This is a genomic window from Xanthomonas fragariae, assembly GCF_900183975.1.
Lineage (GTDB): Bacteria > Pseudomonadota > Gammaproteobacteria > Xanthomonadales > Xanthomonadaceae > Xanthomonas > Xanthomonas fragariae.
Window position 1 is genome coordinate 3,098,338 of the sequence record NZ_LT853882.1, and the last position, 56,251, is coordinate 3,154,588.

Sequence of the window (56,251 nt, forward strand, 5' to 3'; positions counted from 1 at the left end):
GGTCCCCAGAGTGCAGAGCGCGCCCCAGACTGCCGTGACCAGAAGCATCGGGATCAGTGACGCTCCTGCGCGATGTATTGCCCCATACCTTGCCCGAATAGCGATAGGGACCAGAGCAATGGCCGGGACCAGGATCCAGGGGCTTGCGTAGGCCCAGGTAGGATTGACACCGACACTGCTGATCGCGGGAACCCTAATCATGAGCAACGCCGCGACATCGCCCATCAGTATCCAAGGTAGCAAGCGAGAAGGGGCGAGCAGCAACGCTGCGATCCGAAGGCCAGCTGGCAGGTACCACTGATCCAGTGAGCAGTGCCAAGACAGTTGAAACGCCAGACAGTAGGCCGTAGCGGTTAACAAGCCCTGCGTCACACTTTTCAGCCCTTCCATGGGAATACCTTGAGTTTTGACGACGCCAGAGCATACCTGAGCGGGAGCCGTAACGGTGTCGGTGACCAGACTACAGCCCAGTGAAACGGGTACGCCACAGATGCGCGTCAGGTATGTGGGGAGCCTGCTGCAAAAACATGGACGTCCTTGCCCCCCCTCAGCTTGATCAGATGGACAGAGGCCGTGGCGGGGAGCGGGGAGTTGGCGGGAGCCTTGGAACGCAATTCGGCTTAGTCACGCGACGAGCAGTGTTCATCGGTGACGAGGACGGCACCCTGTCAAGTTGGGAGAGCGCTCTGCCGCCAGGCACGGAGTCCCGGCCAAAGTCAAAGCGTGCCATCATTCACCACATCTGAGCGAGCACGTCATTTCAACCACTACCAGGGAGGTATTTATCATGAAGCCACGCACGACTGCCGCCACTTTCGCACTGGCTGCGACTTTAGGCCTTGGCCTGAGCGCCCCAGCTCGCGCCCAGGCGCCTGATCCTTGCTCGGTCTTTCTTTGCATGTCCAGCATGTCCGGCTTCGGCACTCCGTCTCCTGAATGTGCAGCGCCGATCGCAACCTTCCACGCCATCCAGGTATGGAGCCCTGCCTTCAACCCGCCGGCCACGGCGGCGGCACGCCGGGTGTATCTGACGACATGTCCAGGCGCGACTGCACCGAATCAAGCCATCTTGGAAGCCATCATCGCGAAGTGGGGCTATAGGCCTTGACGGGCGCATCGCCCGCTGACTCAGAAACATGCTTCTGAGACTTTCCAGGAATACCACCACGCCCCTGTTCGCCAGGTGGATCGCGCATTGCCCTTCTATGCGATTGGGTTCCTACGCATCGGCCAGTGGGAAGTGAACCCGCAACCTTTGTGTGTTCGCCCGCAGGAAAGCGCACTCTGCAGCCAACCTTGGGTTTGCTGAAACACCGCATCCCAAGGCGGAAATCGTTGGGAAGCAATCACGACGGTGCGCCGGCCCGTGCGATCCAGCGCAGTGCGATGAACATCGCGCGTAGCGCGTACTGACGCTGTGTCGCCTGCGCATCCATCAGTGTCAAATACGGCGCAGCAAAGGTCTAATATTCTTCGGAAATGTCGGTCGGATAAGCATTACGAGGCTTCATCCGTATACGTTAGAGTGGCAAGGGCAAAGTTCATAACACGCTCTAGGGGAAGTCAGTTTGATGGATCAAGAAAGCATCGTCCGGTACTGGCATGCGGTCGAGTTGTTGCAACCGCAATCAGCACCCAAGCTGGAAAAACGCAGCAATCGATACCAACCTTTTATCCATGACACTCTAATTCAGCGCCCGCTACTTCCGTGGACCCCGGAAAGTGTTGTCAGTAAACAGGACCTGCCCAAGAAGCGCATATGGAGCCACACGCTCTATGCTCATCTTTATGACAGTCGTCTCGTTGCCGAGAAGCTGGATGCGATGTTCGGCGCCGATCAGGGTTACCAAGAGCCCAAGTTTCGCGAGTCAGCCATGTTTGCGGCAAAATTTACAATGGGAGGCCGACTGGTCGATGACAGTTATGTGCTTTCAAGCGAAGCGTGGTTTCTTGGGCGGGTGTTGACTGGCAAAGATTGGACCAGAGGGTTCGAGACCGACCAAAAGACCCTCAGAGAGCGCGCTAACACTCTGTTCGAGGGGGAAGTATCAAGCGAAGGCTTGCGCGAACTGACTCACTGGACCCTCCAGTTCCTGGGGTTGGGAGACTTTTTTGGTGAGATGGACCACCATCGTTTTCGCTTTCGCTCACAACCAATCAATCCCGACAAGCACGAGTCGGAAGACGATCCGCTGAACAGCTTTTTGCTGGACGATCTTGCAGATGTCGCCGATGCGATCTCCAGAGGGGTGAAAAGCGAACCACTGGATCAGTACCTGCGTCATCACGATCCAAAGCCTCGCCTGCATATGGACGATCAGCGTGCGTCGCTGCCATTGATGGGACGACCGATGCCGGATGCATATGCCAGTAGCTGTTGGCCTACAGAACACCATTTGGGCCTGGTACATTCCCAACAGCTCGCCGTCAATACAATCCAGTCTACCCTCGCCGATGGTCAAGGGTTGCTTGGCGTCAACGGCCCACCTGGTACGGGCAAGACAACGCTGTTGCGCGACCTGATCGCAGCGATTATTACCAGCCGCGCCGATACGCTTGCCAAGCTACGTCGCGCATCAGATGCATTCGCAAGCGACGGACGCGAAGCTGCCAACGATGGTGGTAAGCAGCAATACAGTTACAAGCTCAACCCTGCACTGTACGGCTTCGAAATCGTGGTCGCTTCATCCAACAACGGTGCTGTAGAAAATGTGACGTTGGAACTGCCTCAGCGAGACAAGATTGATGAAAGCTGGTTGCCAGAAGCAGAGTTCTTCGCCGAGCTGGGGGAGTTAGTCTCGGGCAAACCTGCGTGGGGATTGATTTCTGGTGCATTGGGGAGCAAGGAACGACGCAACAAATTCGTAGATCGTTACTTCGATGGTCAGCTCCCGTTTGGCAGCAAAGACAAGGCTGCTGCGGAGGTAGAAGAGGAGACTGAGGTCGAGCCTGATGAGGAAGTCGACAACATTGTGGAAGCACTCTTTACGGCTCACTCTGCCGAGAAGGAAAACGCTGACGACAGCGAGAACCAGAGCGAAGATGCTCCACCCGAGAAAGAGAAGGGCCCGAAGGGGTTTCGGGGCTGGCTCAAAGTGAGTGCTGAGGCGAATGCAGTCCGCTCCTCGGAGCAACGTCAAGCGTTGTGGCAACAAGCTGTGTCTGACTACGAGGCGGTCAAGGCGGAAGAACGCAAAGCATGCAATGACGCCAGTCGAATTCGTGAGCTGATTCTGGCCATCCTCAAAATCAGGAAGACGATTGCCGAGGAATCCGAAAAACTCCGGGTATTAGAACAGTCACTGATTGAGGTAGCAAATAAACTCTCGCGCTTGGATAACGAGGAAGGTGGCCCCGCCAATATGGCGCTCAAGAAGTGTATTGACGCGCTTGAGAAGCTGCCAAAAAAGCCCGGTTTCTGGTCAAATTTATTCAGTCTCGGAAATGCTCGACGCGAATGGAGCACCGCTCGGGAACTGCTAGAAAGCCAGCATGACATCGCTAAGGCTGAGTTCGCGAGGATCACGCGTCTCACTAGAGCGTGTTATGAACTTTGCCCTTGTCACGCTAACGTATACGGATGAAGCCTCGTAAGCCTTATTCCACCGATATTTCCGACGAAGAATGGGCCTTTGCGGCTCCCTATTTGACGCTGATGGACGTGCAGGCACCGCAGCGCAAGTATGAGCTACGCGCGATGTTCAACGCACTGCGGTGGATCGCGCGCGCCGGCGCACCATGGCGATTGCTTCCCAACGATTTTCCGCCCTGGGAAGCGGTGTATCAGCAAACACAGCGCTGGCTGCAAGCGGGCTGCTTTGAGGCCATGGTCAGTGATCTGCGCTCACTCTTGCGTGTGGCGCAAGGGAAAAAAGGCCAGCCGAGCGCGGTCATTTTCGATGCTCGCACGCTGCAGTCCACCTGCGAAAGCGGGCCGCGTGCTGGATACGATGGCTATAAACGCAAGAAAGGCAGCAAGGTACACATGGCCGTCGATACGCTTGGACATCTGCTCGCTGTCCAGGTGACGCCGGCTAATGAGCAGGAGCGCGCGCAAGTCCGATCGTTGGCACAAGAGGTACAACACGTGACCGGTGAAACGGTCAAGATCGCCTTTGTTGATCAGGGCTACACCGGTCAAGAACCGGCGCAGGCGGCCACGGAAGAAGGCATTGAGTTGCACGTGATCAAGCTGCAAGAAGCGAAAAAAGGCTTTGTCTTGCTGCCGCGCCGTTGGGTTGTCGAGCGCAGCTTCGGATGGGCCAATCGTTTCAGACGGCTGGCACGCGACTACGAGCGATTGCCGGAAACCTTGGCCGGTTTGCACTTCGTCGTCTTCACGATCCTGATGCTTGGAAATGCAGCCACCCTCTTTCAAAGTTCATAACACGCTCTAAGGTCGGGAGACTTCACCATTGGGTTCACACACACAGAAGAGGTTGGCGATGGCATTGTTGCTGAACCCATTTGGCATGCACGAATGGTTGCAGTGATACCAGCCCGTCATCCGCTACTCGCTTTCAAAGAAGTGCCTATCGAAGAACTTCTCCGCACCCCATTGATCATGTGGAACCACCAAGCCTATGAGGGCTACGATAAGGCCTTTACAAAGCTGTTGCGAGGCTTGGATGAGAAGCCGAACGTCATCGAGCGCGCAGCTTCGCTCGACGTTATGCTAGCTCTCGTTGCGGCTGGTTACGGGATTGGCCTCGCATCTGGCGCGAAGCTGGAACCGTGCAAGCATTCAGATATCGTCATCCGCCCATTGGCAAATCAATCAGCGGTGATTACGACGTACATGCTGAAAGCTGCCAGTGCTGCGCCTTCAATCTCTGTGGATCGCTTCACAACACGTTTGAAAGATAGAAATTAGATAATCGCTGCAATCAAATCGAACACTTCACCCTTCTGAGTCAGCGTACAGAATGCTTTCAGTAGCAGTCATCAGGTTGGCTGCACTGTCGTTCAATGCGATGGATACCCGCAAAATCAACGCCAATGTAGGCATGTGTTGCCCCCGCTCGATCTTTCCCATGTGAGAGCGCTCAATGCCGGCGAGGGTCGCCAGCTCTTCTTGAGATATGTCGCGCGCAATCCGTGCGGCACGTACAGCCTTCCCGAACGCAATCGCCGGCTCAGCTTCATAGGTGGTGGCGCCCACTGGGCGTCCTGGTTTCATTGTGCGCTTCTGCATTGGCAAAAGCGTTACGCATTAAGCTTAACTAAACCACGTTAAACTTAACTCTTTGTATGATGTTTGGTGACTTTTCCCTTACATAGTCCGGAGGGGCAGACCATGAACCAGAATTGTTGCTCGCGAATGATCAGAGTTGCCGCCGCTCCAGCAGTGCTGTCCCCAGAGTTGGCTGATCTCCTTGCGCTTCAGCGAACAGAAGAGCCTGAAACATCTGTGCTGTTGCAAGAGGTCACCCAGGACGTACTCACGACTAGCATTCTTGGAGGAGCCTTCGATCTAGGCATCGGTTGGCCCGTAGACACCGATGCCCTAGCCGTCCTGCCACTGTGGCGCGACCAATTAGCCATCGCTTTGCCCGCTCGTTCCCCACTGCTCGCAAAGCGTGCTATTTCATTACAGGTAACACTCAGTTACCCATTGATTTGTTGGCATCCGGATCCTTGTGTTGAAGGGCTTGATACGGAGGCAGAAACGGATGATCGAAGCGCCCATCTATGCCGTATTGCAGTCACATCCTTCGATCTGCTAACGGTACTCGTTGCGGCTGGCTATGGCATCGGTATTGCGCCGCAGAGCTACATAGTCAGTGCCCGTAATCGAGGTATCGTCATGCGCCAGATCCTCGGCACTCCTCGTTGGGTTACACCTGTCTTTTTCGATCTGCTAATGCTCTCTCACCTGCAGTTGATAGGTTTGTCGAGCGAGCTTCACGGGTAGCGATATCCACGGAAAACAAGCATTTCAGGTGAAAACTGGAGTGGGATTTTGATAGACCTTTTATGGCGTTGTCGTGCATCGCTGCTATCGGCAAAAAAGAGGCTACAGAGAGGGCACAGTCGGCCGCTGCCGAGCTTCTTGCTCCGGAATCTGGTGCGGAGACTGCTGCTGCGCCCGCTCCGTTACCGACTCACTGCTTTGCAGTTTTCGCACCTTATCGAAAGATTGCTCAACTGGCGTCTGTATCGCCTCCTGAGTCAGCATGTATGCGCGCAGGGTTGCAGGGTTGTCTGAAGCGCCCTGCAGAATGAAGATTTTTTCGCCGGGCGCTGCGGCATTGGTCTGCTTGCTCAATGCGATTTCGTCAACGCTACTGAAGTTGTTTTGCTTGGCGAGCGCATACACGCTGGCGCTAATGCGGTCATTGTCTGCAGCATGCAAGTGGCCGGAACTGTTTAGTCCTTCGACCTTCTCGCGTATCTGCTGCATCAAAGCGTGATCCGAATGACCCTGGCGTGTTGGATAGTTGCCCGGGGTGCGCTCTAGCTCCCGGTTCTGGGCTGGTTGCTCGCGGTAGCGCAGTTCCTCTATACGTTCCTCTGACAGCATACGGTTGCCAAGGCCCGGCTCGACCCTGCCAGGGAAACCCTCTACCGGTAAACTCATCAATTCGCCAAAGGTTCGGAAAGCGGAATTGCTATTAACGGTGTCACCAAAGACCTTGAAGCCATACTTGGGATAGTTCAGATTCAGTGCATTGAGTTCTGGCATCGCTTTAATTGCAGTGTTCCAACGCGCCAGGATCTCATCCTTATCGCCGATGGCGACTGTGCGTGATTGCTGGTTATCCTCAATGAAGGTGCTTCGACTCACGTCGGTGCCAACTGAGGCTGCATAGCCACCATCGAGCGCAAGGTTCCAAGCACGAAGGGAATGCCTAGCCTCGTCAGTACCTATTGTAAGTGCTTCGCCGGTTTGTCGATCAGTGGCCAAGCCGTGTAACTCAGATAGAGCTTTGCCCTTCTCATCGCGCAAAACCCAGAAATCGTGTCCAGCTACACCAAGAACATTGAGTGATCTTGCTTCAATCGTATATTTCGGCATGCTCTGTTCAATCCATGAATGCTTTGCTATTGCTACCTGCTAGAGACGCACGAGTCTAGAGCGTGTTATGAACTTTGAAAGAGGGTGGCTGCATTTCCAAGCATCAGGATCGTGAAGACGACGAAGTGCAAACCGGCCAAGGTTTCCGGCAATCGCTCGTAGTCGCGTGCCAGCCGTCTGAAACGATTGGCCCATCCGAAGCTGCGCTCGACAACCCAACGGCGCGGCAGCAACACAAAGCCTTTTTTCGCTTCTTGCAGCTTGATCACGTGCAACTCAATGCCTTCTTCCGTGGCCGCCTGCGCCGGTTCTTGACCGGTGTAGCCCTGATCAACAAAGGCGATCTTGACCGTTTCACCGGTCACGTGTTGTACCTCTTGTGCCAACGATCGGACTTGCGCGCGCTCCTGCTCATTAGCCGGCGTCACCTGGACAGCGAGCAGATGTCCAAGCGTATCGACGGCCATGTGTACCTTGCTGCCTTTCTTGCGTTTATAGCCATCGTATCCAGCACGCGGCCCGCTTTCGCAGGTGGACTGCAGCGTGCGAGCATCGAAAATGACCGCGCTCGGCTGGCCTTTTTTCCCTTGCGCCACACGCAAGAGTGAGCGCAGATCACTGACCATGGCCTCAAAGCAGCCCGCTTGCAGCCAGCGCTGTGTTTGCTGATACACCGCTTCCCAGGGCGGAAAATCGTTGGGAAGCAATCGCCATGGTGCGCCGGCGCGCGCGATCCACCGCAGTGCGTTGAACATCGCGCGTAGCTCATACTTGCGCTGCGGTGCCTGCACGTCCATCAGCGTCAAATAGGGAGCCGCAAAGGCCCATTCTTCGTCGGAAATATCGGTGGAATAAGGCTTACGAGGCTTCATCCGTATATGTTAGCGTGACAAGGGCAAAGTTCATAACACGCTCTAGCAAGCTCTTGAGGTTGTTCATCGCCTGTGCCACCCCTAGGTCAATAAAGTAGGGACCGCCACCTCTCAGCGTTATATCCGCCTGGTTCGCTCCTTGCGCACGTTCGATGCGCATGCGGAATCCAGTGCGGTTCTTATCGTCAAAGGTTCCGGATTCAAGTACTCCATTAGTGCTGTCCCTATGCGTGACCTCTCTCCAAGAACTATCGGTTGCAGAGAGTTGGCTGATGCTGAGTTCGGCGCAGTCAAACAGACGTTGGTTTGTCATGTCGTGAGGAATCATCAAGTGATCGGAAGCTGTTGGGATCTTCCCGGTGACTAGGAACGCGTTGCATCCTCCCAGCGAGGAGATCGCCAAGCTCATGATAGTGAAAACTTTCAGCCGAGGTTTCATGTGGCTCTCCTGATAAGCGCTTAACGCGTCACACTTAGACGATGCTGCGAGAGTGACGGAACACCAGTGTAAGTGGAACAGTAAGGCTTGTCGGTTTGACTACCCATTAGAGGAGCACTTGGGGCCTCGCACTTAGACATGACTTTTGAAGCTCCATTCGCCTTGCTCGGCGTTCATCCCCGCCTCAAAATTCAGACATGCATTCGGCAATCCTATTTATGGGGACTCGCTTCTCAACGACTGGCGTCGTTGCTTCAGATACGGCCTGGCAAACTGCCTCAACCATCGCTTGCTGATTGTCCGATGTGAGCGCCTCAATAGGCGACATGCCATCAAGTTCCTCGCGAGGTCGCGTCAAGGCGTAGTAGATATCCCATGTATCAACGCCACGGTGCAGACGCTTGAGTACCGCCTGCACCAAGCGGCGCTTGAACATGTTGAGTTGCCACACCGGGACCCGCTGCCCCTTGTTGCCTAACTGAATTGAAAGCAGGTTGCGAGCCTGGATCTCGTAAGTAATCCACCGCCGTGATTTGCCCGCAAGCTTGGCATAGTCCGCGACGACCAGGTTGTCGGGCCCTTCAAAAATGTCCAATACCTCCAATCGCTCTCGCTGGACCTCAGAGATCTTCGGTAGAGCGTATTCCGGCATTTGTATTGCAGAGAGCCTCTGAGTCCCGGCGCCGACTGCTGGCATCGTTTGCTCATTGGGTGCTACCAGCATGATGGGAGCGTGTTGGCCCAACGCCGGCAGCGGCGTGACCTTCTGGCCGGCAATCGTGGGAACGCCCTGAAGGTGGATGGTGAGGTGCGTGCTGGCAATCTGCACCTGATTTTGCTCGAACAGATCTAGCCGATCAGCCCAGTCCTGCATCATTAGCCGACGCTGTTCAACGTACTCGGCATGGTTGTAGGTGGCGCTGATGCGATTGGGGTCAGCATGTGAGAGTTGCGCGTCGACCCATACCTTTGGATAGCCCAATTCATTGAGTGCTGTTGAAATCGTCGCCCTGATGCCGTGACCGGTGAGACGACCGTCATAGCCCAGCCGCTTGATCGCACGGTTGACCGTGTTTTCGCTCATGCGGGCAGTGATTCGCTTCACGCCCGGGAAAAGGTAGGTCTGCGCTGGTTTGAACAGGTCGAGCATGTGCCGCACGATCTCGATGGCTTGCACAGGCAGCGGCACGATGTAGGGCGGGATGTCAGTTACGCGCTTGCGCTTCTTTTTGGTCAGCATCTTGCGCTGCTTGAGCGACATCACCGGGATGATCCACAAACCCTGTTCCAGATCGAATTGGTCCGGCGTGGCCAAACGTAGTTCGCCTGTGCGTACACCCGTCAGCAGCAACAGGCGAATGGCCAATTGGGTCATCTGCATGCCGCGGTACTTGCGAAGTGTCTGCAGAAACAGGGGTAGCTCGGGCATACGCAGGAGTGGGTTGTGCTCAACGGGCGGCAACGGCACAGCGACCACGTGTAGATCGATGGCGGGGTGCTCGACCATGCCCGGAATGACCACCATGGCGTAGTCGGCGAGTTGCTTGAGCCAGGTGCGCACCTTTTCGGCGACGGACAGTGACTCGCGTTTCTCGATCCGGCCGATCACCTCCAGTAGCACTGGACGGGTGATCTCGTAGATGGTGTAGCGTTTGAGGTAGGGGAATACATCTTTTTTGAACACGCGGCGGATCTGTTCCAGCGAACTCTGACGACCTTCTTCGAGGGTCAGTTGCCGGTGTTCCATCCACTTTTCGTAGACCGCCATGAAGGTGTTTTCGCCAGCCAACCGGATGGCCTGGCGTTTTTGCTTTCGGTCGATGCGCGGGTTGATGCCCTTGGCGACGAGGGCACGCGCCTGGTCACGAAATTCGCGCGCCTCGCGCAGAGAGAGTTCGGGATAGCTGCCAAGCGAAATCCGGGCACGTTGTCCAACCCAGGTATAGCGGAAGTGCCAGGCTTTGCCGCCAACAGGGGAAACGTAGAGGAACAAACCATCGAAGTCTGCGAGGGTGTAGGGCTTGTCGGAAGCCTTGGCTTGCCGGACGACCATATCTGTGAGCATGCGTACCAACTCCTGATGTTGCGAGTTGGATGCGATGTTTGTTCTCAGGTGGCCTGCTCTTCCAGCAACAATGCGGAACGGGTGTTCACCGCATTTTGTACCGCAAAACGTACCGATTTGTACCGGTAGTCAGTAGATTTCGCTGGACGTCACTGGACTGAAGAAGAGGGGTAATTCAGAACCAGATCAGTCACTTACAACGTTCCTTGGCGCTGGGTGGACGTCAGTGGAAAGTTGAAGTGGAGCGGGCGAAGGGAATCGAACCCTCGTCAGTAGCTTGGGAAGCTACAGCTCTACCATTGAGCTACGCCCGCGCGGCGTTGGCGGAGTTTATTCGGGTGCAGGTGTCGGACGCAATGCGCAGACGTGACCAGGGCCGGTTGCCCGGCCCTGGTGTCTTGCGTAAGTGCCATGTGCCTGTGCGTCGCGTGCTTCAGAAGTTGCCGCTGAAGTTCACGAACAAGGTGGCGTCGCGGGCGCTGCGCTGGGCGGTGGTAGTGCTCAGGCCGACGTTGCTCTGCAGGCCCCACAGGCCGGTGCGAGCACCAAGCACGACGGTCGCGTAGTTGCGATCAAAGTTCTGGCCCGGAACGGTGTACATGCCGACCTCCGGAATCGACTGCAGCCGGGCGCCGGCCTCCACGCCATCCTTGAACTCATGGTCGTAGGTGGCCTGCAGATACGGCTTGACCGGCGCACCGTCCAGACGCACCTGGAACCCGATACGGCCGACCAACGAGTCGATGTCTTGATCTGCGTAACCCAGTGCGGTGGAGCTTTGGTTGCTCTCGGTGTAGCCATCGAGCTTGAGCTTCTGCCAGGTCAAGCCGACCATCGGGCCGTACTTGACGTTGCCTTCGCCCAGCGAATAACCGGCGTTGACCGCAGCGGTGAGGTTGCTGCCGTCCGGTGAGCCGCTGTGCACGCGCGTTGCCTGCCCGAGCTGCACTTCGCGGTCGACGTCGTAGCTCAGCCAGCTGTAGCTGACCTGTGCGTTGACCCAGACCGGGCCGGTATACCAGCCGAAAAAGCCACCCAGGGTGGTGTCGTCCTGCTTGAAGCTGCCGTTGCGGTTGCCGAAGTCGGCGTCCATGCGACCGAAGCCGGTAAAGCCGCCGAACACTAGGTTACCGGCGCTCCAATCCACACCGAACAGACCGGCCGGCGCCATGCCGTCGTACAGATCGGCGTGGGCGTAGCGCTGCATGTCGCCACGCACGCTGCCCCACCAACGCAGGCCATCGGCGCCCGGCTTGCCGTCGAGATGCCACGCCACCTGGTCGGCGCGCGCACGACCGCCGGCTTGTGCGGAATGCGTTAGCAGCTGCTGCAAACGCGGCGCTTCCAGCAGCGAGATGGCGTACTGGCCCAGGATCTGGTGGGCGGCGGTGGTCGGGTGGACACCGTCGGAAAACACATACGTGGTCGCTGCATCGGCAGCGACCAGGCTAGTCGGGTTACATGCCGGTAGTGCCACGGCCGGATTGCACGCGGTGCTGGTGACGTTGCTGAAGCCGTAGGTGCCCGGGCTGGCCGCCACTTCCTGCAGGATGTGGAAGGTGTCGACCGGAATCACCCGCAGGCCGGCCGAACGCAGGCCGTTGAACAGTGCGGTGTTGTAGGCGGTCGCGGCGGAAGTGCCCTGTGCCATGGCGGCGGCACCGCCGGCACGGAAGCGCGGGGCGATGCCCACGTCCGGAATGGTCGGCACCATGACGTAACGCGCGCCGGCAGCCTGCAAGGCACCGACCGCACCGACCTGTGCGGCGACCGCGTTGCCGATGATGGTCTGTGCCTGCGCCGGTGCTGCAGCGGCAGCCAGCAGGTCGTTGGCGCCGCCCCACACGGTATAGAGCGCGTTCGGGTTGGCCTGGCCACCGTTGGCGGTCAAATAGGTGTTGATCTGGCTGGTCACCGAGGGCGCAGCGCCGAGTTGGCTGGTCGAACCGGCCTGGATGCGGGCACCGCCGGCAGCGTAGTTGTCGCCGGTCTGGCCATTGCCGTTGGGCGCGGCATTGGTGCCGAAGTGGTCGGCCACATACTCGGCCCAGACCCAGCCTGGGTTAGTCGTGAACTTGCCAGTGACCGCGCGCGAGGCGGCCGGCAGTAGCGGGCTGTAATAACCGCTGTCGGTGAGGCTGTCACCGAAGAACACGGTCTGGTCGAATGCAGACGCGGCCATGGCCGGGCTGGCCGCCAGGGCAATGGTCACCGCCATCAGGGAACGAATCGGACGAAGGGTTGAAGCCATGGAAATGCCTACTCAAGATGGAGTGGAACTGACCCGGACCCGCACACGTACGCCAACAAATGGCACGTGGTTTCACCGGCGCCGCCCGCGCTTACGCTGCATTGCCGCGTAACGCAAAAACGCGCTCCGTAGCGGCACGCGATGCAACAATGATGGCATGAACATCAAACTCAACGGTAGCCCGCGCGACATTCCTGAAAACTTGCTACTGGCCAGCTTGCTGGAGCAGGAAGGCTTGGCACAACGACGCGTCGCGGTCGAAGTTAATGGCGAAATCGTGTCGCGTGGACGGCATGCCACCCACCATCTACGCGAGGGCGATGTAGTGGAGATCGTGCACGCGCTGGGCGGCGGTTGATGCCGCGCGCAGATCGGCGCATTTGCGCCCGATCGGTGATAATTGCCCGATGACGAATCCCGCCCCCTCAGATGCGCTGGTCATCGCCGGCAAACCGTATCGCTCGCGCCTGCTGACCGGCACCGGCAAGTTCAAGGATCTGGACGAAACCCGCCTGGCCACAGAAGCGGCTGCTGCGCAGATCATCACCGTGGCGATCCGCCGGGTGAACATCGGCCAGGACCCGAACGCACCCAGCCTGCTCGACGTGCTGCCGCCGAATCGCTATACGCTGCTGCCCAACACCGCCGGCTGTTACACCGCCGACGATGCAGTGCGCACCTGCCGGCTGGCGCGCGAGCTGCTGGACGGCCACAACCTCACCAAGCTGGAAGTGCTCGGCGACGAGCGCACGCTGTACCCGGACGTGGTGCAGACCCTCAAGGCCGCCGAGCAACTGGTCGCCGATGGCTTCGAAGTGATGGTTTATACCTCAGACGATCCGATCCTGGCCAAGCGGCTGGAAGAGATCGGCTGCGTGGCGGTGATGCCGCTGGCCGCGCCGATCGGCTCGGGCCTGGGCATCCAGAATAAGTACAACCTGCTGGAAATCATCGAAAATGCCAAGGTGCCGATCATTGTTGACGCCGGCGTTGGCACGGCCTCCGATGCGGCGATCGCGATGGAGCTGGGCTGCGACGGCGTACTGATGAATACCGCCATTGCCGGAGCGCGCAATCCGATTCTGATGGCGAGTGCGATGCGCAAGGCGATCGAGGCGGGGCGCGAGGCGTTTCTGGCCGGGCGGATTCCACGCAAGCGGTATGCGTCGGCATCCAGTCCGATCGATGGTGTGATTGGATGAGTGGGTGTTTTGAATTGGCGTTGTATTCGATGAGGTGTGATTGGCATTGCCTCGTGTCGGATGCTGCCGTTGCTCGACTGCGCGCGTCTGCGGGCGCACCCTCACGCCAACCCATCTCTCGTTGGAGAGGGGCTTTTATCGTCTGACATGACCGACTTTCATGACTGATCCTTTCACCAGCGCCGGCGCCAAGATGCCGCCCAAGCCCTTCACCATCGAAGAGGGGCGCCGGCAGGTGCGTAGCTTCGTGTTGCGCCAGGGCCGCTTCACATCGGCGCAGCAGCGTGCGTTCGATGCGTTGTGGCCGCGCTTCGGCCTGGACTACACCGGCACGCCGCGCGATCTGGATGCGGCCTTCGGCCGTGCGGCGCCCAGGGTACTGGAGATTGGTTTTGGCAATGGTGCAGCGTTGCGCTTTGCCGCGCAGCAAGATCCCAGCCGCGATTACATCGGCATCGAGGTGCATGCACCAGGGGTCGGCCGGCTGCTCAATGCCTTGGACGACGATGGCAGCACGCATGTACGCCTGTATCACCACGATGCGGTAGAAGTGCTCGCGCATGAGATAGCCGATGGCGCCCTGGACGAAGTGCGCATCTATTTCCCGGATCCATGGCATAAAAAGCGCCACAACAAGCGCCGTCTGATCCAGCCTGCGTTTGCGCAACTGCTGGTGCGCAAGCTGCGCGATGGCGGCCGCTTGCACACGGCCACCGACTGGGCCGACTACGCCGAGCAAATGTGGGACGTGCTCGACGCCACCGCCGGCCTGGTCAATCGCGCCGGCCCACGCGGCCACGTCGAACGCCCCGCCTGGCGCCCGCAGACCCACTTCGAAAGCCGCGGCCAGAAACTCGGCCATGGCGTGTGGGATCTGCTGCACGACCGCGATTCGGGAGGGGGGATTCGGGATTTGTAAAAGCGCTTCCCCGCATACTGAACGCCGTCGTCGCCTTACGCATCCCCACTTCCGAATCCCTGCCCCCAATGGACACCGCGCTGACGCTGACCACTGATATGAAGCTCGTCCTCGGGCTGGTAGGTTTCACGATGGCGATGTTTTTGTTCGAGCGTATCCGCGCCGACGTGGTGGCGTTGATCGTGTTGGTGGTGTTGGGTGTCACCGGGCTGGTTGCGCCGGAAGAACTGTTCGGTGGTTTTTCTGGTAATGCGGTAATGAGCATCATCGCTACCACCATTCTGGGCGCGGGGCTGGAGCGCACCGGTGCGTTGAATCGGTTGGCGACCTGGTTGCTGCGGCGTTCGCATGGCAGCGAACAACGCTTGATGATGATGACATTGGCCATCTCCGGCTTGAACTCGTCGTTCATGCAGAACCCGTCGGTGATGGCCTTGTATCTGCCAGTCGCCTCACGGCTGGCCACACGCACCGGCCTCACCTTGCAGCGCATGTTGCTGCCGATCGCCGCAGCCATTGTGATGGGCGGTGCGCTCACCATGGTGGGTAATTCGCCGCTGATCCTGCTCAACGATCTGCTGGTCTCGGCCAACAACAACCTGCCCTCGGGCATGGCCAGCATCGAGCCGTTAACGATGTTCGCGCCGCTGCCCATCGGTGTGGCGTTGCTGATCGCGGCACTGCTGTACTTCCGTTTTTACGGCGACCGCAAGCTGATGGAAGAAGAGCGATTGATCAACGAAGGCGTCACGCCATCGCGCACCGAAAGCTATTTCGCCAAGACCTACGGCATCGAGGGCGACGTGTTCGAACTCATCGTCACCGCCGAAAGCCCGTTGGTCGGCATGACTCTGGGCGAAGCCGAAGCGCTGCACGATGCGCCTCTGCTACTTGCGCTCAAGACCGGGAACGACACCCGCCTGGCGCCGCCGGCCGACATGCGCATCTGGGTCGGCAGCGTGCTCGGTGCGATGGGGCCGCGCCAGGAAGTGGCCGATTTTGCGCAAAACCAATTTCTGCGCATGTCCTCGCGCCTGCGCAACCTGGGCGATTTGTTCAACCCCAGCCTGGCCGGTATTTCCGAGGCGCTGATCCCGCCCAACTCGCGGCTGATCGGCAAGAGCGCCGGCGAATTGCGCCTGCGCAAGCAAAGCGGCATCAGCCTGCTGGCGATCAACCGCGACAAACAGGTGATACGCGAGGACGTACGTAACGTGCCGCTGCGTGCCGGCGACATGCTGGTCTTCCACAGTATCTGGCAGGATCTGGCGCAGGCGGCGGAAAGCCACGACTTCGTGCCGGTCACCGACTTTCCCAAAGGCGAGCAGCGCCCGCACAAATTCAAGATCGCGATGGCGATCTTCGCCTTCACCATCCTAGTCGCGCTCACCTCGCACTTGCCGGTGGCGTTGACGCTGATGACCGGCGTGGCCTGCATGCTGGTCAGCGGCGTGTTGCACATGGATGAGGCCTATGCGTCGATCAACTGGAAGACCATCTTCATGATGGCCGGGCTGATTCCGCTCGGCTGGGCGATGGACAGCAGCGGCACTGCAGCCTGGGTGGCCGGCCACACCATCGACCGCCTGCCCGAAGGCATCCCGGTGTGGGTGCTGGAAATCAGCCTGGCGTTGCTGACTACCGCGTTCTCGCTGGTGATCAGCCATGTCGGCGCGACCATCGTGATGGTGCCGATCGCGGTCAATCTGGCGCTGGCGGCCAATGGCAATCCGACTGCGTTCGGACTGATCGTGGCGTTGTCGGCATCCAACAATCTGATGACCGCGTCCAACCCAGTGATCTCGATGGTGGCTGGCCCGGCCAACTATCAACCGCGCGCGTTGTGGCGCGTGGGCGCGCCGCTGTCGCTGATCTACATCGTGGTGATGGTGTCGATGATCAACCTGATGTTCTGGTGGGCGGCACGCTGAGTCGGCGTCTTGATCGGCAGTAGCGGCAGGCGCGAATGTGTGCGCAGATGGATGATCGACATCCATTCATATCGGCAACCTATCCAAGCAATACGTGCTCTCCCTCAATGCGCACCGGCACCGTCAGCAGCGATTGACCGCGGCACGGGCCGCTGATGCATTCACCACTGCTAAGCTCGAATGCAGCGCCGTGCGCGGCGCAGACCAAGTGGCCCCCCTTGGTCTTGAGGAACTGTCCCGGCGCCCAATCCAGGCGGCGGCCAGCATGCGGGCAGATTTCAACCAGGCACGCACCTGCGCGCCTTCGCGATACAGCAACAGCGACTCGACGCAGCCATTCCACACTGCGTCGACTTCCGGAATCCGGCGTCGGGAATCTGCGCCAACTCGGCGAGCGTGGTGGGCGATGACGAGGACATGGAGGCTGCTGATCAGCGATGGATCTCGATTGTGGCATGCGTCTTTCGCGCTCAATGCGAAGCGGCTGCGGCACGGCAAGCGCGCGTGCCGGAGAAAATACGCCCTGCCTGCAACCGGCCACAACAAAAAATGGCCTGTCTGATCTGCGCAGGATACGTAATCCCTCTAGCAGAGTGAAGATTAACTTAACGAACTTTTCACTCAAAGACATGAAACCGCAACGATACTGCGAGATTGTTTCCTGCCCGGCAGCCCACCGCCATGCCTGCACGCATCTCCCATTTCGGCAACCTCCACCATCTGTTTGCGCCGCGCAAGCCACGTCACCCGTTGGTGCGCGTCGCCGCCGGCTTGGCTGGTCTGGCCATCCTTGCGGTATTGATTTTCTTCAGCGTGTTCGTTGGCGCGGCGATGATCCTAGGCGGCATCGCCTGGAAGGTGTTGAGCAAGTCTAACCGCCGCACGCCACAACAGACGCGCGTGGTCGAGGCCGACTACCACGTGGTGCGCAAGTCCGCGTTGCCGTTGTCGAACTGAGCGACGCTGCGCGCATGGCGGTTCCGTCATAGACAACCAAATGCATATCCAGCCAAACGGCTAGACTAACGCGTCCGGTTTCTTGAGGATGCACGCATGACCCACGATGTGTTTCCCGCCGCCGATGTTCCGCGTATTCCGATGGTTGGTGGCGGCAGCTTTCCGGTGCATCGCATCTACTGTGTTGGCCGCAACTTTGCCGACCACGCGCGCGAGATGGGCGCCACTGCGCCGGTATCGAAAGCCGAGCGCGGCCAGCCGACCTTTTTCATGAAGCCTGCCGATGCGATCGTGGTTGGTCACGGCGACCACATCCCCTACCCGCCCGGCACCAAGGAACTGCACCACGAAGTGGAGCTGGTGGTGGCATTGGGCTGCGATGCGCCCGCAGGCGAGTTGCCGGTGGACCAGGCCGAGCGCTTGATCTACGGCTACGGTGTGGGCCTGGACCTGACTCGCCGCGATTTGCAGGCGGCTGCCAAGGCCAAAGGCCTGCCATGGGATATCGCCAAGGGCTTCGATCGTTCCGCGCCGATCAGCGAGTTGGTACATGCCGGCGAAGTCGGTGCACTGGAGGCGTTGAACCTGTCGCTGGAGGTCAATGGCCAGGTGCGTCAGCAGTCGTTGCTGGATCAGATGATCTGGAACGTGCCGGAGATCCTGCATGAGCTCTCCAAACTCTATGCGTTACGCGCAGGCGATCTGATTTTCATGGGCACACCGGCCGGTGTCGGTCCGTTGCTGCCTGGCGATCAATTCAGTGCCCGCCTGGAAAACGTCGCCGAGCGCCACGGCATCATCGCGGGCTGACATCGGACCCGCTACGATCTTGCCGCGGCAGTCGGTCCGCGACCGCATCTGGAGTGCGATATGGGAATGGTCAGCGAATTCAAGCAATTCGCGATGCGCGGCAACGTCATCGACCTGGCGGTCGGTGTGGTCATCGGTGCGGCGTTCGGCAAGATCATCACCGCGCTGGTGGAGAAGATCATCATGCCGCCGATCGGTTGGGCCATCGGCAATGTGGATTTCTCGCGCTTGGCGTGGGTGCTCAAGCCAGCCGGCGTGGATGCCACCGGCAAGGAAATCCCGGCGGTCGCCATCGGCTATGGCGATTTCATCAACACCGTTGTGCAGTTCCTGATCATTGCCTTTGCGATCTTCCTGGTCGTCAAGTTGGTTAACCGCATCACCCAGCGCAAGCCGGATGCACCGAAAGGCCCAAGCGAAGAAGTGCTGTTGCTGCGTGAGATTCGCGACTCGCTCAAGAACGACACGCTCAAGCCGCCGGGCGCGCTGTAAACAGATATAGCAAGCGAACATATCCAAAGTCGTCACGACGTCGCGCAGAAGGGTGACGTTTCGCACGCGGACGGCGGACCTCGCGCCGATAAGTTCTTGGTAGTGCGGTGCCCAAGCGCGCCATCCGCTTGGTGGCCTTCGCCAACGAAGAGCAAGGCGAGTACGGCGGTAAGGCGCATGCCGCTTACGTACGGCAAGGATGCCAAGGATCTGGCGCTGCACCAGATCGGCGCAGAGAACAACTTCGGTGTCGGGCGCATTCATGCGTTCAACACCGGCTCTGCGGCGGCGGAAGCCTCGCGCGCGGCGACGCAGAAGATTGCCGAGGTGCTCGCACCGCCAAGCATCGCGTATGCCTCAATGGCAGCCAAGTGCTGGTAAAAAAATGCGGCGCCATCCGCAGCCAACGTGCTGCCGCCGAAGGTCTACTCGCTGCCGGCGTGGACAGCGTGATCCTGCCGCCGCCGTTGGTTCCAGTCCATTGGGAATGGCGACCTGATCAAGGAGATGTTCAATCGTTCCTGCCCTGGCACATTGGTGGAGCGCAACACGCGTTTTGTCGTGCTGTGCCGGATGGATGGCTGCACGGCCGCAGATGCACTGGAAGGATTTACCCGCTAGATGAAGACGCTTCCCGCATCGATGCGAATGCGCCTGCCTTACGATCGCAAGAGTGTGCATGACCGGCAACACGGCCTCCGCTTGCCGCATTGCGCTTGGCGTGTGCCTGATGTCACGCCATGGAGGTTTGCCTCTGGCTGCGCGTTGGCAACCGCGAGCATCACCCACACCTGCATACTGACGGTATTGCCCTGCATTGTGCGCCACGTGCAGGCAGTCTCGTTCCGGCGCCAGGAAAAAACACGCATGACCTTCCGTTTCAACCGAGCGATGTCGATCGCCCGCCCTATTGCTGCGCTCTTCGTTTGCGCAATCGCTCCCGCCAGCGTTGCAGCCACGCTGCTGCCGCCCTCGATTTCGGCAATCCGCGATCGCAACATCGATACGCTGATGCCGCCGTTGCTGCGGACGCCGGCAACTGCGCGCGTGGCGGCCGGCCAAGCCGACACCGTACAACGCAGCACCACCTCGGCGTCGCGCGCATTCCCGCAGGTTACGCGCGATTTCAAGCAGTTTCTGGATGCGCAGGCGCAAGTCAGTTACGCCACGCGTGACGCAACGTCCAAGGTCGCCGATCAGACCGCGTTCGCCGAAATGCAACGCTATCTGTTCAATCGCTACAACGGGCTGACCGTGGTCAGCAGCTTGCACCAGGGCACGCAGGTGTTCGACTGCATTCCTCAGGCACAGCAACCGGGTCTACGCAACGACAGCCATATCGCGCAGCCGCCAAACATCGCGTCATTCAAGACACCAAGCGGATCGGGCTCAGTTCCACAGCGCTGCGCTGCAGGAACGATCCCGTTGCAGCGTATTGGAATTACTGATCTCACCCGCCATGCGGACTTGAACGCCTTTCTGCATGCAAACGCACGGCCTGTCTCTGCTGCGCCAGCGGCAGTTGCCCCTGCCGCAGCGTCCGACACGCATTTCTATTCCTCCGTCTTCCTGGATACCGCCGGCACATCAGTCACAGGCGCAGGGGCCGACATCAATCTGTGGGCGCCTGCATTACGCAATGCCGACGAGATGCAAACCATCAGCCAGATATGGATCGTTGGTGAAAGCGCAAGCAAGCAAACGCAAACGCTTGAAGTAGGCTGGGAGATACAACCTGCCGCGGGCTGGGGCAACAAGCCGATCATCTTCGTGTATTCCACCCAGGACGGGTACGTCAAGACCGGTTGCCATAATCTGGATTGCAGCGATTTCGTGCAGACCAGCACACAACATGTCTTAGGCGCTCAACCAGCCGCCGGATTCAGTACTGCAGGCAGCAAGCAGACCATGCTAGGCGTGGAGTTTCAACGCAACACAGACGGCAACTGGTGGCTGCGCCTGGATGGCGAGTGGATTGGCTATTACAATGCGGCGTTGTATTCGGGCGATCTAGCCAATGGGCGTGTTGCGTATGTGAGCGCAGGTGGCGAAATCTCGACCGATAGCGGTGCGGCGAGTCCGCGCATGGGGAGTTGCCAGTTCGCAGCAGCAGGCTATCGCCAGGCCGCGTTCCAGGCCAACCACTTCTACCGCGATGCGGCAATGACAGCCCATCCCGTGCAGCGCCTGTCTTCGCTGGATGTGTTGCGCCCGTCGTGCTACACGCTGGCGATTGCAGGCTACGCCTATCCGTATGCATTGAGCGCAGGCATCACCCGCACCACGTTGTCGCCGGAAATGCAGAACGGTGGCTTCTACTTCGGTGGGCCGGCTGCGCACGTTGAGTTGAGTTGATCGTGCGTACTGTTTGAGTGCGCGCGATCCACTATAGCAAATCCACGCCTGCACACACGGCAAGACGTGCATCCTTGAGGTGTTGCATTCCACTGGCAGTGAACCGCAATGCCGCCGCGTGTATGGGCGCAAACACCGGCCATGACGGCAAGCCCTTGGCATTCGGGTTGCCACGCTGCACGAACGCAGCCCAATAACGCTGCAGACTCACCGGCAGTTGGCCGGCCGGAAATCCTTGAACAGGAACGGCAGCTCGGCGCTATGCGTCACCTGGCCGCCCGGCGCGGCGTTATCCAGTCGCCCCTGAAAAACCCCAACCACCCAACGACCGCAAGGCCTTGATGTCTGCACCGGCGTGCCAGAACTACCAGTGTTCGCTACGCTGAAGGCTGGTTTCTGGCAATTTTCACTCATGCGTACACGCCGTCCTGCTGCCGAGCACATGCCTGCCGACGAGTTGTTTCGTTCGCGGCTGGAGAACCAGATCGATCTGCGTCATCCGCTGGCGCGGCTGAGCCAACGGATGCCGTGGACGGCGTTGGAGCAAGCACTTTCATCGCGCTTGCCGGCCACCCAGGCCGGTGGCGGTCGGCCGGCATTGCCGGTGCGACTGATTGCCGGTTTGCTCTACCTCAAACACGCCTACGACCTGTCCGATGAAGCGGTGTGCGAGCGCTGGTTGGAGAATCCGTACTGGCAGTTCTTCACCGGTGAGGTCGTGTTCCAGACGCGTTTGCCGTGCGATGCCAGCTCGCTGACGCGCTGGCGGTAGCGCCTGGGTGAGGCCGGGATGGAAGAGCTGCTGGCGCACACCATCAACGCCGCGCATGCGATGCAGGCGGTGGACGCACGCGAGTTGTCGCGGGTGATCGTGGACACCACGGTGCAGGAAAAGGCGATCGCCTATCCGACCGACAGCCGTTTGCTGGAGGTGGCACGCAAGAAGCTGGTGTTACTGGCCAAGCGGCACGGCATCGGATTGCGGCAGAGCTACGCGCGGCAAGGCCCGGCCCTGAGCCGCAAGGCAGGTCGGTATGCGCATGCGCGCCAGTTCAAGCGGATGCAGCGCGTCCTGCGACGTCAACGCACGGTATTGGGGCGGGTGTTGCGCGACATCCAACGCAAACTCGATCAGGTAAACACCGGCGTGCGCGAGCGCATCGCTATCTGGCTGGAACGTGCGCAACGGCTGTACACGCAGCGTCCGAAGGACAAACAAAAACTCTACGCATTGCATGCCCCGGAAGTGGAATGCATCGGCAAGGGCAAGGCGCGTCAAGCGTACGAATTCGGCGTCAAGGTCGGCATTGCGGTCACCGCCTGCAAGGGATTGGTCGTGGGTGCGCGCAGCTTCCCGGGCAACCCGTACGACGGCGATACCTTGGCCGAGCAGCTGGAGCAGACACGCGGGTTGCTGCAGGATGTGAGCGTAGAACCGACGGTGGCGATCGTGGACCTGGGCGATCGCGGGCGCGAAGTCGATGGCGTGCAGGTCCCTGCATCGCGGCAAGGCCAAGACGCTGACGCGACGGCAATGGCGCTGGATCAAGCGACGGCAGGCAGTGGAGCCGGTGATCGGACATCTGAAAGACGACTGCCGGTTGCGTCGCTGCAGGCTGAAAGGTGCCCAAGGCGATGCGCTGCACGTGCTCGGCTGCGCCGCCGGCTACAACCTGCGTTGGCTGCTGCGCTGGATCGCGTTTTTGCGTGCCTGGATGCGGGCGATGGGATGGTCATCCTTGAGTGCCGTGCAGCTGTCACCGACGGCACTTGGCGCTTGAAGGGGATTTTTCAGGGACGACTATCCAACTTGAGCAATTGCTCGACCGGCAGCGCACACAGTTGCATCCGCCGCGTTGCGGGATCATCGATGTCTGCACGTTTGGCGATGCTGACACTCAGCGCACGGTTGCCTTCCAGGCTGCGTGCCGGCAGCCCGAAGTAGGTAGTGCCGCTCTGCTCGATCGCTGCGGAAAACAGGCCGCGCGCGAACGGGCCGAGCATCAACAAATCCAAGTCCTGAGCACCGGCCGATTGCCCGGCAATAGTGACTCGCGCAGGATCGCCACCAACCTGCCCGATGTTGTCGCGCCACCATTGCAGTGCAGCGATTTGATCGAGCAAGGTGTAATTCCCGAGCGTCCTGGGTGGTAAGCGATGAGTTCTGGCAGCGGGTGGAACCGCTGATTCCTGCGCGTGCAGTGGCTGACAGGGTCTACCGGTGCAGACCGATCTGCGAGGCCGTCTCGACTGGTGTTGGAGGCCATCGTCTATGTGCTGCGCACCAGCTGCCACTGGAAGGTGGCTGTCTAAGGAACGCTTCGGCAGCGCAAGCGCCATCCATAAGCGCTTGCTGGAATGGGAAGCTGCGGGCTTCTTTGAGGTGCTGTGGAAAGCGGGCCTGGCCGAGTACGACCAGATGCGGGGCATTGCTTGGCGCTGGCAGAGCGTGGACGGCGCGATGATGAAGGCGTCGCTGGCACAGCAGGCCGCGGGGCCCAACCCAACGGATCGTGGAAAAAAGCAGCAAGCGCCACCTGCTGGTGGACGGCCGTGGCGTTCCGTTGTCGATCGTCGTGACCGGGGCCAACGCCCCTGACTGCAAGCGGCTTGATGAGGTGCTCAACGCCATTGTCGTCAAGCGCAAGAACCCGCAACACCGGCGAAGCCAACACGCGGGCTATCGTGGCGCGGCACACCTTCGCACCATCTAGGACCGCGGTTACATCCCTCATGTTGTTGACCGGCGCAAGGCAGCCGACACCAAACGGCGCGATTCGAAAAACAAGGCCAGGCGCTGGGTGGTCGAGGTATCTCATAGTCGGTCGTCCCTGAAAAACCCCCTTCAAATACCAATCTCCAGCAGTGATCGGTGCACGGCGCTCAAGGATGGCCATCCCATTGCCCGGATCCAGGCACGCAAAAACGCGATCCAGCGCATCAGCCAACGCAAGTTGTAGCCGGAGCACGTGCAGCGCATCGCCTTGGGCGCTGTTGCGCCTGCAACGACGCAACCGGCAGTGGTCTTTCAAATGTCCGATCGCCGGTTCCACTGCCTAACGCCGTTTGATCCAGCGCCATTGCCGTCGCGTCAGGGTCTTGGCCTCTTCCGGCGTATGCAATGCGTCGAGTTGTCGTTTGTCTTTGGGACGTTGCGCAAGCACCTGTTGTGCGCGTTGCAACCGCACAGCGATGCGCTCGCGCACGTCGATGTCTACCTGATCGAGCTTGTGTTCGATGTCGCGCACGACTCGTCCCTGCACTGTGCGTTCAAGCGCGCCGTTAGTGTTGGCCTGCCCCGCCAGCAGCCGCAGTGGCCGGCAAGCGCGGCAAAAGCGCCTGTTCCAACGCGGCCCACGGCATCCGTCGGCTCAATTGCGCCAACGGATGACGCAGGTCGATCTGGTTCTGCAGCCGCGAACGGAACAACTCGTCGGCGCAGATGCGCTCAGCAGCAGCACGGCGTGTACGCATGGGCGGCAACGGCCAGAAACCAGACCTCAGCGTTGCGAAAACCGGCAGTTCTGGCACACCTGTGCGGCCTATAAAGCGTTGCGGTGATTGGGTATTGAGGGTTTTTTAGGGATGACCAATTACGCCGTCGGCGACAGCAGAAGGATCGGGACCAACTAGTTGTACGGCAGTGGTTTGCGCACCGATACCGACCACTGTGCCCAACGGAGGCGAGTTGCCCTCGTACTTCCAGTTGAACCTGAGCGCCGAGGACTACTCCGGGCTCGGCACGCACCCGCTGCATGCGCAACTGGCAGTCCTCAACGTGCTCGATTGCAGCCTACCCAGCTGCGCGATGGCGGTGGCATCGGCGTATTCGCGCCGCAATGGGCACCAGACTGTGGCGCCACATCAGCCTGCAGCAGGACTTCTGATGGAGGCTGGAGGAACAGCAGGATGGACTTGGTCATCCGGTCCCTCCTACTGCTGGATTCATTGCGCAGTTTCGTACCGCTTCCGTCTACGCGACGGAAGCCTTTCACCGACTCAGTGATGCACCGAACTACGCCGTGCCTTGAACCCGGCGTACAGCGCCCACAGCGCCAGCGCCACAAACCACACCATGCTCCACATCGGCATACTCAGGCCCAAGAAGCGCCAGTCGATATTGCCGCAGTCACCGGTGCCGGTCAGCACAGTGCGGAACACTTCGAACGGCCCCATCGTCTCGCCCAAAAAGCTCAGCGGCGGCCCGCACGAAGACATCATGTCCTTGGGCCGGATCTGCACCCAGACATGCCGTGCAGCGATGCCCACGCCCACGACAGCAGCAATGAAGCTCAGCACGCTATAGACCTTCCGCGTGCTTGCGGCTCGCGGTCCATGCAATGCGCCCAACAGGAAAAATACTGCCAGCGCCGCAAACGCGATCCGCTGGAAAATGCACAACGGACACGGCTCAAGTCCAAGATGCAATTGCACATAGATCGCATAGGCCAGCAGTCCAGCGCATGCAAGAAAGCCCGACAAAAACCGCGCGCGAAAACCCCAACGGAATGGATTCATCGTTACCGCTTGCCTAGGACCAAGCAACCAATTATCAGCCATCTGCGCTGCCATGACCATGGATGCTCGGGGCTGCCGGGGCGCATGCCGCTAAGCGCCCTTGGCACGTCTGACGCAGCGGCCTTTACCGCGTCTCTTGTTTTGCTGCAGCATCCAGCAACAACAGCACGACACAACAGAAATCATACGTCCACTCGCCCTACTGCCATATCGCATTGGTTGAACGACTTCTTCGATATACACGCCTCGACCATCCACCCACATTCGACACTGCCAATAAAAAAACCCGGCGCGAGCCGGGCTTTTTCGAGAATCTGTACGAAGAGCGAACCGATTACTCGGCCACTTCCTCGGCGAAGACCGGACGGTCGACCAGCTCGACGTATGCCATCGGAGCATTGTCACCAGCACGGAAGCCTGCTTTCAGGATGCGCAGGTAACCGCCGGGACGGGTCGCATAACGCGGGCCCAGTTCGACGAACAGGTTGCCCACTGCTTCCTTGTCGCGCAGGCGCGCAAACGCCAGACGACGATTGGCAACGCCATCGATCTTGCCGATGGTGATCAGCGGCTCGGCGACGCGACGCAATTCCTTGGCCTTGGGCAAGGTGGTCTTGATCAGCTCGTGCTTGAACAGCGAAGCGGCCATATTGCGGAACATGGCTTCGCGATGTGCGCTGGTGCGGTTGAACTTACGACCGGATTTCTGGTGACGCATGAGTGTGATTTCCTGAAGAATATTGAGACTACTGTAGAGACGTTGTCGCCATCCTGGCGCTGCTGAATGGACTGCGGTTGGTCCGAGCCGGCCCTCCTTTGACCGGATGTCACCGCGGGCTTTGGCCCGTCGACGTGGAAAAAACAGCATGGGCGCCCGAAGACGCCCATGCCTTGATGCATTAATTAACCAAGCATGCCGTGCTGGGCGACACCGGCCGGCGGCCAGTTCTCCAGCTTCATGCCCAATGCAAGGCCGCGCTGGGCAAGCACCTCCTTGATTTCGGTCAGCGACTTCTTGCCAAGATTCGGCGTCTTGAGCAGTTCCACTTCGGTCTTCTGAATTAGATCGCCGATGTAGTAGATGCTCTCGGCCTTGAGGCAGTTGGCCGAACGCACAGTCAGCTCGAGGTCGTCGATCGGGCGCAGCAGCACCGGATCCACGCCGCTGGCAGCCGGCTTGGCCGCACCCCGGTCGCGGTGGGTGAAGTCACCGAACACCGACAGCTGATCGCTGAGGATGTCGGCAGCAGTACGCACAGCTTCCTCGGCATCGATCGTGCCGTTGGTCTCGATATCGATCACCAGTTTGTCGAGGTCGGTACGCTGCTCGACGCGTGCAGCTTCCACCGCGTAGGCGACGCGACGCACTGGCGAGAACGACGCGTCCAGCATCAGACGACCAATGGTGCGGGTCTCTTCGTCTGGACGACGACGTGCAGCAGCCGGCTGGTAGCCGAAACCGCGCTCGATCTTCAGGCGCATATTCAACGCCGTATCTTTGGTCAGGTGGCAGATCACGTGGTCGCCGTTGATGATCTCAACGTTGTGATCAGTCCGAATGTCAGCCGCAGTGACCGTACCCGGACCCTGCTTGGACAACGACAGCGTCGCGCTGTCGCCACTGTGCATACGAATCGCCACGTCTTTCAGGTTGAGCAGGACGTCAAGCACGTCTTCCTGCAGCCCTTCGACCGTGGTGTATTCGTGCAGCACGCCGTCGATCTCGACCTCGGTGATCGCAAAACCCGGGATCGACGACAACAGCACACGACGCAGGGCATTGCCCAGCGTGTGCCCGTAACCGCGCTCCAACGGCTCGATCACGACCTTTGCGCGGTTGTCGGTAAGACGTTCGATCTGCGGACCACGTGGGCGCAGAACCTGGTTGGCGGTAACCGTCATGTTGCGGGGTCTCCTGCGAACCTCCGGCAGTGCCGGAGGCTATCCAATGTGAATTACTTCGAATACAACTCGACGATCAGCGCTTCGTTGATATCCGAAGGCAGGTCAGCGCGATCCGGAACAGCCTTGAACACGCCGCTGAACTTCTTCGAATCGACTTCAACCCACGACGGCGTCATGTCGTGCTGCTCAGCCACGGTCAGGGCTTCCTGCACGCGCAGCTGCTTCTGTGCCTTTTCCGACAGCGTGATCGCATCGCCAGCCTTAATCTGGTACGAAGCCAGATTCACCGACTTGCCATTGACTAGCACGCCACGGTGGGACACCAACTGGCGCGCGGCCGGACGGGTGACGGCAAAGCCCATGCGGTAGCAGACGTTGTCCAGACGGGTTTCCAACAACTGCAGCAAGTTCTCGCCGGTGTTGCCCTTCTTGGTCGAGGCCTTCTTGTAGTAGTTGCGGAACTGACGTTCCAGCAAACCGTAGATACGCTTGACCTTCTGCTTTTCACGCAGCTGGGTAGCGTAGTCGGAGAGCTTGCCTTTGCGAGCCGCGCCGTGTTGGCCGGGCTTCTGTTCAAGCTTGCATTTGGAGTCCAGCGCGCGCGCCGGGCTCTTGAGGGAAAGGTCAGCGCCTTCACGGCGCGCGAGCTTGCAGGTAGGACCGATATAACGAGCCATTTCTTATCGCTCCCTTTAGACGCGACGCTTCTTCGGCGGACGGCACCCGTTGTGCGGGATTGGCGTCACGTCGATGATGTTGGTGATCTTGTAGCCCACGTTGTTCAACGAACGCACGGCCGACTCACGGCCCGGACCCGGACCCTTGATACGTACTTCCAGTGACTTCACGCCGTAGTCGAGCGCAGCGCGGCCAGCCTTTTCGGCGGCGACCTGGGCAGCGAACGGGGTCGACTTACGCGAACCACGGAAACCGGCGCCGCCGGACGTAGCCCACGACAACGCATTGCCCTGGCGATCGGTGATGGTGATGATAGTGTTGTTGAACGAAGCATGGACGTGAGCGACGCCGTCAGTGATGACGCGCTTGATCTTCTTCTTCGTTTTCTTTTCTGCTGGCTTGGCCATGATCTATGCCTTACTTCCTAATCGCCTTGCGCGGGCCCTTACGGGTGCGGGCGTTGGTACGGGTGCGCTGACCACGCAGCGGGAGACCACGGCGATGACGCAGACCGCGATAGCAGCCCAGGTCCATCAGTCGCTTGATCGCGATACCGACTTCGCGGCGCAAGTCGCCCTCAACGACATACTTGCCGACTTCGGCACGCAGACGCTCGATTTCGGGTTCGGATAGATCACGAATCTTCGTGCTCGAGATAACGCCTGCGGATTCGCAGAGCTTCTTCGAACGGGTACGGCCGATGCCGTAGATGCTTTGCAACCCGACCCAGACGTGCTTCTGGGCTGGCAGGTTGACGCCTGCAATACGCGCCATGACGCGATTCTCCAACTGAGTGATGGCCCGACAGCGCCCAGGCGCCATCCGGCAGGATGGATCAAAAGTTAACTCGGAATTATAGCAAGGCCTCGGATTGCGTTGAAGCCCGTGGAACCAAGTTCCATGGACCCGGCGTGGGGAGTGTGCCCTCGCTCCGGCGCCGGACGGTGTTGATCCAGAAAACTTCTCCGAATCGCCTGTGCTACTCCCGCACAAGACCACCCCGCCACACCCGCGCGCGAGACATCGCGCGAGCCGCCCTTCTGATCGGAAGATTGTGGCCCGGAAACCAAGCCATCTCCACGTAATGAAGATCTAGCATACCACTTAACCGCGAGCGAGACCGCTGCGTGAGCCGCCCTTCAGGTTGGCCTTCTTCAGTAGGCTCTCATAACGATGCGACATCAGATGCGCCTGGATCTGCGCAATGAAGTCCATCACCACCACCACGGCGATCAACAGCGAAGTGCCCCCGAAATGGAACGAGGTGCCGAGCTGCGTGCGCATGATTTCCGGCAGCAAGCAGACAATTACCAAGTACAACGAACCGGCTGCGGTCAGACGCGTTAAGACACCATCCACGTAATCCGCAGTCGCCTTACCGGGACGGATGCCCGGAATCAACGCACCGGACTTCTTGAGGTTGTCGGCAGTTTCCTGCGAGTTGAAAACAAGCGCGGTATAGAAGAACGCAAAACCAATGATGAGCGCCGCAAACACAAGCATGTGCACTGGTTCGCCTGGTCCAAGCGCATTGGCAATTCGCTGCAACCACAAACCGACGCCACTGCCCGATGCTGCCTGACCCGACCACATCGACAACGTCGCCGGAAACGCCAGGATGCTGGACGCGAAGATGGGCGGAATCACGCCGGCCATATTGAGCTTCAGCGGCAGGAAGGAGGTCTGGTTCATGTACGCATTGCGACCGCCCTGGCGGCGCGCGTAGTTGACCGTGATGCGCCGCTGACCACGTTCGACAAACACCACAAACAGCGTAAACGCTAGGATGGTGAGGACGATCAACAACAGCGAAATGAAGCTCAGATTGCCTTCGCGGAATGCTTCGACGGTCTGGATCGCTGCCGACGGAAGACCTGCCACGATGCCGGCGAAGATGATCAGCGAAACACCGTTACCGATGCCACGCTCGGTGACTTGCTCGCCAACCCACATCAGAAAGATGGTGCCGGCGGTCAATGCAATGACTGCAGTGAGTACAAAGCCCATACCCGGCGCGTACACCACCGGGGCGCCACCCGGCGCAGTCTGATGCTGCAGCGCCATCGCAATACTGCCGCCCTGTACTACTGCCAGAAGCACCGCACCGATGCGCGAATATTGAGTGATCTTGCGCCGGCCGGATTCGCCTTCTTTCTGCATTGCCTTGAGGGCGGGAAAAATATGCGTAGCCAACTGGATCACGATCGATGCCGAGATATACGGCATGACGTTCAAAGCAAAAATGCTGAAACGATGCAGGGCGCCGCCCGAGAACATGTTGAACATGTCCACAATGCCACCGCCCTGCGCCTGCATCAACGAAAGCATGGCATCGGGATTTACGCAGGGCACCGGCACATAGCAGCCGATGCGATAAACGATCAATGCCCCGAGAACGAACAGTAGCCGCTGGCGAAGTTCTGTGAACTTGCCGAGCCCGCCACCGAGGTTACCAATGCCAGCCTGCGCCATCTGCCGATTACTCCTCTACACTGCCGCCGGCAGCTTCAATTGCTGCCTTGGCGCCTGCGGTTGCAGCGACACCCTTCAGCACGAACCTCTTGCTCAGCTCGCCCTTTAGCACAATCTTCGCCTTCTTGGCGCGGCTTGGGACCAGATTGGCCGCACGCAGCGCCGCGAAGTCCACATCACCTGCTTCCAGCTTATCCAGCTGGTAGGACAACACTTCTGCAGTATCGCGCGCCATCTTAGAGCGGAAACCGATCTTGGGAAGACGGCGCTGCATCGGGGTCTGGCCGCCTTCGAATCCGGCCTTGATCTTGCCGCCGCCCTTACGAGCGAACGAACCCTTGTGACCGCGACCAGCAGTCTTGCCGAGGCCGGAACCGATACCACGGCCGACGCGGATGCGCTCGGTACGGGCGCCATCGGCGGGCTTTAGGTCATTAAGACGCAGAGTCATTGGATTACTCCTCAACCTTGACGAGGTAGTGAACCGTATTGATCAGGCCCCGCACCTGCGGGCTGTCCTTCAGTTCACGCACATCGTTGAGCTTATTCAGGCCCAACGCGCGCACCGACAGGCGATGACGCGACTGGGTTCCACGCAGGCCACGCACCAGGCGCACCTTCACGGTCTTGTTGGGGTCCTTACCCATGGTTGAGCTCCTCCACTTTCTTGCCGCGCTTGGCCGCGATGCGGGCCGGCGACTGCATTTCCGACAAACCCTTCAGGGTCGCACGGACCAGATTGATCGGGTTACGCGAACCGACAGCCTTGGCCAGCACGTTCTTGACGCCAACAGCTTCGAGCACTGCACGCATTGCGCCGCCGGCGATGACACCCGTACCTTCCGAAGCCGGCTGCATGTACACGCGTGCTGCGCCATGGCCAGACTTGACGGCATGCCACAAGGTGCCGTTATTTAGATCAACACTGACCAGGTTCTTGCGCGCCTGCTCCATCGACTTCTGGATGGCGATCGGCACTTCGCGCGCCTTGCCATAACCAAAACCAACCTTGCCCATACCATCACCGACTACGGTCAGTGAGGTGAAACCGAACTGGCGACCACCCTTGACCGTCTTGCTGACACGATTGACAGCGACCAGCTTTTCGATCATACCATCGTCGACTTTCTCTTCACGGTTACGGTCGCGATCACGACCCCGCGGTGCACGTTCTTCTGCCATCTTGATTCCTTGATTGATTAAGTATGTACGGCTCCGAGCCGCTTATGGTTGTGAAGTAAAACCTTGTTCCCGGCACCGCTGCAAAAGAACGGGACAGTCCGGCATCTCCCTGCCGGCGGTGAAGCGAATGTGGCCGATGACCATATTCACAGCAGTGCTTTAGAACTGCAGGCCGCCTTCGCGAGCTGCGTCGGCCAGCGCTTTGATGCGGCCGTGGTAGCGGTAACCAGAGCGGTCGAATGCGACCTTTTCGATTCCTGCAGCCTTGGCGCGCTCGGCAATCAGCTTGCCGACCTTGACGGCCGCATCACTGTTCTTTCCGTTCTTCAGGCCGTCCTTGACGTCAGCCTGCAAGGTGTTTGCTGCAGCGATCACCTTGGAACCGTCGGCAGTAAAGACCTGCGCATACAGATGCTGACCGGAGCGCAGCACCGACAGACGGGCAGCACCCAACTCGCGAATGTGCGAGCGGGTGGACTTAGCACGGCGCAGACGGGCGATGTTCTTGTTGATGCTCATGATATGTGTCCTACGAAGCTGAAGAAAAACAGGCATTTTGCATTCAAGAGTCCGGCCACAGATAGCAGGGCTCTCGCAAAAAAACTGCCTTAGGCCTTCTTGGCTTCCTTGCGAATGATGACTTCACCGGCGTACTTCACACCCTTGCCCTTATAGGGCTCCGGCGGACGGAAACCGCGAATCTTGGCGGCGACTTCGCCAACGCGCTGCTTGTCGGCGCCCTGGACCAGAATTTCGGTCTGGCTCGGAGTCGACAGCGTGATTCCCTCGGGCGCCACAAACACCAGGGGATGCGAGAAACCGAGCGCCAGACTCAGATCCTTACCCTGCATGGCGGCACGATAACCGACGCCAACCAGCTCAAGCTTGCGCTCGAAGCCTTCGGACACACCCTTGACCATATTTGCCAGGATGGAGCGCACGGTGCCGGTAATGGCGATCTGCGACGGATCATTGGCAGACAGGGTGGCAACATCGCCATCGATGGCGATTTCCACGCCAGCCGGCTTATGCAGTGTCAGGGTGCCCCTTGGTCCCTTGACGCTGACCAGTTCGGGCTGGACATTGAGCTCAACACCCTTTGGGAGGGACACAGGCTTCTTGGCTACACGGGACATGTCGATTCCTTCCCTTATGCCACGAAGCACAGAACTTCACCACCAACGCCGGCTTCGCGAGCCTGCGCATCGGTCATGATGCCCTTCGACGTGGAGATGATGGCGATACCCAGGCCACCCAGGACCTTGGGCAGCTCGGTCTTGCCGCGGTACTGACGCAGACCAGAGCGCGAGAAACGCTTCAAGGTCTCGATGACCGGACGGCCTTCGAAATACTTCAACACGATTTCTAGCTCCGACTTGTTGTTCTCGGTAGCTGTAACGCGCAGGTCTGTGATGTAACCCTCATCCCGGAGGACGTTGGCGATCGCAACCTTGATCTTGGATGACGGCAATTTCACCGTCGGCTTACCAACCGCGGCCGCATTCTTGATGCGAACCAGCAAGTCGGCGATGGGATCAGTCATGCTCATGTAAGTACCTTTGAGTGCACCGATATCCGCTTTCGCGAAAATCTTGATGTCTTCCTGGGGACGGGCCAAGACCCTTAACGTTGTGCCAAGCCCATACGGGTCAAGGCAGGAGCGGAAGTATAAGACAAAAGAGTCCGACTTACGTCGGACTCTTTTTTGAACAGAACAAAACCTGTTCAAACCGGCCGCGACCGACCGGAATGCTTTTACCAGCTTGCCTTACGCAGGCCAGGAACGTCGCCGTTCATCGTGGCTTTACGCAGCATATTGCGGCCCAGACCGAACTTGCGGTATACGCCGCGCGGACGACCGGACAGCTCGCAACGGTTGCGGTGGCGGCTCGGCGACGAATCGCGGGGCAGCTTCTGCAACTTGTTCGAAGCATCCATCTTCTCTTCGTAAGACGCATCCTGACTGGAGAGGATCTTCTTAAGCGCATCACGCTTGCCAGCGAATTTCTTCGCCAGCTTTGCACGCTTGATGTCGCGGTGGATCATCGAAGTCTTTGCCATTTTGGGTTTCCTCGAAAGTCAGTTACGGAACGGGAACTTGAACGCTGCCAGCAGCGCCTTCGCTTCCGCATCCGTCTTGGCCGTGGTGGTGATGGCGATATCCATACCGCGAATCGCGTCGACAGCGTCGAAGTCGATTTCCGGGAAGATGATCTGTTCCTTCACACCCATGTTGAAGTTGCCACGACCGTCAAAGGAACGAGAGGGAACACCACGGAAGTCGCGCACGCGCGGCAACGATACGTTGATCAGGCGATCCAGAAACTCGTACATCTTGGCGCGACGCAACGTAGTCTTGCAGCCGATCGGCCAACCGTCACGAATCTTGAAGGATGCGACCGAAACGCGCGACTTAGTGACCACCGGCTTTTGACCGGAGATCTTGGACATGTCGGCGACCGCATTTTCCAGAATCTTCTTGTTGGTAGCCGCTTCGCCCACGCCCATGTTGAGCGTGACCTTGACCAGCTTCGGCACTTCCATCGGATTAGTGTAGCCGAATTCCTTCATCAGGGCTGGCACCACGTTTTCCTTGTAAAACTTTTCGAGACGAGTGTTCATGATCTCATTCCTCAGGCGTCGAGCGCCTCACCGCTGGAGCGGAACACACGCAATTTGCGTCCATCCTCCAGCACCTTGAAGCCAACGCGCTCGCCCTTGCCCGTTGCCGGGTTGACGATATTGACGTTGGAGATATGAATCGACGCTTCACGCTCGACCAAGCCGCCAGCGACACCTGCTTGCGGGTTCGGCTTGGTATGGCGCTTGATAACGTTGGCGTTGGAAACGATTACGCGATCGCTCTCCACACGCACAACTTCACCCTGCTTACCCTTGTCCTTGCCGGTATTGATGACGACCTGGTCGCCTTTCTTGATACGGTTAGCCATGTGTATGTTCTCCGCTCACAGTACTTCGGGAGCGAGCGAGACGATCTTCATGAACTTCTCGGAACGCAGCTCGCGTGTCACCGGCCCGAAGATGCGGGTCCCGATCGGCTCCTGCTTATTGTTCAACAGCACAGCGGCGTTGCCATCGAAGCGGATCAGCGAACCGTCGGGACGGCGCACACCCTTGCGGGTACGCACCACGACGGCGTCGTAGACTTCGCCTTTCTTGACCTTGCCACGTGGAATGGCGTCCTTGACTGTCACCTTGATGATGTCACCAATGCGTGCGTAACGGCGCTTGGAACCGCCCAGCACCTTGATGCACATTACTTCCTTGGCACCCGAGTTGTCGGCGACATCGAGGTAGCTCTGCATCTGGATCATGATTCAGATCTCCCTTATTCGGCCGAACGGGCGACGATTTCGACCACCCGCCAGTTCTTGGTCTTGGACACTGGAGCAATCTCGGTCACACGCACCACATCACCTTCGTTACAGGCATTGTCGGCGTCATGTGCGTGCAGCTTGGTCGAGCGTTCAATGTACTTGCCGTACAGAGGATGCTTGACTTGGCGCTCCACCAACACTGTGACAGTTTTGTCCATTTTGTTGCTGACAACACGGCCTTCGACCGTGCGCACCGTTTGCTTTTCGTTGTTGTCGCTCATCGCGGCCGTCCTTACTTGGTGCTGCCGAGCAGGTGCTTGACGCGAGCAATCTCGCGGCGCACCCGGCGGGTTTCGTGGGTCTTCGGCAGCTGGCCTGTGACCTGCTGCATACGGAGCGAGAATTGCTCCTTACGCAGATCGGTCAGGTGGACCTTCAATTCGTCAGACGACTTCTCGCGGAGTTGTTTGATATCCATCAGCGCACCGTCCTGGTCACGAAAGTGGTGGTCACCGACAATTTCGCAGCGGCAAGGCGGAACGCCTCACGTGCGATATCTTCGGGAATACCCTCGATTTCATAGATCATGCGGCCCGGCTGAATCTGCGCGACCCAGTACTCCACATTGCCCTTACCGGAGCCCATACGGACTTCGATCGGCTTCTTGGTGATCGGCTTGTCGGGGAACACACGGATATACATCTTGCCGCCCTTCTTGACGTGGCGGCTGATCGTGCGGCGTGCTGCTTCAATCTGACGCGCGGTCAGCTGACCATGCGCGGTTGCCTTGAGGCCGTACTCGCCGAAGCTGACGGCGTTTCCGCTCCATGCCAGGCCGTCGTTACGACCCTTGTGCATTTTGCGATATTTGGTTCGCTTGGGTTGCAACATTGCCGTTACCTCGCTTCACGAGCCGGGCGCGAAGGACGGTCACCACGGTCGCCGCGATCATTACGATCGTTGCGCGGGCTGTCGTCCTGCTTCTCCTGGCCAACCTGGGAGAAGTCGAAGACCTCACCCTTATAGATCCAGACCTTGATGCCGATGATGCCGTACGTCGTGGACGCCTCGGCAAAACCGTAATCGATGTCGGCACGTAGCGTGTGCAGCGGCACGCGACCTTCGCGGTACCATTCCGAACGGGCGATTTCCGCACCATTGAGGCGGCCAGCCACATTGACCTTGATACCCAGTGCACTCAGGCGCATCGCATTACCGACCGAGCGCTTCATTGCGCGGCGGAACATGATGCGACGCTCAAGCTGCTGCGCGATCGACTCAGCGACCAGCTGCGAATCTAGCTCCGGCTTGCGCACTTCGGCGACGTTGATGTGCGCAGGAACGCCCATCAATTCGCTCACTTCCTTGCGCAGTTTTTCGATGTCCTCACCACGCTTGCCGATCACCACTCCCGGTCGGGCAGTGTGAATCGTCACGCGGGCGGTTTTGGCAGGTCGCTCGATCAAGATCTTGCTGATACCTGCCTGCGCGAGCTTCTTGCGCAGCATTTCACGCACTTTCAGGTCGGCTGCGAGATAACCGGCAAAGTCTGCCTTACTTGCGTACCACTTGGAATTCCAGTCTTTGGCGATGCCAAGACGGATTCCAGTCGGATGAACTTTATGACCCATGGTCTTTTCCTTTCCGCTTACTTGGCGGCGCCAACAATCACAGTGATGTGACTGGTGCGCTTGAGGATGCGGGTACCGCGGCCTTTCGCGCGCGCCATGAAACGCTTCAGAGACGGACCTTCATCAACCATGATGGTCTTGACCTTCAGCTCGTCGACATCCGCGCCCTGATTGTTCTCGGCATTGGCAATAGCCGACTCCACAACCTTTTTGATCAGGTGTGCAGCCTTCTTATCCGAGAACTTCAGCAGATTCACCGCACGTTCGGCGGACAGTCCACGCACCTGATCAGCGACCAGGCGGGCCTTCTGCGGGGAGATGCGCGCAGTGCGCAGGATTGCTTTCGCTTCCATCGTCATTTTCCCTTACCTGCTCGACTTCTTGTCGCCAGCGTGACCTTTGAAGGTCCGGGGAATGGCGAATTCGCCGAACTTGTGACCGACCATATTCTCGTTGACGAGCACCGGAATGTGGTTCTTGCCGTTATGCACGGCGATGGTGAGGCCCACCATTTGCGGCATAATCATCGAACGGCGCGACCAAGTCTTGATCGGCTTCTTGCCACCCGCAGCGGACTCCACCTTTTTTGCAAGATGGTGATCGACGAACGGGCCCTTTTTGAGTGAACGTGGCATGGTCGATTAGCCTCTACGGTCGCGGACGATGAATTGCTGGGTGCGTTTGTTTTTGCGCGTCTTGTAACCCTTGGTCGGAACACCCCACGGGGTGACCGGATGCGGATTACCCTGGCCAGCCTTGGCCTCACCGCCACCGTGCGGGTGATCGACCGGGTTCATGGCCGCACCGCGAACGGTCGGACGAACCCCGCGCCAACGCTTGGCGCCAGCCTTGCCGAGCTTCTCGAGGTTGTGCTCGTCGTTGCCGACTTCGCCAATGGTGGCGCGGCACTCGACCGGCACCTTGCGCATCTCGCCCGAGCGCAGACGCAGAGTGGCATAGATGCCTTCGCGAGCGACCAGCTGGACGGCTGCACCGGCAGCACGTGCGATCTGGGCGCCCTTACCCGGCTTCAGCTCGATACAGTGGACCGTCGTACCGACCGGGATATTGCGCAGCGGCAGCGTGTTGCCGGTCTTGATCGGTGCGTTGGCACCGGCAATGACTTGGTCGCCTGCCTTCAGTCCCTTGGGGGCGATGATGTAGCGACGCTCGCCGTCGACGTAACACAGCAGGGCGATATGAGCGGTGCGGTTCGGATCGTATTCGATCCGCTCTACACGAGCCGGAATGCCTTCCTTGTCGCGCTTGACGTCAATGATGCGGAAGTGCTGCTTGTGGCCACCACCGACGTGACGCACAGTGATGCGGCCATGGTGGTTACGACCACCGGACTTGCTCTGCGAATCGAGCAGCGCCGCGTGCGGTGCGCCCTTGTGCAGATCGGGAGTAACCACGCGCACGGCGGAACGACGGCCGGGAGAGGTGGGTTTGAACTTCATCAATGGCATGGGATGGACCTCAGGCCTTGGCCGTTACGTCGATGGACTGACCATCAACCAGGCGGACGTACGCCTTGCGCCAATTGCCGCGACTGCCAGCACGATTACGGAAGGACTTGCTCTTGCCCTTGACGTTGACCACATTGACTGCTTTGACCTTGACGTCGAACAACTGCTCAACCGCGGCTTTTACGTCGGCCTTGGTGGCTTCGTTCGAAACTTCGAAGACATACTGGTTGGATATTTCCTGCAAGCGCGCGGTCTTTTCTGAGACTCGCGGAGCACGCAGCACGCTGAAGATTTTTTCGTTGCTGCTCATGCCAGCCACTCCTCGACCTTCTTGACCGCATCGGCGGTGATCACGACCGTGTCGGCCCCGACCAAAGCGACCGGATCCAGCCCCTGCACATCACGCAACTGCACATACGGCAGATTGCGAGCGGACAGATACAGGTGCTCTGAGGCTTCTTCGGTGACGATCAGCGGGCGCTTGCCCACATCAAGTCCCTTTAGCTTCTCGATCAACCCCTGGGTCTTGGTGGTTTCAACGTCGAACGCATCGACAATCATGAGGCGACCCTGGCGGTTGAGCTCAGAGAAGATCGCACAGATAGCCGCACGGTACATCTTGCGGTTGACTTTCTGCTCGAAGCTACGCGGCTTGGCCGCGAAGGTAACACCGCCGCCGACGAAAATCGGAGCCGTCAGCGCGCCATGACGCGCACCTCCGCCCTTTTGCTTCTTCGACTTCTTGGTCGTGCCCGCAACTTCAGAACGCGTCTTCTGAGCCTTGGTACCAGCGCGACCGGCGTTGCGATAAGCGACGACGACCTGGTGAACAAGATCTTCGCTGAATTCGCGACCGAACACGGCATCGGAGACCGAGACCTTACTATTACTACCCGTGATAACGAGTTCCATCGTCATCTCTCCTTATGCCTTGCTCGCCGGACGGACGATCACGTCGCCACCAGCTGCGCCAGGCACGGCACCGCGGATAGCAATCAAACCACGCTCAACGTCGACCTTGACCACTTCCAGATTCTGAGTGCTTTGCTGCACGGCGCCCATGTGGCCCGACATCTTCTTACCCGGGAAAACGCGCCCCGGGGTTTGGCGCTGACCCAACGAACCCGGCGCGCGATGCGACAGCGAGTTACCGTGAGTTGCATCGCCCATACGGAAGTTGTAGCGCTTGATGGTGCCCTGGAAACCCTTACCCTTGGTGACGCCCTGGACGTCGACCTTCTGGCCGACCTCGAAGATGTCCGCCTTGATTTCGCCGCCTACGGCGAAGTCGCCGAGCTGCGCATCTTCAACACGGAATTCCCAAAGGCCGCGACCTGCTTCCACCTTTGCCTTGGAGAAGTGACCTGCAGCCGGCTTGTTGACCAGCGCGGCACGACGGGCGCCAACGGTAATCTGCACTGCGCTGTAGCCATCGACTTCGACGGTCTTGATCTGCGCGATGCGGTTCGGAGTTGCTTCGATCAGCGTGACCGGTACCGAGCGGCCATCTTCAGTGAAGACGCGGCTCATACCGGCCTTACGGCCCACGAAGCCCAACGAATATTTCTTCGTCATGGTCGTAGTCCTCAGGTCAGCTTGATCTGGACGTCGACACCAGCCGCGAGCTCGAGCTTCATCAGCGCGTCCACGGTCTTGTCGTTGGGGTCGACGATATCGAGCACACGCTTGAACGTGCGGGTTTCGTATTGGTCACGAGCATCCTTGTCGGCATGCGGGGATACGAGGATGGTGTAACGTTCGATCTTGGTCGGCAGCGGGATCGGGCCACGCACTTGCGCGCCGGTCCGCTTAGCCGTTTCGACGATCTCGCTGGCCGAACGGTCGATCAAACGATGATCGTACGCCTTCAACCGAATCCGGATCTTTTGTTCCGACATGACGGAAGCTTCCTTCGTTAAAAGAGCGACGGGCAAGGCCTCTGGGATACCTGCCCCTATATTCCTGACGTTGATGAAGTCGTCGTGCGTCCTGTCGACGAGGGCGTTTCCTCCGCCCAAAAACTGGGGCAGACCGGTAAACCGGCCTGCCCAGACGGGAAATTATAGTGCGCAACAAGAGCACCGTCAACAACATGTGAATTGCTGAACACTCTATGCAACGCGACCTTCCCGGTCCGGCGAACACGAGCGGCGTCCTGCCGTTCTTTTCGCTGTAACTCAGGGCCCTACCCAGGGACACCGAGCCGCGCATTATAGCGATGGGTTTTTACGGATGCAAGCACCTACCACTGCACATTTGCTGACGCATGGACACTTTCGCTCAACGACGGCAGGCCATAAAAAGGGCCGGCTTACGCCGACCCCTCCTTGCTACGCCGATGGCCCAAGCCGACGAACCGCAGTTGCTTACTTAAGGATCTTTGCAACCACGCCGGCGCCGACGGTACGACCGCCTTCACGAATTGCGAAACGCAGACCTTCGTCCATCGCGACCGGATTGATCAGGGTCACGACCATCTTCACGTTGTCGCCCGGCATCACCATCTCCACGCCTTCCGGCAGCTTGCAAGCGCCAGTGATGTCGGTGGTGCGGAAGAAGAACTGCGGACGGTAGCCATCGAAGAACGGTGTGTGACGGCCCCCCTCATCCTTGGAAAGTACGTAGACTTCGGCTTCAAACTCGGTGTGCGGCTTGATCGAACCCGGCTTGCACAGCACCTGCCCGCGCTCCAGGTCGTCACGCTTGGTGCCACGCAGCAGCAGACCGGCGTTGTCACCCGCCTGACCCTGGTCCAGCAGCTTGCGGAACATTTCCACGCCTGTGACCGTGGTCTTCTGCGTGGCGCGGATACCGACGATTTCGATTTCGTCGCCAACCTTGATGACGCCGCGCTCGATACGACCGGTCGCCACGGTGCCGCGGCCAGAGATCGAGAATACGTCTTCGACCGGCATTAGGAACGGACGATCAACGTCGCGAGTCGGCTCCGGGATGAAGGTGTCGAGGGCATCGACCAGCTTCAAAATCGCCGGCACGCCGATTTCGCTCTGATCGCCATCCAGTGCCAGACGCGCCGAACCGTGAATGATCGGAGTGTCGTCGCCTGGGAAGTCGTACTTGCTCAACAGCTCACGCACTTCCATTTCGACCAACTCAAGCAGCTCGGCGTCGTCGACCATGTCGGCCTTGTTCAGGAACACGACGATGTGCGGCACACCGACCTGACGCGAAAGCAGGATGTGCTCACGGGTCTGCGGCATCGGGCCGTCAGCAGCCGAACAGACCAAAATCGCACCGTCCATCTGCGCCGCACCAGTGATCATGTTCTTGACGTAGTCGGCGTGGCCGGGGCAGTCGACGTGCGCGTAGTGACGGTTCGGAGATTCGTATTCGACGTGTGCGGTCGAAATCGTGATGCCGCGCGCCTTCTCTTCCGGCGCCGCGTCGATCGCGTCGTACGCCTTAAACTCACCACCGAAACGCTCGGCACCGATCTTGGTCAGCGCAGCGGTCAACGTGGTCTTGCCATGGTCAACGTGACCGATGGTGCCGACGTTCACGTGCGGCTTGGTGCGCTCGAATTTAGTTTTTGCCATGACGTACTAACCTCTGATTGGAAAATTTCGTGAAGCAGCTGAGCGAACTCAGCTCTTCTTGGTGACGGAGTCGGCGATGTTGGTCGGTGCCTCTTCGTAGTGGTCGAATTCCATCGAGAACGTCGCACGACCCTGGCTCATAGAGCGCAGCGAAGTCGCGTAACCGAACATCTCGCCCAACGGAATCATCGCGTTGACGATCTTGCCCGACGGGCTGTCGCCCTGACCCTGCAACACGCCACGACGGCGGCTCACGTCGCCCATCACGTCACCCAGGTAATCCTCAGGGCTGACGATTTCGACCTTCATGATCGGCTCCAGCAGCACCGGGCTGGCTTTCGCGAAGCCCTGCTTGAACGCCATCGACGCGGCCAGCTTGAACGCCATTTCCGACGAGTCGACGTCATGGTACGAGCCGAACACCAGCTTGACCTTCACGCCCACCACCGGGAAGCCGGCGATCGGACCACTGGTGATCGTTTCGCGCAGACCCTTTTCGACCGAGGGGATGAATTCCTTCGGAATAATGCCGCCGGTAATATCGTTAATGAAGAGGAAGTCGTCCTTGACGCTGTCGTTTTTGCGATCTTCCTCGCTCATCGGCGACAACTCGATCACGACGTGAGCATACTGACCTTTACCACCGGACTGCTTGGCATGCTTGTAGTCAGACTTGACGTCGGACTTGCGGATCGTTTCACGGTACGCCACCTGCGGCTTGCCGACGTTGGCCTCGACATTGAACTCGCGGCGCATACGGTCGACGATGATGTCCAGGTGCAACTCACCCATGCCCGAAATGATGGTCTGGCCGGATTCTTCGTCGGTCTTGACGCGAAACGAGGGATCTTCCTGCGCCAAACGGCCCAGGGCCATACCCATCTTTTCCTGATCAGACTTGGTCTTCGGCTCCACCGCCATCGAGATCACCGGCTCCGGGAACACCATGCGCTCCAAGGTGATGAGGCGATCCTGCGCGCACAGCGTGTCGCCGGTGGTGACGTCCTTCAGACCTACGGCAGCGGCGATATCACCGGCACGCACTTCCTTGATCTCTTCGCGATTATTGGAATGCATCTGCAGGATGCGGCCCACCCGCTCTTTCTTCGACTTGACCGGGTTGTAGACCTGGTCGCCGGAGTTCAGCGTGCCCGAATAGACACGAAAGAACGTCAGCGAGCCCACGAACGGGTCGGTCATGATCTTGAACGCCAACGCCGAGAACGGCGCAGTATCGGTCGCAGGGCGAGTGTCCTCCTTCTCGTCTTCGTCGATACCCGCCACCGGCGGGCGGTCTGCCGGCGACGGCAGCAGTTGCACGACGCCGTCGAGCATGGCTTGCACGCCCTTGTTCTTGAACGCCGAACCACAGAATACCGGCACGATCTCGACTTTTAGGGTGCGCTCGCGCAGACCCAGCAATACCTCTTCTTCGGTCAGGTCGCCTTCGTTGAGGTACTTATCCATCAGGCCTTCGCTGGCTTCGGCAGCAGCTTCAACCATGAACGCACGCGCATCGGTCGCGATCTCGACCAGATTGGCCGGGATATCGCGATATTCGAAAGTGGTCCCCTGCGACGCGGTATCCCAATGGATCGCCTTCATCTTCAACAGGTCGACCACGCCCTCAAAGCCGTCTTCAGCGCCGATCGGCACCTGCATCGGCACGGCGTAGGCACCAAGACGAGCCTTCAGCTGCTCAACGACCTTGTCGAAGTTGGCACCGGTACGATCCATCTTGTTGACGAACGCCATCCGCGGTACGGAATACTTGTTGGCCTGACGCCACACGGTCTCGGACTGCGGCTGCACGCCACCGACGGCGCACAGCACGAACACCGCACCGTCGAGCACGCGCAAGGAGCGCTCCACTTCGATGGTGAAGTCGACGTGCCCGGGGGTATCGATAATGTTGAAGCGGTGCTGCGGCATGGACTTGTCCATACCCGACCAGAACGCGGTGGTCGCAGCAGAGGTGATCGTGATACCGCGTTCCTGCTCCTGCTCCATCCAGTCCATTACTGCAGCGCCGTCATGGACCTCGCCGATCTTGTGACTGACACCGGTGTAGAACAGGATGCGCTCGGAGGTGGTGGTCTTGCCGGCATCGATGTGAGCCATGATGCCGAAGTTACGGTAACGCTCGATAGGGGTGGTGCGGGCCACGGGGAGCCTCTCAATTTCTTGAATTTCGGATGGCCGAACGCCGCCTTTCGGCGGCCTTCGGATTGGATGCGACGCAAGATGCGTCGCAAACAGCACTCAGACAGTGCTGAAGGGCCCCGTTACCAAGGCCCCCGAGGTTACCAGCGGTAGTGTGCGAATGGCTTGTTTGCCTCCGCCATACGGTGCGTCTCTTCGCGCTTTTTGACCGCCCCGCCACGGCTTTCCGAGGCATCCAGCAGTTCTGCAGCGAGCTTGCGCGGCATGGTGTTCTCGCCACGCTTGCGCGCAGACTCGATCAACCAGCGCATTGCCAGCGCCATGCGACGGGAGGAGCGCACTTCGACGGGCACCTGATAGGTAGCACCACCAACGCGACGCGATTTAACTTCGACAGCCGGGGCCACGTTGTCCAGTGCTTTCTGCACCAGCTCGACGGCATTCGGATTCTTTTCGCCAATGACGTCCATCGCGCCATAGACAATTTTCTCAGCAACCGACTTCTTGCCACTTTGCATCACCATATTGATGAAGCGGGCAATGGTTTCGCTGCCATGCTTTGGATCAGGCAGGACGGTGCGCTGCGGAGTAGAACCTTTACGGGACATTGGAGTATTTCCTTAGCTCTTCGGGCGCTTGGCGCCGTACTTGGAACGGCCTTGACGACGCTTTGCGACGCCGGCGGCGTCCAGCGAACCACGGACGGTGTGATAGCGCACACCAGGAAGATCCTTGACGCGGCCACCGCGAATCAGGACCACGGAGTGCTCCTGCAGATTGTGGCCTTCACCACCGATGTAACTGATGACCTCTTCCTGATTCGTCAGACGCACTTTGGCGACTTTACGCAGGGCCGAGTTCGGCTTCTTCGGAGTAGTGGTATAGACGCGTGTGCAAACGCCACGGCGCTGCGGACACTTGTCCAGTGCCGGGGAGGCACTCTTGTAGGTGGTCGCTTGCCGAGGCTTGCGGACCAGCTGATTGATCGTCGTCATCAGTTGATTCTTCTGATTGAGAGGCCGAGACGGCCTTGCACGAAAACAAAGGCAGGCCGAAAAACGGCCCGCCGAGACAAAGAAGTATAGCTAGCAAGACAAAACTTCGTCAACTTCACGGAATCTGAAACCACTGACCCATCCGAAGGCCGGAAAACGGAGGGCCTCCCTGCCCTGCTTTTCGCTTGGCTTACGGCGGTCTTGCGACCGTCGCCGGAGCACTTAATCCTCGTCCGCGCCAGCGTCGGCCACAGTTGTGACCGGTTCGACCACCGTCGGTTTGCCCGACAGCGTTTCCATTTCCGAGTCGGTCAGACCCGAAGATTTGCGACGTCCGGCGTGGTACGTCAGACCGGTACCGGCCGGGATCAGCCGACCCACGATCACGTTTTCCTTCAGACCGCGCAGGTTGTCGCGGGTGCCGCGCACAGCAGCCTCGGTCAACACGCGGGTGGTCTCCTGGAACGACGCTGCAGAGATAAATGACTCAGTGGCCAGCGAGGCCTTGGTGATACCCAGCAGCACCGGATCGTACTTGGCCGGCAGTTCGTTGCGCTTTATGAGGCGGGCATTCTCCTCGATGACGCGCTGGCGCTCGACCTGCTCGCCGTTGAGGAATTTGCTGGTGCCTTGGTCGGTGATCTCAACCTTACGCAGCATCTGGCGCGTGATCACCTCGATGTGCTTGTCGTTGATCTTCACGCCCTGCAGGCGATACACGTCCTGGATCTCCTTGACCAGATACGCGGCTAACGGCTCGACACCCAGCAGACGCAGGATGTCCTGCGGGCTCGGCTCGCCGTCTACGACCGTTTCGCCCTTGGTCACGTGTTCGCCTTCGAACACGATGATCTGGCGGTACTTCGGGATCAGCTCTTCGTGTTCCGAACCATCGGTATCTTTGATGATTAGACGTTGCTTGCCCTTGGTGTCCTTGCCGAAGCTGATGATACCCGAGCGCTCGGCCAGGATCGCAGGATCCTTCGGCTTGCGTGCTTCGAACAAATCGGCAACACGCGGCAGACCGCCGGTGATGTCGCGAGTCTTGGACGCTTCCTGCTGGATCTTGGCAACCACGTCGCCCACGCCGACGGCAGCGCCGTCCTGCAGGTTGACAATGGAGCGCGGCGGCAACAGGTACTGAGCCGGCAGATCCGTGTTCGGAATCGTCAGATCATTGCCCTTGCCATCGACGATGCGCACGATTGGGCGCAGTTCCTTGGCATGTGCACCGCGACGCTTCGGGTCGGTGATTTCGCGCGAGGCTAGACCGGTCAGTTCGTCGGTCTTTTCGATGACGGTGACGCCGTCGACGAAGTCGATGAAGCGGATGAAACCGGCCACTTCCGACACGATCGGGTGGTTATGCGGATCCCAGTTGGCAACGCCCTGCCCGGCCTTGACCGCATCGCCGTCTTTGACGGTGATAGTGGCGCCGTACGGGAGCTTGTAACGCTCGCGCTCACGGCCATGGCCATCGAGCACGGACAGTTCGCCAGAACGCGAGACAGCGACCAGCGCACCACTGGCATGCGCCACCGACTTGAGGTTATTGAACTTCACCGAACCGGTCGTCTTGACCGTGATGTTGTCAACCGCAGCCGCACGCGATGCCGCACCACCGATGTGGAACGTACGCATGGTGAGCTGGGTACCTGGCTCACCGATCGACTGTGCGGCGATGACGCCGACCGCTTCACCGATGTTGACCTGGTGACCACGTGCAAGATCGCGACCGTAGCAACGTGCGCACACGCCGAACGACGACTCGCAGCTAATCGTCGAACGCACTTTCACCGACTGCACACTGGCCTCTTCCAATTTCGCCACCCACGCTTCATCGAGCAGCGTGTTACGGGTAACGATCGGCTCTTCATCGTTGCCGGGCAAGTATACGTCCTCGGCCACCACACGGCCCAGCACGCGCTCCTTCAACGGCTCGACCACGTCGCCGCCTTCCACGATCGGGGTCATGATCAACCCTTCGACGGTGCCGCAATCGACTTCGGTGATCACCACGTCCTGCGCCACGTCGACCAGACGACGGGTCAGGTAACCCGAGTTGGCAGTCTTCAGCGCGGTATCGGCCAGACCTTTACGGGCACCGTGGGTGGAGTTGAAGTACTCCTGCACGTTCAAGCCTTCGCGGAAGTTCGCCTTGATCGGCGTCTCGATGATCGAGCCGTCCGGACGCGCCATCAAGCCGCGCATACCGGCCAGCTGACGGATCTGCGCCTGACTACCACGGGCACCGGAGTCGGCCATGATGTAGAGCGAGTTCATCGACTTCTGGTCAATGGTCTCGCCCTTGGCGTTTTCCACCTTCTCGGTACCGATAGTGTCCATCATTGCCTTGGCGATGCGCTCACTGGTACGCGACCAGATGTCCACGACCTTGTTGTAACGCTCGCCAGCGGTAACCAGACCGGACTGATACTGCTCCTGGATTTCAAGCACTTCGGCTTCTGCCTCGGTGAGGATGCCCTTCTTCTCGTCCGGGATCAGCATGTCGTCGATGCCGATCGACACGCCTGCTCGGGTTGCGTAGGCATAGCCGGTGTACATCAGCTTGTCGGCGAACACGACGGTGTCCTTCAAGCCGAGCAGACGATAGCTGGAGTTGATCAGACGCGAGATGTTCTTCTTGGTCATCTCGGTGTTGGCAAGCTGAAACGGCAGACCTTCCGGCAGGATTTCGCTCAGCAGCGCTCGACCGACCGTGGTGTCCACGATCGAGGTACCGCTACTGCGCTTGCCGTCGGCTTCGACATCCACCTGGGTGATGCGGACCTTGACCTTGGCGTGCAGTTCCACCACGCGGTTGTCGTAGGCGCGCTTCACTTCACTGGTGTTGGCGAACACCATGCCCTCGCCCTTCTTGTTCTCGAGCGCGCGGCTCATGTAGTAAAGGCCCAACACCACGTCTTGCGACGGCACGATGATCGGCTCGCCGTTAGCCGGCGACAGGATGTTGTTGGTGGACATCATCAGCGCACGCGCTTCCAGCTGGGCTTCCAGCGAGAGCGGCACGTGGACAGCCATCTGGTCACCGTCGAAGTCGGCGTTGAATGCCGTACACACCAGCGGATGCAGCTGGATGGCCTTGCCTTCGATCAACACCGGCTCGAACGCCTGGATGCCCAAACGGTGCAGGGTCGGCGCACGGTTCAACAGCACCGGATGCTCGCGAATGACTTCTTCGAGGATGTCCCACACCTCAGCCTCTTCGCGCTCGACCAGCTTCTTGGCAGCCTTGATAGTGGTTGCTAGGCCGCGACGCTGCAGCTTGGCGAACACGAACGGCTTGAACAGCTCAAGCGCCATCTTCTTCGGCAGGCCGCACTGATGCAACTTGAGATACGGACCGACGGTGATGACCGAACGACCAGAGTAATCCACGCGCTTGCCGAGCAGGTTCTGACGGAACCGACCCTGCTTGCCCTTGATCATGTCGGCCAGCGACTTCAGTGGACGCTTGTTGGTGCCGGTGATGGCACGACCACGACGGCCGTTGTCCAGCAGCGCATCCACCGATTCCTGCAGCATGCGCTTTTCGTTGCGCACGATGATGTCCGGCGCATTGAGTTCGAGCAGACGACGCAGCCGGTTGTTGCGGTTGATCACGCGGCGGTAAAGATCGTTCAGATCCGAGGTCGCAAAGCGGCCGCCATCCAACGGCACCAGCGGACGCAGATCCGGCGGCAGCACCGGCAACACGGTCATGACCATCCACTCAGGGCGGTTGCCCGATTCCAGGAAGGCTTCGATCAGCTTGATGCGCTTGGTGAGGCGCTTAAGTTTGGTTTCCGAACCGGTGCTGGCGATTTCTTCGCGCAAACGGGTCACTTCCGACTGCAGATCGATCGATCGCAGCAGATCATAGACAGCCTCGGCACCCATCGCGGCGTCGAAATCGTCGTTGTACTCCTGACGTGCGGTCAGGTACTGCTCTTCGGTCAGCAGCTGGCGGCGCTCTAGCGGGGTCAGGCCAGGCTCGGTAACCACGTAGGCTTCGAAGTACAGCACGCGCTCGATGTCACGCAGGGTCATGTCCAGCATCAAACCGATACGCGAAGGAAGCGACTTGAGGAACCAGATATGCGCGACCGGCGAGGCCAGGTCGATATGACCCATGCGCTCACGACGCACCTTGGCCAAGGTGACTTCGGTCCCGCATTTTTCGCAGACCACACCGCGGTGCTTCATGCGCTTGTACTTGCCGCACAGGCATTCGTAGTCCTTGATCGGCCCGAAGATGGCGGCGCAGAAAAGGCCGTCACGCTCGGGCTTGAAGGTACGGTAGTTGATGGTTTCGGGCTTCTTCACTTCACCGTAAGACCACGAACGGATCAGGTCAGGCGAGGCCAGCGCGATCTTGATCGCGTCGAAATCCAGCGTCTGGCGCTGCTGGTTGAAGAGGTTGAGCAGGTCTTTCATTTGATGTCTCCGGGTCGGAGGAATTTCGTATCTGAGATGGGACGGAGAAAAGGCGTGTTTGGGACCGGGCACCAGGGACCGGGGATCCGGAAAGTCAAAAGCGCATGGCTTTCGACTTTCCGGTCCCGGGTTACCCTTCCCCAGTCCCGATGTCTCACTCTTCCAGTTCCATGTTGATCGCCAGCGAGCGGATTTCCTTCACCAACACGTTGAAGGATTCCGGCATGCCCGCGACCATCTCGTGCTCACCATCGACGATGTTCTTGTACATCTGGTTGCGGCCCTGCACGTCGTCGGACTTCACCGTCAGCATTTCCTGCAGGGTGTAGGCCGCGCCGTAGGCTTCCAGCGCCCAGACTTCCATCTCACCGAAGCGCTGACCACCGAACTGCGCCTTGCCGCCCAGCGGCTGCTGAGTGACGAGCGAGTACGGGCCAGTCGAGCGGGCATGCATCTTGTCGTCGACCAAGTGGTTCAACTTCAGATAGTGCATGTAGCCGACCGTGGTCTTGCGATCGAACGCTTCGCCGGTGCGACCGTCGTACAACTGGGTCTGACCGCTCTGCGGCAAGTCGGCCAGTTCCAACATGCGCTTGATTTCTGGTTCGCTGGCGCCGTCGAACACCGGGGTAGCCATCGGCACGCCATCGATAAGATTCTTGCCCAGGTTGAGCAGCTCCTCATCGCTGAACTGCGACAGGTCCACACGCTGTGCATTGATCGCGCTGTCGTGGTTGTAAATGTCGTCCAGGAACTTGCGCAGTTCGCTGACCGCGGCCTGGGCTTCCAGCATGCGCTGGATCTTGCGACCCAGGCCCTTGGCGGCCCAGCCCAGATGCACTTCCAGAATCTGGCCGATGTTCATACGCGACGGCACGCCAAGGGGGTTCAGCACGATGTCGACCGGCTCGCCTGTGGCCATGTAAGGCATGTCCTCGACCGGCACGACATTGGAGACCACACCCTTGTTGCCGTGGCGGCCCGCCATCTTGTCGCCCGGCTGGATGCGGCGCTTCACTGCCAGGAACACCTTGACCATCTTCAGCACGCCCGGTGCGAGGTCGTCACCCTGGGTGATCTTGCCGCGCTTGTCGGCAAAGCGTACTTCAAATTCCTTCTCGTGCGCCTGGATCTGCTTCTGCGCGCGCTCGATGGCATCGGCAGCGTCTTCGTCTTTCATGCGCAGCTGGAACCAATCGGACTTCTTCAGGCCGTCCAGATACGCGTCGGTGACGTTGTCGCCCTTCTTCAGGTTCGGACCGCCATTGGCGACCTTGCCCACGATCTGAGAGCGCAGACGTGCGTAGATGGCTGCTTCAAGGATGCGGAACTGGTCGTCGAAGTCCTTCTTGACGCGCTTGATTTCGGATTCTTCAATCTGACGCGCACGCTTGTCTTTCTCGATGCCGTCGCGGGTGAAGACCTGCACGTCGATGACGGTGCCGTCCATGCCTGGGGGAACACGCAGCGAGCTGTCCTTCACATCTGACGCCTTCTCACCGAAGATCGCACGCAGCAGCTTTTCTTCCGGCGTCAGCTGGCTTTCGCCCTTCGGCGTAACCTTGCCGACCATGATATCGCCCGCGCGCACTTCCGCACCGATGTACACCACGCCACTTTCGTCCAGACGGTTCAAGGCCTGCTCGGACACATTCGGGATGTCGGCGGAAATTTCCTCCGGCCCCAGCTTAGTGTCGCGTGCAACACAGGTCAGTTCTTCGATGTGGATCGTGGTGTAACGATCTTCTTCCACCACCCGCTCGGAAAGCAGGATGGAGTCTTCGAAGTTGTAGCCATTCCAGGGCATGAATGCGATCAGCATGTTCTGACCCAGCGCCAGCTCACCGATGTCGGTGGACGGGCCGTCGGCCAGCACGTCGCCGCGCGCAATCACGTCACCCACGTTTACCAGCGGACGCTGGTTGATGCAGGTGTTCTGGTTGGAACGGGTGTACTTGATCAGGTTGTAGATATCCACGCCGGCATCGGTACCGCCGCCGATTTCTGCCTCGTTGACCTTGACGACGATGCGGGCCGCGTCGATTTGCTCGATCACGCCGCCACGCAGGGCATTCACGGTCACGCCCGAGTCGCGCGCAACCGCACGTTCGATACCGGTACCCACCAACGGCTTCTGCGAACGCAGTGTCGGCACGGCCTGGCGCTGCATGTTGGCGCCCATCAGTGCGCGGTTCGCGTCATCGTGCTCAAGGAAGGGCACCAACGCCGCTGCTACCGACACGGTCTGCATCGGCGAGACGTCCATGAAGTGCACTTCGGCCGGCGGCTTCAGCAACGACTCGCCCTGGAACCGGCACGGCACGAACTGCTCGGTAAGCATGTTCTTGACGTCGGTCAGCGCGTTCGCCTGGGCGATCACGTACTCGTTTTCTTCGATCGCCGACAGGTATTCGACGTCGTCGGAGACCTTGCCGTCCAGTACCTTACGGTAAGGCGTCTCAAGGAAGCCGTACTGGTTGGTGCGGGCGAACACGGCCAGGGAGTTGATCAGGCCGATGTTCGGGCCTTCCGGGGTTTCGATGGTGCAGACGCGGCCGTAATGGGTCGGATGCACGTCGCGCACTTCGAAGCCGGCGCGCTCGCGGGTCAGACCGCCCGGCCCCAGTGCGGAGACGCGACGCTTGTGCGTCACTTCCGACAGCGGGTTGTTCTGGTCCATGAACTGCGACAGCTGCGAAGAGCCGAAGAATTCCTTGATAGCGGCAGCGACCGGCTTGGCGTTGATCAGTTCCTGCGGCGTCAGACCTTCCGACTCCGCCATCGACAGACGCTCTTTGACCGCGCGCTCGACGCGAACCAAGCCCACGCGAAACACGTTTTCGGCCATTTCGCCGACCGAACGCACGCGACGGTTGCCGAGGTGATCGATGTCATCGACCACACCGCGACCATTGCGGATTTCCGTGAGCACCTTGATCACTTCCAGGATGTCTGAGGTGTCGGTGTGCTCGGCGACCAGACGTTTGGACTCTTCGTCGTTACGCTCGGCAAAGTACTTCTTGTCGTAGAGCACCGACTCGCCGAGCACTGCCTTGCGGCCGACGCGACGGTTGAACTTCATCCGGCCAACCGTAGACAGGTCGTAGCGCTCGAAGGTGAAGAACAGGTTGTGGAACAGGTTCTGTGCGGCTTCCTTGGTCGGCGGCTCGCCCGGACGCATCATGCGGTAGATCTCGACCAGCGCTTCCAGCTGCGTCTTGGTCGGATCAATACGCAGGGTATTGGAAAGGTACGGACCACGATCCAGATCGTTCACCCACAAGGTGCCGACCGCATCGACGCCGGCTTTGCGGAACGCAGCCAGTTGGTCTTCGCTGATCTCGTCATTGGCATTGGCCAGCAGTTCGCCGGTCGAACCATCGACCACGTCGTGTGATAGGATGCGGCCGACCAGGTAATCGTCCGGCACCGCCAGCGCGGCGACACCTGCGGCTTCGAGCTGCTTGACGTGACGCGCAGTGATGCGCTTTCCGGCTTCCACGATGACCTTGTCGCCATCGGCCAGGTCGAAGTTCAGCGTTTCACCACGCAGACGCTCCGGCACCAGTTCCAGCTGCACGCCTTCGTCCGGGTTGATGTGGAAGGTGTTGATCTCGAAGAACTCTGCCAACATCTCTTCGTTGCTGTACCCAAGCGCGCGCAACAAGATCGACACCGGCAGCTTGCGACGACGGTCGATACGGGTGAACAACGCATCCTTCGGGTCGAACTCAAAGTCCAACCAGGAACCGCGGTACGGAATGATCCGGGCGCTATACAGCAGCTTGCCCGAGCTGTGGGTCTTGCCACGGTCGTGGTCGAAGAACACACCCGGCGAACGGTGCAGCTGCGAGACGATTACGCGCTCGGTGCCGTTGACGATGAAGGTGCCGTTGCCGGTCATCAGCGGAATTTCGCCGAGATAGACCTCCTGTTCCTTCACGTACTTGATGGCCTTGGTCGACGACTCGCGATCGTAGATCACCAACCGTACGGTCACGCGCAGCGGCGCGCCATAGCTCATGCCACGCTGCCGGCATTCCCGCTCGTCAAACACAGGCTGACCCAACTTGTAACCAACGTACTCCAGCGCAGCATTGCCGCTGTAACTGGAAATCGGGAACACCGACTTCAGAGCGGCATGCAGGCCGAGGTCCTTGCGCTTGTTCGGCTCAACGTCTTCCTGCAGAAACTCACGGTAGGAGTCCACCTGGATGGCAAGCAGGAATGGCACTTCGAGAATCGAGCGCTGCTTACCGAAGTCCTTGCGGATACGCTTTTTTTCGGTGAACGAATAAGACGTCATGAGGTCTTCACCCTAGGCTGCGGGGGCCACATCGCGGCGGCCCTGAGATAACAAAATTGTCAGTTGGAAGTCGCTGGTATTGCCGGCACCAGCACGCCTTCTCCCGCTACTTCCAACTACCAACTCGGTGAGGCCGGGAATCGGGGAAGCACGCAAGCTTGCATTTGCGATTCTCCAATCCCGATTCTCGTCCGAAACGGCCGAAGGCCGGGGGCTCTACGCCCCCAGCCTTCAGTGCACCACCGCGAAACGCTGGCGATGCAAGGTGTTACTTACTTGACTTCGACGGTCGCGCCGGCTTCGGTCAGTTCCTTCTTGATCTTCTCGGCTTCGTCCTTCGAAGCGCTTTCCTTCAGGATGCCACCGGCTTCGGTCAAATCCTTGGCTTCCTTCAGGCCCAGGCCGGTCACGGCACGGACGGCCTTAATGACGCCGACCTTGTTGAGGCCACAGTTAACCAGCACGACGTTGAATTCGGTCTGCTCTTCAACCACGGCGGCCGGGCCAGCTGCTGCTGCTGCGACCGGAGCAGCGGCGGAGACGCCGAACTTCTCTTCGATGGCCTTGACCAGCTCCATCACTTCCATCAAGGACTTTTCGGCGATGGCGTCGACGATCTGTTCGTTGGTAAGGGACATTGTGATTACCTATTAAATAATTTTCTGGAATGGGGTTCTAGCGAACGCTAGGACATCAAGCTTCGGCAGTCTCGGCGACCGGCGCGGAGGCTTCATCGCCACCACCCTGCTTGTCGCCAACAGCCTTGACGGCACGGGCGAACATGGCAGCCGGTTCGGACAGCACGCGGGCAAGCATGGCAAGGGCCTGGTCACGGGTCGGCAGCGATGCCAACACGTCGACGTGACCAGCCGGGAACAGTTCCCCGCCGATAGACACGACCTTGGCCTGCAGCTTGTCGTTGCTCTTGGCAAATTCCTTGATCAGGCGACCGGCTGCGCCGGGCTCCTCCATCGAAAACGCATACAGCAAAGGACCGACCAGCTTGTCAGCAGCGACAGCGAAATCAGTACCTTCAACGGCACGCGCAACCAACGTGTTCTTGACAACTTTCAAGAACACGCCGGTTTCGCGGGCCTGCTTGCGCATCGCGGTCATCTGGGAGACCGTGGTGCCAGCATATTCGGCGGCGATCAGGGAGTGAGCCTTGGCGGCGATGTCTGCCAGCTCGGCGACTACTTCTTGCTTCTGGGACAGATTGAGAGCCATTGCACTCCTCCGTTAAAGCCGTGAGTAGAGATCTGCGATTCGGGATTCGTCAAGAACCATGCCGCCGCTCTTGCCAATCCCCAATGCCGAATCTCCAATCCTCGGCTTCAAACTACTCCGCTCACGGCTCCTGCCGGTTGCGGTCCTGGGCAGCATCCATCCTGGGTGCTGGGAACATCGACCGATGTTCCGTTGGTGGCCGTTCTAGACCTGGAGTGGGCTCGACCCGGGATGCCCCAGACGCGCGTAACCAGAAAACTCCAGAAGGGCGACACCATCTACGCCGGCCGGTTCGATACGAACCAATTAAGCGATCCCGCTGCATCGACGGCGACTCCCTGCCAGTGCGAGCATCCATGCCCGTCGTCGATCTGCGCTGACCGCGCCTGCGGTCTTTGACGGCTACCGCCGGACACGCCGGCGATCGCCTTCAAAATGCCCGTTACCCCAAAGGAGGGAACGGACTCCCAGCACACGGTGACCCGGGCCGAAAAAAATGCAGTACTACATGTCGCGTCAAACCTTGCGGTCCGACGCGACAGATCACTTGAGCGACAGGCTCGACTGGTCTACCGTCACGCCCGGACCCATGGTCGAGCTGACTGAGACCTTCTGCAGGTAAGTGCCCTTGGAAGTGGCTGGCTTGGCCTTTAGCAGATCCAGCAGGAGCGCCTGCAAGTTCGACTTCAGCGATTCGTCATCGAAGCTGGCCTTGCCGATGGTGCAGTGGATGATGCCGGCCTTGTCGGTGCGGTAACGCACCTGACCCGACTTTGCGTTCTTGACCGCCTCACCCGGATTCGCCGACACGGTACCGACCTTGGGGTTCGGCATCAGGCCGCGCGGACCCAGCAAGGTGCCGAGCTTACCGACGACGCGCATGGCGTCCGGGGTGGCGATGACCACATCGTAGCTCAGGTCGCCCGCCTGCATCTTCTCGGCCAGATCGTCCATGCCCACTGCCTCGGCCCCTGCAGCCAAGGCTTCATCAGCCTTGGCGCCCGCCGGTGCGAACACTGCAACGCGCACGCTCTTGCCTGTACCGGCCGGCAGCACAGTCGA

Annotated in this window: 56 protein-coding genes, 1 tRNA gene and 10 pseudogenes (2 of these 67 running past the window's edge); 17 read left to right on the forward strand and 50 right to left on the reverse strand. The window is 59.5% G+C overall.

Features of this window, described 5'->3' with window-relative positions; translation table 11 throughout:
- Positions 1-390, reverse strand: partial view of an MASE1 domain-containing protein gene (locus PD885_RS14365; protein WP_088056956.1) — the 5' portion only. The gene continues 1,158 nt to the left of window position 1, outside the view; 390 of the gene's 1,548 nt are visible here — the first part of the coding sequence; it begins with the start codon at positions 388-390; its stop codon lies beyond the left edge, outside the window.
- A gap of 1,181 nt (positions 391-1,571) precedes the next feature.
- On the opposite strand from PD885_RS14365, the gene PD885_RS14375 reads away from it, so the two are divergent.
- The 3 genes from PD885_RS14375 to PD885_RS14385 all read left to right on the forward strand — a co-directional run bounded on the left by PD885_RS14375 (position 1,572) and on the right by PD885_RS14385 (position 4,873).
- The gene (locus PD885_RS14375) at positions 1,572-3,584 is read left to right on the forward strand and encodes a DEAD/DEAH box helicase family protein (protein WP_231895753.1); all 2,013 of its coding nucleotides are present in this window, start codon (positions 1,572-1,574) and stop codon (positions 3,582-3,584) included.
- A complete protein-coding gene (locus PD885_RS14380; RefSeq protein WP_002801519.1) occupies positions 3,581-4,387 on the forward strand; it encodes an IS5 family transposase in 807 nt (268 codons plus the stop codon). Before PD885_RS14375 ends, PD885_RS14380 begins: the two co-directional genes overlap by 4 nt.
- Positions 4,388-4,450: 63 nt before the next feature.
- Positions 4,451-4,873 (forward strand): LysR substrate-binding domain-containing protein, encoded by a 423-nt coding sequence (locus PD885_RS14385; protein WP_231892749.1) that lies wholly within the window; start codon positions 4,451-4,453, stop codon positions 4,871-4,873.
- Between the two features lie 27 nt (positions 4,874-4,900).
- On the opposite strand, the gene PD885_RS14390 is transcribed toward PD885_RS14385, so the two are convergent.
- Positions 4,901-5,194: a helix-turn-helix domain-containing protein gene (locus PD885_RS14390; RefSeq protein ID WP_039434960.1), complete on the reverse strand. Its 294-nt coding sequence runs from the start codon at positions 5,192-5,194 to the stop codon at positions 4,901-4,903.
- Positions 5,195-5,296: 102 nt separating this feature from the next.
- Here PD885_RS14390 and PD885_RS14395 point away from each other — a divergent pair, with 102 nt between their 5' ends.
- Entirely contained in the window at positions 5,297-5,914 is a 618-nt protein-coding gene (locus PD885_RS14395) for a LysR substrate-binding domain-containing protein (RefSeq protein ID WP_231892716.1), read from the forward strand.
- Positions 5,915-6,016: 102 nt separating this feature from the next.
- On the opposite strand, the gene PD885_RS14400 is transcribed toward PD885_RS14395, so the two are convergent.
- The 6 genes from PD885_RS14400 to PD885_RS14425 form a co-directional block, all read right to left on the reverse strand.
- Positions 6,017-7,018 carry an XVIPCD domain-containing protein gene (locus PD885_RS14400; protein ID WP_002811424.1) on the reverse strand — a complete coding sequence of 334 codons (1,002 nt, stop codon included), beginning with the start codon at positions 7,016-7,018 and terminating at the stop codon, positions 6,017-6,019.
- Between the two features lie 65 nt (positions 7,019-7,083).
- Positions 7,084-7,890 carry an IS5 family transposase gene (locus tag PD885_RS14405; protein ID WP_002801519.1) on the reverse strand — a complete coding sequence of 269 codons (807 nt, stop codon included), beginning with the start codon at positions 7,888-7,890 and terminating at the stop codon, positions 7,084-7,086.
- A complete protein-coding gene (locus PD885_RS14410) occupies positions 7,877-8,329 on the reverse strand; it encodes a hypothetical protein (protein WP_002811427.1) in 453 nt (150 codons plus the stop codon). The genes PD885_RS14405 and PD885_RS14410 overlap by 14 nt, the downstream gene beginning before the upstream one ends.
- 184 nt (positions 8,330-8,513) lie before the next feature.
- Positions 8,514-10,394 (reverse strand): tyrosine-type recombinase/integrase, encoded by a 1,881-nt coding sequence (locus tag PD885_RS14415; protein ID WP_172404515.1) that lies wholly within the window; start codon positions 10,392-10,394, stop codon positions 8,514-8,516.
- A 240-nt stretch (positions 10,395-10,634) separates the two neighbouring features.
- Positions 10,635-10,708, reverse strand: a tRNA-Gly gene (locus PD885_RS14420).
- 119 nt (positions 10,709-10,827) lie between these two features.
- Complete coding sequence (locus PD885_RS14425) at positions 10,828-12,612, reverse strand: autotransporter domain-containing esterase (protein ID WP_002811432.1); 1,785 nt, start codon at positions 12,610-12,612, stop codon at positions 10,828-10,830.
- A 190-nt stretch (positions 12,613-12,802) separates the two neighbouring features.
- On the opposite strand from PD885_RS14425, the gene thiS reads away from it, so the two are divergent.
- From thiS to PD885_RS14445, 4 genes are all read left to right on the forward strand, one after another.
- Positions 12,803-13,003: a sulfur carrier protein ThiS gene (gene thiS / locus PD885_RS14430; protein WP_002811434.1), complete on the forward strand. Its 201-nt coding sequence runs from the start codon at positions 12,803-12,805 to the stop codon at positions 13,001-13,003.
- Positions 13,004-13,052: 49 nt separating this feature from the next.
- Complete coding sequence (locus PD885_RS14435) at positions 13,053-13,847, forward strand: thiazole synthase (RefSeq protein ID WP_002811436.1); 795 nt, start codon at positions 13,053-13,055, stop codon at positions 13,845-13,847.
- A 160-nt stretch (positions 13,848-14,007) separates the two neighbouring features.
- Positions 14,008-14,766, forward strand: a complete 759-nt coding sequence (gene trmB / locus PD885_RS14440) for a tRNA (guanosine(46)-N7)-methyltransferase TrmB (RefSeq protein ID WP_002811438.1) — start codon at positions 14,008-14,010, stop codon at positions 14,764-14,766.
- A gap of 68 nt (positions 14,767-14,834) precedes the next feature.
- On the forward strand, positions 14,835-16,697 hold the full coding sequence (locus PD885_RS14445) for an SLC13 family permease (protein ID WP_002811440.1): 1,863 nt from the start codon (positions 14,835-14,837) through the stop codon (positions 16,695-16,697).
- 79 nt (positions 16,698-16,776) lie between these two features.
- Here the strand turns inward: PD885_RS14445 and PD885_RS14450 are convergent.
- Positions 16,777-17,116, reverse strand: a pseudogene (locus PD885_RS14450) (Rieske (2Fe-2S) protein).
- 262 nt (positions 17,117-17,378) lie between these two features.
- Between PD885_RS14450 and PD885_RS14455 the strand changes: the two are divergent.
- From PD885_RS14455 to PD885_RS14475, 6 genes and pseudogenes are all read left to right on the forward strand, one after another.
- Entirely contained in the window at positions 17,379-17,654 is a 276-nt protein-coding gene (locus tag PD885_RS14455) for a hypothetical protein (protein ID WP_002811446.1), read from the forward strand.
- Between the two features lie 96 nt (positions 17,655-17,750).
- Positions 17,751-18,464, forward strand: coding sequence for a fumarylacetoacetate hydrolase family protein (locus PD885_RS14460; RefSeq protein ID WP_002811448.1), 714 nt, complete (start codon positions 17,751-17,753; stop codon positions 18,462-18,464).
- Positions 18,465-18,524: 60 nt separating this feature from the next.
- Complete coding sequence (gene mscL, locus PD885_RS14465; RefSeq protein WP_002811450.1) at positions 18,525-18,956, forward strand: large-conductance mechanosensitive channel protein MscL; 432 nt, start codon at positions 18,525-18,527, stop codon at positions 18,954-18,956.
- Positions 18,957-19,066: 110 nt separating this feature from the next.
- Positions 19,067-19,310 (forward strand): annotated as a pseudogene (locus PD885_RS14470) (peptidase M28 family protein); the annotation flags it as partial.
- 2 nt (positions 19,311-19,312) lie between these two features.
- Positions 19,313-19,426 (forward strand): annotated as a pseudogene (locus PD885_RS22795) (LacI family transcriptional regulator); the annotation flags it as partial.
- Positions 19,427-19,823: 397 nt separating this feature from the next.
- Positions 19,824-21,311 carry a neprosin family prolyl endopeptidase gene (locus tag PD885_RS14475; RefSeq protein WP_157276335.1) on the forward strand — a complete coding sequence of 496 codons (1,488 nt, stop codon included), beginning with the start codon at positions 19,824-19,826 and terminating at the stop codon, positions 21,309-21,311.
- A gap of 31 nt (positions 21,312-21,342) precedes the next feature.
- Here the strand turns inward: PD885_RS14475 and PD885_RS22135 are convergent.
- A pseudogene (locus PD885_RS22135) lies at positions 21,343-21,605 on the reverse strand (carboxylesterase); the annotation flags it as partial.
- 118 nt (positions 21,606-21,723) lie between these two features.
- On the opposite strand from PD885_RS22135, the pseudogene PD885_RS14485 reads away from it, so the two are divergent.
- Positions 21,724-23,092, forward strand: a pseudogene (locus tag PD885_RS14485) (IS5 family transposase).
- A 28-nt stretch (positions 23,093-23,120) separates the two neighbouring features.
- On the opposite strand, the pseudogene PD885_RS14490 reads toward PD885_RS14485, so the two are convergent.
- Positions 23,121-23,450 (reverse strand): annotated as a pseudogene (locus PD885_RS14490) (carboxylesterase family protein); the annotation flags it as partial.
- Here PD885_RS14490 and PD885_RS14495 point away from each other — a divergent pair.
- A pseudogene (locus tag PD885_RS14495) lies at positions 23,414-24,271 on the forward strand (IS5 family transposase). The pseudogenes PD885_RS14490 and PD885_RS14495 sit on opposite strands and share 37 nt — an antisense overlap.
- On the opposite strand, the pseudogene PD885_RS21465 reads toward PD885_RS14495, so the two are convergent.
- Positions 24,157-24,583: pseudogene (locus tag PD885_RS21465) on the reverse strand (IS5-like element IS1478 family transposase); the annotation flags it as partial. The pseudogenes PD885_RS14495 and PD885_RS21465 overlap by 115 nt on opposite strands.
- A pseudogene (locus PD885_RS22800) lies at positions 24,577-24,785 on the reverse strand (IS5/IS1182 family transposase); the annotation flags it as partial. The pseudogenes PD885_RS22800 and PD885_RS21465, both read right to left, overlap by 7 nt.
- A gap of 108 nt (positions 24,786-24,893) precedes the next feature.
- Between PD885_RS22800 and PD885_RS22140 the strand changes: the two are divergent.
- Positions 24,894-25,198: pseudogene (locus tag PD885_RS22140) on the forward strand (TonB-dependent receptor domain-containing protein); the annotation flags it as partial.
- 112 nt (positions 25,199-25,310) lie between these two features.
- Here the strand turns inward: PD885_RS22140 and PD885_RS14510 are convergent.
- From PD885_RS14510 to rplA, 37 genes are all read right to left on the reverse strand, one after another.
- Positions 25,311-25,829, reverse strand: a complete 519-nt coding sequence (locus tag PD885_RS14510) for a disulfide bond formation protein B (protein ID WP_002811591.1) — start codon at positions 25,827-25,829, stop codon at positions 25,311-25,313.
- A gap of 334 nt (positions 25,830-26,163) precedes the next feature.
- On the reverse strand, positions 26,164-26,547 hold the full coding sequence (gene rplQ, locus PD885_RS14515; protein ID WP_002811593.1) for a 50S ribosomal protein L17: 384 nt from the start codon (positions 26,545-26,547) through the stop codon (positions 26,164-26,166).
- A 185-nt stretch (positions 26,548-26,732) separates the two neighbouring features.
- Positions 26,733-27,731, reverse strand: a complete 999-nt coding sequence (locus PD885_RS14520; protein ID WP_002811635.1) for a DNA-directed RNA polymerase subunit alpha — start codon at positions 27,729-27,731, stop codon at positions 26,733-26,735.
- A 53-nt stretch (positions 27,732-27,784) separates the two neighbouring features.
- Positions 27,785-28,411 (reverse strand): 30S ribosomal protein S4, encoded by a 627-nt coding sequence (gene rpsD / locus PD885_RS14525; protein ID WP_002811641.1) that lies wholly within the window; start codon positions 28,409-28,411, stop codon positions 27,785-27,787.
- Between the two features lie 15 nt (positions 28,412-28,426).
- Positions 28,427-28,819: a 30S ribosomal protein S11 gene (gene rpsK, locus PD885_RS14530; protein WP_002811645.1), complete on the reverse strand. Its 393-nt coding sequence runs from the start codon at positions 28,817-28,819 to the stop codon at positions 28,427-28,429.
- Between the two features lie 10 nt (positions 28,820-28,829).
- A complete protein-coding gene (gene rpsM, locus PD885_RS14535; protein ID WP_002811647.1) occupies positions 28,830-29,186 on the reverse strand; it encodes a 30S ribosomal protein S13 in 357 nt (118 codons plus the stop codon).
- A 330-nt stretch (positions 29,187-29,516) separates the two neighbouring features.
- Positions 29,517-30,884 (reverse strand): preprotein translocase subunit SecY, encoded by a 1,368-nt coding sequence (secY, locus tag PD885_RS14540; RefSeq protein WP_088056958.1) that lies wholly within the window; start codon positions 30,882-30,884, stop codon positions 29,517-29,519.
- Positions 30,885-30,891: 7 nt separating this feature from the next.
- Positions 30,892-31,335: a 50S ribosomal protein L15 gene (gene rplO / locus PD885_RS14545; protein WP_002811651.1), complete on the reverse strand. Its 444-nt coding sequence runs from the start codon at positions 31,333-31,335 to the stop codon at positions 30,892-30,894.
- A 4-nt stretch (positions 31,336-31,339) separates the two neighbouring features.
- Positions 31,340-31,531 carry a 50S ribosomal protein L30 gene (gene rpmD, locus PD885_RS14550; RefSeq protein ID WP_002811654.1) on the reverse strand — a complete coding sequence of 64 codons (192 nt, stop codon included), beginning with the start codon at positions 31,529-31,531 and terminating at the stop codon, positions 31,340-31,342.
- On the reverse strand, positions 31,524-32,066 hold the full coding sequence (gene rpsE, locus PD885_RS14555) for a 30S ribosomal protein S5 (RefSeq protein WP_002811656.1): 543 nt from the start codon (positions 32,064-32,066) through the stop codon (positions 31,524-31,526). The genes rpmD and rpsE overlap by 8 nt, the downstream gene beginning before the upstream one ends.
- Before the next feature lie 159 nt (positions 32,067-32,225).
- On the reverse strand, positions 32,226-32,585 hold the full coding sequence (rplR, locus tag PD885_RS14560) for a 50S ribosomal protein L18 (protein WP_002811659.1): 360 nt from the start codon (positions 32,583-32,585) through the stop codon (positions 32,226-32,228).
- An 89-nt stretch (positions 32,586-32,674) separates the two neighbouring features.
- Positions 32,675-33,202 (reverse strand): 50S ribosomal protein L6, encoded by a 528-nt coding sequence (gene rplF / locus PD885_RS14565; protein ID WP_002811660.1) that lies wholly within the window; start codon positions 33,200-33,202, stop codon positions 32,675-32,677.
- Between the two features lie 14 nt (positions 33,203-33,216).
- Entirely contained in the window at positions 33,217-33,615 is a 399-nt protein-coding gene (rpsH, locus tag PD885_RS14570) for a 30S ribosomal protein S8 (protein WP_002811663.1), read from the reverse strand.
- Positions 33,616-33,821: 206 nt separating this feature from the next.
- Positions 33,822-34,127, reverse strand: a complete 306-nt coding sequence (rpsN, locus tag PD885_RS14575; RefSeq protein WP_002811665.1) for a 30S ribosomal protein S14 — start codon at positions 34,125-34,127, stop codon at positions 33,822-33,824.
- Positions 34,128-34,145: 18 nt separating this feature from the next.
- Positions 34,146-34,688, reverse strand: coding sequence for a 50S ribosomal protein L5 (rplE, locus tag PD885_RS14580; RefSeq protein ID WP_002811667.1), 543 nt, complete (start codon positions 34,686-34,688; stop codon positions 34,146-34,148).
- A gap of 11 nt (positions 34,689-34,699) precedes the next feature.
- Positions 34,700-35,017, reverse strand: coding sequence for a 50S ribosomal protein L24 (gene rplX / locus PD885_RS14585; RefSeq protein WP_002811669.1), 318 nt, complete (start codon positions 35,015-35,017; stop codon positions 34,700-34,702).
- Between the two features lie 15 nt (positions 35,018-35,032).
- On the reverse strand, positions 35,033-35,401 hold the full coding sequence (gene rplN, locus PD885_RS14590; RefSeq protein WP_002811674.1) for a 50S ribosomal protein L14: 369 nt from the start codon (positions 35,399-35,401) through the stop codon (positions 35,033-35,035).
- A 14-nt stretch (positions 35,402-35,415) separates the two neighbouring features.
- The gene (gene rpsQ / locus PD885_RS14595) at positions 35,416-35,685 is read right to left on the reverse strand and encodes a 30S ribosomal protein S17 (protein WP_002811676.1); all 270 of its coding nucleotides are present in this window, start codon (positions 35,683-35,685) and stop codon (positions 35,416-35,418) included.
- Between the two features lie 11 nt (positions 35,686-35,696).
- Entirely contained in the window at positions 35,697-35,882 is a 186-nt protein-coding gene (gene rpmC, locus PD885_RS14600; RefSeq protein WP_002811678.1) for a 50S ribosomal protein L29, read from the reverse strand.
- Positions 35,882-36,295: a 50S ribosomal protein L16 gene (gene rplP / locus PD885_RS14605; RefSeq protein ID WP_002811681.1), complete on the reverse strand. Its 414-nt coding sequence runs from the start codon at positions 36,293-36,295 to the stop codon at positions 35,882-35,884. Before rplP ends, rpmC begins: the two co-directional genes overlap by 1 nt.
- 5 nt (positions 36,296-36,300) lie before the next feature.
- A complete protein-coding gene (gene rpsC / locus PD885_RS14610) occupies positions 36,301-37,035 on the reverse strand; it encodes a 30S ribosomal protein S3 (RefSeq protein ID WP_002811684.1) in 735 nt (244 codons plus the stop codon).
- A 17-nt stretch (positions 37,036-37,052) separates the two neighbouring features.
- Entirely contained in the window at positions 37,053-37,388 is a 336-nt protein-coding gene (rplV, locus tag PD885_RS14615) for a 50S ribosomal protein L22 (protein ID WP_002811686.1), read from the reverse strand.
- A 12-nt stretch (positions 37,389-37,400) separates the two neighbouring features.
- On the reverse strand, positions 37,401-37,670 hold the full coding sequence (rpsS, locus tag PD885_RS14620; RefSeq protein ID WP_002811688.1) for a 30S ribosomal protein S19: 270 nt from the start codon (positions 37,668-37,670) through the stop codon (positions 37,401-37,403).
- Positions 37,671-37,676: 6 nt separating this feature from the next.
- The gene (rplB, locus tag PD885_RS14625; RefSeq protein ID WP_002811690.1) at positions 37,677-38,504 is read right to left on the reverse strand and encodes a 50S ribosomal protein L2; all 828 of its coding nucleotides are present in this window, start codon (positions 38,502-38,504) and stop codon (positions 37,677-37,679) included.
- A gap of 10 nt (positions 38,505-38,514) precedes the next feature.
- The gene (rplW, locus tag PD885_RS14630) at positions 38,515-38,814 is read right to left on the reverse strand and encodes a 50S ribosomal protein L23 (protein ID WP_002811694.1); all 300 of its coding nucleotides are present in this window, start codon (positions 38,812-38,814) and stop codon (positions 38,515-38,517) included.
- A complete protein-coding gene (gene rplD / locus PD885_RS14635; RefSeq protein WP_002811696.1) occupies positions 38,811-39,416 on the reverse strand; it encodes a 50S ribosomal protein L4 in 606 nt (201 codons plus the stop codon). The genes rplW and rplD overlap by 4 nt, the downstream gene beginning before the upstream one ends.
- Positions 39,417-39,428: 12 nt before the next feature.
- Positions 39,429-40,079 carry a 50S ribosomal protein L3 gene (gene rplC, locus PD885_RS14640; RefSeq protein WP_002811698.1) on the reverse strand — a complete coding sequence of 217 codons (651 nt, stop codon included), beginning with the start codon at positions 40,077-40,079 and terminating at the stop codon, positions 39,429-39,431.
- 11 nt (positions 40,080-40,090) lie between these two features.
- Positions 40,091-40,402 (reverse strand): 30S ribosomal protein S10, encoded by a 312-nt coding sequence (gene rpsJ / locus PD885_RS14645; protein ID WP_002811701.1) that lies wholly within the window; start codon positions 40,400-40,402, stop codon positions 40,091-40,093.
- A gap of 468 nt (positions 40,403-40,870) precedes the next feature.
- Positions 40,871-42,061 carry an elongation factor Tu gene (gene tuf / locus PD885_RS14650; protein ID WP_002811703.1) on the reverse strand — a complete coding sequence of 397 codons (1,191 nt, stop codon included), beginning with the start codon at positions 42,059-42,061 and terminating at the stop codon, positions 40,871-40,873.
- A 48-nt stretch (positions 42,062-42,109) separates the two neighbouring features.
- The gene (fusA, locus tag PD885_RS14655; RefSeq protein ID WP_002811705.1) at positions 42,110-44,227 is read right to left on the reverse strand and encodes an elongation factor G; all 2,118 of its coding nucleotides are present in this window, start codon (positions 44,225-44,227) and stop codon (positions 42,110-42,112) included.
- Between the two features lie 137 nt (positions 44,228-44,364).
- A complete protein-coding gene (rpsG, locus tag PD885_RS14660) occupies positions 44,365-44,832 on the reverse strand; it encodes a 30S ribosomal protein S7 (RefSeq protein ID WP_002811707.1) in 468 nt (155 codons plus the stop codon).
- Positions 44,833-44,844: 12 nt separating this feature from the next.
- Complete coding sequence (gene rpsL, locus PD885_RS14665; RefSeq protein ID WP_002811712.1) at positions 44,845-45,219, reverse strand: 30S ribosomal protein S12; 375 nt, start codon at positions 45,217-45,219, stop codon at positions 44,845-44,847.
- Between the two features lie 222 nt (positions 45,220-45,441).
- The gene (gene rpoC / locus PD885_RS14670; RefSeq protein WP_002811714.1) at positions 45,442-49,656 is read right to left on the reverse strand and encodes a DNA-directed RNA polymerase subunit beta'; all 4,215 of its coding nucleotides are present in this window, start codon (positions 49,654-49,656) and stop codon (positions 45,442-45,444) included.
- A gap of 154 nt (positions 49,657-49,810) precedes the next feature.
- Complete coding sequence (gene rpoB / locus PD885_RS14675) at positions 49,811-53,962, reverse strand: DNA-directed RNA polymerase subunit beta (protein ID WP_002811716.1); 4,152 nt, start codon at positions 53,960-53,962, stop codon at positions 49,811-49,813.
- A gap of 272 nt (positions 53,963-54,234) precedes the next feature.
- Complete coding sequence (gene rplL / locus PD885_RS14680; RefSeq protein WP_002811718.1) at positions 54,235-54,600, reverse strand: 50S ribosomal protein L7/L12; 366 nt, start codon at positions 54,598-54,600, stop codon at positions 54,235-54,237.
- Between the two features lie 55 nt (positions 54,601-54,655).
- On the reverse strand, positions 54,656-55,189 hold the full coding sequence (rplJ, locus tag PD885_RS14685; RefSeq protein ID WP_002811720.1) for a 50S ribosomal protein L10: 534 nt from the start codon (positions 55,187-55,189) through the stop codon (positions 54,656-54,658).
- 543 nt (positions 55,190-55,732) lie between these two features.
- Positions 55,733-56,251 carry the 3' portion of a 50S ribosomal protein L1 gene (gene rplA / locus PD885_RS14695; RefSeq protein WP_002811721.1) on the reverse strand. It continues 180 nt past the right edge of the window, so the window shows 519 of its 699 coding nt (coding positions 181-699); its start codon lies off the right edge, out of view — the gene reads right to left on this strand; its stop codon occupies positions 55,733-55,735.

Coding starts and splice junctions, on each gene's coding strand:
- rplJ (WP_002811720.1), bottom strand. CDS start 55,189: ATGGCTCTCAATCTGTCCCAGAAGCAAGAAGTAGTCGCCGAGCTGGCA.
- rplR (WP_002811659.1), bottom strand. CDS start 32,585: ATGAGCATCAACAAGAACATCGCCCGTCTGCGCCGTGCTAAGTCCACC.
- rplL (WP_002811718.1), bottom strand. CDS start 54,600: ATGTCCCTTACCAACGAACAGATCGTCGACGCCATCGCCGAAAAGTCC.
- rpsG (WP_002811707.1), bottom strand. CDS start 44,832: ATGTCCCGTAAAGGTTCTACTCCGCAGCGCACCGTCCTGCCTGATCCA.
- PD885_RS14380 (WP_002801519.1), top strand. CDS start 3,581: ATGAAGCCTCGTAAGCCTTATTCCACCGATATTTCCGACGAAGAATGG.
- PD885_RS14425 (WP_002811432.1), bottom strand. CDS start 12,612: ATGGCGGTGACCATTGCCCTGGCGGCCAGCCCGGCCATGGCCGCGTCT.
- rplD (WP_002811696.1), bottom strand. CDS start 39,416: ATGGAACTCGTTATCACGGGTAGTAATAGTAAGGTCTCGGTCTCCGAT.
- rplW (WP_002811694.1), bottom strand. CDS start 38,814: ATGAGCAGCAACGAAAAAATCTTCAGCGTGCTGCGTGCTCCGCGAGTC.
- rpsS (WP_002811688.1), bottom strand. CDS start 37,670: ATGCCACGTTCACTCAAAAAGGGCCCGTTCGTCGATCACCATCTTGCA.
- PD885_RS14445 (WP_002811440.1), top strand. CDS start 14,835: ATGGACACCGCGCTGACGCTGACCACTGATATGAAGCTCGTCCTCGGG.
- rplO (WP_002811651.1), bottom strand. CDS start 31,335: ATGACTCTGCGTCTTAATGACCTAAAGCCCGCCGATGGCGCCCGTACC.
- PD885_RS14405 (WP_002801519.1), bottom strand. CDS start 7,890: ATGAAGCCTCGTAAGCCTTATTCCACCGATATTTCCGACGAAGAATGG.
- rpsN (WP_002811665.1), bottom strand. CDS start 34,127: ATGGCAAAGACTTCGATGATCCACCGCGACATCAAGCGTGCAAAGCTG.
- PD885_RS14455 (WP_002811446.1), top strand. CDS start 17,379: ATGCCTGCACGCATCTCCCATTTCGGCAACCTCCACCATCTGTTTGCG.
- rpmC (WP_002811678.1), bottom strand. CDS start 35,882: ATGGATATCAAACAACTCCGCGAGAAGTCGTCTGACGAATTGAAGGTC.
- PD885_RS14415 (WP_172404515.1), bottom strand. CDS start 10,394: ATGCTCACAGATATGGTCGTCCGGCAAGCCAAGGCTTCCGACAAGCCC.
- rpoC (WP_002811714.1), bottom strand. CDS start 49,656: ATGAAAGACCTGCTCAACCTCTTCAACCAGCAGCGCCAGACGCTGGAT.
- rpsJ (WP_002811701.1), bottom strand. CDS start 40,402: ATGTCGGAACAAAAGATCCGGATTCGGTTGAAGGCGTACGATCATCGT.
- rpsQ (WP_002811676.1), bottom strand. CDS start 35,685: ATGAGCGACAACAACGAAAAGCAAACGGTGCGCACGGTCGAAGGCCGT.
- rpoB (WP_002811716.1), bottom strand. CDS start 53,962: ATGACGTCTTATTCGTTCACCGAAAAAAAGCGTATCCGCAAGGACTTC.
- rplE (WP_002811667.1), bottom strand. CDS start 34,688: ATGAACACTCGTCTCGAAAAGTTTTACAAGGAAAACGTGGTGCCAGCC.
- PD885_RS14395 (WP_231892716.1), top strand. CDS start 5,297: ATGAACCAGAATTGTTGCTCGCGAATGATCAGAGTTGCCGCCGCTCCA.
- PD885_RS14410 (WP_002811427.1), bottom strand. CDS start 8,329: ATGAAACCTCGGCTGAAAGTTTTCACTATCATGAGCTTGGCGATCTCC.
- rplF (WP_002811660.1), bottom strand. CDS start 33,202: ATGTCCCGTGTAGCCAAGAAGCCTGTGTCCCTCCCAAAGGGTGTTGAG.
- PD885_RS14435 (WP_002811436.1), top strand. CDS start 13,053: ATGACGAATCCCGCCCCCTCAGATGCGCTGGTCATCGCCGGCAAACCG.
- rpsH (WP_002811663.1), bottom strand. CDS start 33,615: ATGAGCATGACTGATCCCATCGCCGACTTGCTGGTTCGCATCAAGAAT.
- PD885_RS14390 (WP_039434960.1), bottom strand. CDS start 5,194: ATGCAGAAGCGCACAATGAAACCAGGACGCCCAGTGGGCGCCACCACC.
- PD885_RS14510 (WP_002811591.1), bottom strand. CDS start 25,829: ATGAATCCATTCCGTTGGGGTTTTCGCGCGCGGTTTTTGTCGGGCTTT.
- rplV (WP_002811686.1), bottom strand. CDS start 37,388: ATGGAAGCGAAAGCAATCCTGCGCACTGCGCGCATCTCCCCGCAGAAG.
- thiS (WP_002811434.1), top strand. CDS start 12,803: ATGAACATCAAACTCAACGGTAGCCCGCGCGACATTCCTGAAAACTTG.
- rpmD (WP_002811654.1), bottom strand. CDS start 31,531: ATGGGTAAGGACCCCAACAAGACCGTGAAGGTGCGCCTGGTGCGTGGC.
- rpsE (WP_002811656.1), bottom strand. CDS start 32,066: ATGGCAGAAGAACGTGCACCGCGGGGTCGTGATCGCGACCGTAACCGT.
- rpsL (WP_002811712.1), bottom strand. CDS start 45,219: ATGACGACGATCAATCAGCTGGTCCGCAAGCCTCGGCAAGCGACCACC.
- trmB (WP_002811438.1), top strand. CDS start 14,008: ATGACTGATCCTTTCACCAGCGCCGGCGCCAAGATGCCGCCCAAGCCC.
- rplB (WP_002811690.1), bottom strand. CDS start 38,504: ATGCCATTGATGAAGTTCAAACCCACCTCTCCCGGCCGTCGTTCCGCC.
- PD885_RS14520 (WP_002811635.1), bottom strand. CDS start 27,731: ATGACGGTTACCGCCAACCAGGTTCTGCGCCCACGTGGTCCGCAGATC.
- rplX (WP_002811669.1), bottom strand. CDS start 35,017: ATGGCTAACCGTATCAAGAAAGGCGACCAGGTCGTCATCAATACCGGC.
- rplC (WP_002811698.1), bottom strand. CDS start 40,079: ATGACGAAGAAATATTCGTTGGGCTTCGTGGGCCGTAAGGCCGGTATG.
- rpsD (WP_002811641.1), bottom strand. CDS start 28,411: ATGGCTCGTTATATCGGTCCTACCTGCAAGCTCGCGCGCCGTGAAGGC.
- tuf (WP_002811703.1), bottom strand. CDS start 42,061: ATGGCAAAAACTAAATTCGAGCGCACCAAGCCGCACGTGAACGTCGGC.
- mscL (WP_002811450.1), top strand. CDS start 18,525: ATGGGAATGGTCAGCGAATTCAAGCAATTCGCGATGCGCGGCAACGTC.
- PD885_RS14400 (WP_002811424.1), bottom strand. CDS start 7,018: ATGCCGAAATATACGATTGAAGCAAGATCACTCAATGTTCTTGGTGTA.
- rplQ (WP_002811593.1), bottom strand. CDS start 26,547: ATGCGTCACCAGAAATCCGGTCGTAAGTTCAACCGCACCAGCGCACAT.
- PD885_RS14375 (WP_231895753.1), top strand. CDS start 1,572: ATGGATCAAGAAAGCATCGTCCGGTACTGGCATGCGGTCGAGTTGTTG.
- PD885_RS14460 (WP_002811448.1), top strand. CDS start 17,751: ATGACCCACGATGTGTTTCCCGCCGCCGATGTTCCGCGTATTCCGATG.
- rplN (WP_002811674.1), bottom strand. CDS start 35,401: ATGATCCAGATGCAGAGCTACCTCGATGTCGCCGACAACTCGGGTGCC.
- rplP (WP_002811681.1), bottom strand. CDS start 36,295: ATGTTGCAACCCAAGCGAACCAAATATCGCAAAATGCACAAGGGTCGT.
- secY (WP_088056958.1), bottom strand. CDS start 30,884: ATGGCGCAGGCTGGCATTGGTAACCTCGGTGGCGGGCTCGGCAAGTTC.
- rpsC (WP_002811684.1), bottom strand. CDS start 37,035: ATGGGTCATAAAGTTCATCCGACTGGAATCCGTCTTGGCATCGCCAAA.
- rpsK (WP_002811645.1), bottom strand. CDS start 28,819: ATGGCCAAGCCAGCAGAAAAGAAAACGAAGAAGAAGATCAAGCGCGTC.
- rpsM (WP_002811647.1), bottom strand. CDS start 29,186: ATGGCGCGTATTGCAGGCGTCAACCTGCCAGCCCAGAAGCACGTCTGG.
- PD885_RS14475 (WP_157276335.1), top strand. CDS start 19,824: ATGACCTTCCGTTTCAACCGAGCGATGTCGATCGCCCGCCCTATTGCT.